Origin of the sequence: Variovorax paradoxus, assembly GCF_029919115.1 — a bacterium.
Taxonomy (GTDB): Bacteria; Pseudomonadota; Gammaproteobacteria; order Burkholderiales; family Burkholderiaceae_C; genus Variovorax; species Variovorax paradoxus_O.
Genome location: NZ_CP123990.1, coordinates 3622501 through 3680171, shown reverse-complemented (window position 1 = coordinate 3680171; position 57671 = coordinate 3622501). Strand labels below are relative to the sequence as shown.

The 57671-nt window shown below is 65.2% G+C and carries 42 protein-coding genes, 2 rRNA genes and 1 pseudogene (2 of these 45 only partly in view); 28 read left to right on the top strand and 17 right to left on the bottom strand.

What is annotated here, in order from left to right:
- On the bottom strand, nucleotides 1-959 hold the 5' portion of the coding sequence (locus QHG62_RS17730; RefSeq protein ID WP_281146852.1) for an AGE family epimerase/isomerase. 241 nt of this gene lie to the left of the window's left edge; the window shows 959 of its 1200 coding nt (coding positions 1-959); it begins with the start codon at nucleotides 957-959; the stop codon falls past the left edge of the window.
- Between the two features lie 233 nt (nucleotides 960-1192).
- On the opposite strand from QHG62_RS17730, the gene QHG62_RS17725 reads away from it, so the two are divergent.
- Genes QHG62_RS17725 through QHG62_RS17705 form a run of 5 tightly spaced genes read left to right on the top strand, consistent with a single transcriptional unit; the run spans nucleotide 1193 to nucleotide 5843 of the window.
- Nucleotides 1193-1963 carry an ABC transporter ATP-binding protein gene (locus QHG62_RS17725; RefSeq protein ID WP_281146851.1) on the top strand — a complete coding sequence of 257 codons (771 nt, stop codon included), beginning with the start codon at nucleotides 1193-1195 and terminating at the stop codon, nucleotides 1961-1963.
- Nucleotide 1964: 1 nt separating this feature from the next.
- Nucleotides 1965-2672 carry an ABC transporter ATP-binding protein gene (locus tag QHG62_RS17720; RefSeq protein ID WP_281146850.1) on the top strand — a complete coding sequence of 236 codons (708 nt, stop codon included), beginning with the start codon at nucleotides 1965-1967 and terminating at the stop codon, nucleotides 2670-2672.
- A 58-nt stretch (nucleotides 2673-2730) separates the two neighbouring features.
- Nucleotides 2731-3927, top strand: coding sequence for an ABC transporter substrate-binding protein (locus QHG62_RS17715; protein WP_281146849.1), 1197 nt, complete (start codon nucleotides 2731-2733; stop codon nucleotides 3925-3927).
- A 50-nt stretch (nucleotides 3928-3977) separates the two neighbouring features.
- Nucleotides 3978-4853, top strand: coding sequence for a branched-chain amino acid ABC transporter permease (locus QHG62_RS17710; RefSeq protein WP_281146848.1), 876 nt, complete (start codon nucleotides 3978-3980; stop codon nucleotides 4851-4853).
- A 6-nt stretch (nucleotides 4854-4859) separates the two neighbouring features.
- A complete protein-coding gene (locus QHG62_RS17705; RefSeq protein WP_281146847.1) occupies nucleotides 4860-5843 on the top strand; it encodes a branched-chain amino acid ABC transporter permease in 984 nt (327 codons plus the stop codon).
- Nucleotides 5844-5901: 58 nt separating this feature from the next.
- Here the strand turns inward: QHG62_RS17705 and QHG62_RS17700 are convergent, their stop codons facing one another.
- The 3 genes from QHG62_RS17700 to QHG62_RS17690 form a co-directional block, all read right to left on the bottom strand.
- Nucleotides 5902-7740: a bifunctional metallophosphatase/5'-nucleotidase gene (locus QHG62_RS17700; RefSeq protein WP_281146846.1), complete on the bottom strand. Its 1839-nt coding sequence runs from the start codon at nucleotides 7738-7740 to the stop codon at nucleotides 5902-5904.
- A gap of 172 nt (nucleotides 7741-7912) precedes the next feature.
- Entirely contained in the window at nucleotides 7913-8983 is a 1071-nt protein-coding gene (locus QHG62_RS17695) for a carotenoid 1,2-hydratase (RefSeq protein WP_281146845.1), read from the bottom strand.
- A complete protein-coding gene (locus tag QHG62_RS17690; protein WP_281146844.1) occupies nucleotides 8983-10059 on the bottom strand; it encodes a PLP-dependent cysteine synthase family protein in 1077 nt (358 codons plus the stop codon). The genes QHG62_RS17695 and QHG62_RS17690 overlap by 1 nt, the downstream gene beginning before the upstream one ends.
- A 99-nt stretch (nucleotides 10060-10158) precedes the next feature.
- Between QHG62_RS17690 and QHG62_RS17685 the strand changes: the two genes are divergently transcribed.
- The gene (locus tag QHG62_RS17685; protein WP_281146843.1) at nucleotides 10159-12705 is read left to right on the top strand and encodes a penicillin acylase family protein; all 2547 of its coding nucleotides are present in this window, start codon (nucleotides 10159-10161) and stop codon (nucleotides 12703-12705) included.
- A gap of 535 nt (nucleotides 12706-13240) precedes the next feature.
- Here the strand turns inward: QHG62_RS17685 and QHG62_RS17680 are convergent.
- From QHG62_RS17680 to glyQ, 5 genes are read right to left on the bottom strand one after another with little or no spacing between them, the layout of a single operon-like run.
- Nucleotides 13241-14230 carry a M48 family metallopeptidase gene (locus QHG62_RS17680; RefSeq protein WP_432445536.1) on the bottom strand — a complete coding sequence of 330 codons (990 nt, stop codon included), beginning with the start codon at nucleotides 14228-14230 and terminating at the stop codon, nucleotides 13241-13243.
- 14 nt (nucleotides 14231-14244) lie between these two features.
- Nucleotides 14245-15015 (bottom strand): lysophospholipid acyltransferase family protein, encoded by a 771-nt coding sequence (locus QHG62_RS17675; RefSeq protein ID WP_281146842.1) that lies wholly within the window; start codon nucleotides 15013-15015, stop codon nucleotides 14245-14247.
- Nucleotides 15015-15593 (bottom strand): D-glycero-beta-D-manno-heptose 1,7-bisphosphate 7-phosphatase, encoded by a 579-nt coding sequence (gene gmhB, locus QHG62_RS17670; RefSeq protein WP_157616078.1) that lies wholly within the window; start codon nucleotides 15591-15593, stop codon nucleotides 15015-15017. Before gmhB ends, QHG62_RS17675 begins: the two co-directional genes overlap by 1 nt.
- 32 nt (nucleotides 15594-15625) lie before the next feature.
- Nucleotides 15626-17782, bottom strand: a complete 2157-nt coding sequence (gene glyS / locus QHG62_RS17665; RefSeq protein ID WP_281146841.1) for a glycine--tRNA ligase subunit beta — start codon at nucleotides 17780-17782, stop codon at nucleotides 15626-15628.
- A 3-nt stretch (nucleotides 17783-17785) separates the two neighbouring features.
- Nucleotides 17786-18691 carry a glycine--tRNA ligase subunit alpha gene (gene glyQ / locus QHG62_RS17660; protein ID WP_055808465.1) on the bottom strand — a complete coding sequence of 302 codons (906 nt, stop codon included), beginning with the start codon at nucleotides 18689-18691 and terminating at the stop codon, nucleotides 17786-17788.
- A 234-nt stretch (nucleotides 18692-18925) separates the two neighbouring features.
- On the opposite strand from glyQ, the gene QHG62_RS17655 reads away from it, so the two are divergent.
- From QHG62_RS17655 to QHG62_RS17645, 3 genes are read left to right on the top strand one after another with little or no spacing between them, the layout of a single operon-like run.
- Nucleotides 18926-19891 (top strand): diacylglycerol/lipid kinase family protein, encoded by a 966-nt coding sequence (locus QHG62_RS17655; RefSeq protein ID WP_281146840.1) that lies wholly within the window; start codon nucleotides 18926-18928, stop codon nucleotides 19889-19891.
- Nucleotides 19888-20715 (top strand): metallophosphoesterase family protein, encoded by an 828-nt coding sequence (locus QHG62_RS17650; RefSeq protein ID WP_281146839.1) that lies wholly within the window; start codon nucleotides 19888-19890, stop codon nucleotides 20713-20715. The genes QHG62_RS17655 and QHG62_RS17650 overlap by 4 nt, the downstream gene beginning before the upstream one ends.
- A gap of 10 nt (nucleotides 20716-20725) precedes the next feature.
- On the top strand, nucleotides 20726-21547 hold the full coding sequence (locus QHG62_RS17645) for a phosphatase PAP2 family protein (RefSeq protein ID WP_281146838.1): 822 nt from the start codon (nucleotides 20726-20728) through the stop codon (nucleotides 21545-21547).
- 6 nt (nucleotides 21548-21553) lie between these two features.
- Here QHG62_RS17645 and QHG62_RS17640 read toward each other — a convergent pair whose 3' ends face one another.
- A complete protein-coding gene (locus QHG62_RS17640) occupies nucleotides 21554-22624 on the bottom strand; it encodes an asparaginase (RefSeq protein WP_281146837.1) in 1071 nt (356 codons plus the stop codon).
- A 151-nt stretch (nucleotides 22625-22775) separates the two neighbouring features.
- On the opposite strand from QHG62_RS17640, the gene QHG62_RS17635 reads away from it, so the two are divergent.
- On the top strand, nucleotides 22776-23453 hold the full coding sequence (locus QHG62_RS17635; RefSeq protein WP_281146836.1) for a TetR family transcriptional regulator C-terminal domain-containing protein: 678 nt from the start codon (nucleotides 22776-22778) through the stop codon (nucleotides 23451-23453).
- A 27-nt stretch (nucleotides 23454-23480) separates the two neighbouring features.
- Here QHG62_RS17635 and QHG62_RS17630 read toward each other — a convergent pair whose 3' ends face one another.
- Complete coding sequence (locus tag QHG62_RS17630) at nucleotides 23481-24422, bottom strand: LysR family transcriptional regulator (protein ID WP_281146835.1); 942 nt, start codon at nucleotides 24420-24422, stop codon at nucleotides 23481-23483.
- 111 nt (nucleotides 24423-24533) lie between these two features.
- Here QHG62_RS17630 and QHG62_RS17625 point away from each other — a divergent pair, with 111 nt between their 5' ends.
- From QHG62_RS17625 to QHG62_RS17565, 13 genes are all read left to right on the top strand, one after another.
- Complete coding sequence (locus QHG62_RS17625) at nucleotides 24534-25763, top strand: MFS transporter (RefSeq protein ID WP_281146834.1); 1230 nt, start codon at nucleotides 24534-24536, stop codon at nucleotides 25761-25763.
- A gap of 313 nt (nucleotides 25764-26076) precedes the next feature.
- Entirely contained in the window at nucleotides 26077-27558 is a 1482-nt protein-coding gene (locus QHG62_RS17620) for a TolC family protein (RefSeq protein ID WP_281146833.1), read from the top strand.
- Nucleotides 27558-28337, top strand: coding sequence for an efflux RND transporter periplasmic adaptor subunit (locus QHG62_RS17615; RefSeq protein WP_281151694.1), 780 nt, complete (start codon nucleotides 27558-27560; stop codon nucleotides 28335-28337). The genes QHG62_RS17620 and QHG62_RS17615 overlap by 1 nt, the downstream gene beginning before the upstream one ends.
- A 59-nt stretch (nucleotides 28338-28396) precedes the next feature.
- Entirely contained in the window at nucleotides 28397-34426 is a 6030-nt protein-coding gene (locus QHG62_RS17610; RefSeq protein ID WP_281146832.1) for an Ig-like domain-containing protein, read from the top strand.
- On the top strand, nucleotides 34423-35814 hold the full coding sequence (locus QHG62_RS17605; RefSeq protein WP_281146831.1) for an efflux RND transporter periplasmic adaptor subunit: 1392 nt from the start codon (nucleotides 34423-34425) through the stop codon (nucleotides 35812-35814). The genes QHG62_RS17610 and QHG62_RS17605 overlap by 4 nt, the downstream gene beginning before the upstream one ends.
- Nucleotides 35815-35820: 6 nt before the next feature.
- Entirely contained in the window at nucleotides 35821-37923 is a 2103-nt protein-coding gene (locus QHG62_RS17600) for a site-2 protease family protein (RefSeq protein ID WP_281146830.1), read from the top strand.
- Nucleotides 37924-38087: 164 nt separating this feature from the next.
- The gene (locus QHG62_RS17595; RefSeq protein ID WP_281146829.1) at nucleotides 38088-38675 is read left to right on the top strand and encodes an NAD(P)H-dependent oxidoreductase; all 588 of its coding nucleotides are present in this window, start codon (nucleotides 38088-38090) and stop codon (nucleotides 38673-38675) included.
- Nucleotides 38672-39946: an amidohydrolase family protein gene (locus tag QHG62_RS17590; RefSeq protein ID WP_281146828.1), complete on the top strand. Its 1275-nt coding sequence runs from the start codon at nucleotides 38672-38674 to the stop codon at nucleotides 39944-39946. Before QHG62_RS17595 ends, QHG62_RS17590 begins: the two co-directional genes overlap by 4 nt.
- Before the next feature lie 17 nt (nucleotides 39947-39963).
- Entirely contained in the window at nucleotides 39964-40827 is an 864-nt protein-coding gene (locus QHG62_RS17585; protein WP_281146827.1) for a creatininase family protein, read from the top strand.
- A gap of 76 nt (nucleotides 40828-40903) precedes the next feature.
- Nucleotides 40904-41890 (top strand): ABC transporter substrate-binding protein, encoded by a 987-nt coding sequence (locus QHG62_RS17580; RefSeq protein ID WP_281146826.1) that lies wholly within the window; start codon nucleotides 40904-40906, stop codon nucleotides 41888-41890.
- A gap of 10 nt (nucleotides 41891-41900) precedes the next feature.
- A complete protein-coding gene (locus QHG62_RS17575) occupies nucleotides 41901-42731 on the top strand; it encodes an ABC transporter ATP-binding protein (protein ID WP_281146825.1) in 831 nt (276 codons plus the stop codon).
- Nucleotides 42728-43534, top strand: a complete 807-nt coding sequence (locus tag QHG62_RS17570) for an ABC transporter permease (protein WP_281146824.1) — start codon at nucleotides 42728-42730, stop codon at nucleotides 43532-43534. The genes QHG62_RS17575 and QHG62_RS17570 overlap by 4 nt, the downstream gene beginning before the upstream one ends.
- A 10-nt stretch (nucleotides 43535-43544) precedes the next feature.
- Nucleotides 43545-44918 carry an FAD-binding oxidoreductase gene (locus QHG62_RS17565; RefSeq protein ID WP_281146823.1) on the top strand — a complete coding sequence of 458 codons (1374 nt, stop codon included), beginning with the start codon at nucleotides 43545-43547 and terminating at the stop codon, nucleotides 44916-44918.
- 14 nt (nucleotides 44919-44932) lie between these two features.
- Here the strand turns inward: QHG62_RS17565 and lnt are convergent, their stop codons facing one another.
- From lnt to QHG62_RS17545, 4 genes are all read right to left on the bottom strand, one after another.
- Complete coding sequence (lnt, locus tag QHG62_RS17560) at nucleotides 44933-46522, bottom strand: apolipoprotein N-acyltransferase (RefSeq protein WP_281146822.1); 1590 nt, start codon at nucleotides 46520-46522, stop codon at nucleotides 44933-44935.
- Nucleotides 46522-47400 carry an HlyC/CorC family transporter gene (locus QHG62_RS17555; protein WP_021012634.1) on the bottom strand — a complete coding sequence of 293 codons (879 nt, stop codon included), beginning with the start codon at nucleotides 47398-47400 and terminating at the stop codon, nucleotides 46522-46524. Before QHG62_RS17555 ends, lnt begins: the two co-directional genes overlap by 1 nt.
- 88 nt (nucleotides 47401-47488) lie before the next feature.
- Nucleotides 47489-48217, bottom strand: a complete 729-nt coding sequence (locus QHG62_RS17550; RefSeq protein WP_281146821.1) for a GNAT family N-acetyltransferase — start codon at nucleotides 48215-48217, stop codon at nucleotides 47489-47491.
- A 109-nt stretch (nucleotides 48218-48326) separates the two neighbouring features.
- Complete coding sequence (locus tag QHG62_RS17545; RefSeq protein ID WP_157616096.1) at nucleotides 48327-48800, bottom strand: Lrp/AsnC family transcriptional regulator; 474 nt, start codon at nucleotides 48798-48800, stop codon at nucleotides 48327-48329.
- Between the two features lie 166 nt (nucleotides 48801-48966).
- Here QHG62_RS17545 and hppD point away from each other — a divergent pair, with 166 nt between their 5' ends.
- The 5 genes and pseudogenes from hppD to QHG62_RS17520 all read left to right on the top strand — a co-directional run bounded on the left by hppD (nucleotide 48967) and on the right by QHG62_RS17520 (nucleotide 54590).
- Complete coding sequence (gene hppD / locus QHG62_RS17540; protein WP_281146820.1) at nucleotides 48967-50094, top strand: 4-hydroxyphenylpyruvate dioxygenase; 1128 nt, start codon at nucleotides 48967-48969, stop codon at nucleotides 50092-50094.
- Between the two features lie 28 nt (nucleotides 50095-50122).
- Complete coding sequence (locus QHG62_RS17535) at nucleotides 50123-50917, top strand: transporter substrate-binding domain-containing protein (RefSeq protein ID WP_281146819.1); 795 nt, start codon at nucleotides 50123-50125, stop codon at nucleotides 50915-50917.
- 17 nt (nucleotides 50918-50934) lie between these two features.
- Entirely contained in the window at nucleotides 50935-51819 is an 885-nt protein-coding gene (gene phhA / locus QHG62_RS17530) for a phenylalanine 4-monooxygenase (protein ID WP_281146818.1), read from the top strand.
- Nucleotides 51820-51976: 157 nt separating this feature from the next.
- A pseudogene (locus QHG62_RS17525) lies at nucleotides 51977-53660 on the top strand (AMP-binding protein).
- Nucleotides 53661-54590: an MBL fold metallo-hydrolase gene (locus QHG62_RS17520; RefSeq protein WP_281146817.1), complete on the top strand. Its 930-nt coding sequence runs from the start codon at nucleotides 53661-53663 to the stop codon at nucleotides 54588-54590.
- Between the two features lie 110 nt (nucleotides 54591-54700).
- Here the strand turns inward: QHG62_RS17520 and rrf are convergent.
- Together rrf and QHG62_RS17510 are read right to left on the bottom strand one after the other, a co-directional pair.
- Nucleotides 54701-54813: ribosomal RNA gene (gene rrf, locus QHG62_RS17515) — 5S ribosomal RNA — on the bottom strand.
- A 142-nt stretch (nucleotides 54814-54955) separates the two neighbouring features.
- Nucleotides 54956-57671: ribosomal RNA gene (locus tag QHG62_RS17510) — 23S ribosomal RNA — on the bottom strand; it runs 158 nt beyond the window's last position.

The window sequence follows — 57671 nt, the reverse complement described above, 5'->3', positions numbered from 1 at the left end:
GCCTGCACCCAGAAGTACTTGTCGCCGTCGCACACCTTGCCGTCGGGGCCGAATCCGTAGACGAGGCCGCCATGCCCGGCGTCCCAGCCGCGCAGCATGGCGGTGTCGAAGAAGTGCCTCGCGCGCGTCACGATCCAGTCTGCTTCGCGGCCCGCCCCGACAAGGGCCCGCTCCAGCTGAAGCAGCAGCTTGGTCCATTCGGTGAGATGTCCGGTCTGAAAACCCCAGGGCCGGAAGATGTTGGTCTTGTCGCCGCGGTTGTAGTCCCAGTCGACCGACCAGTCATCGCGGTAATGCTCCCACACGAGTCCGCCGGCCAGTGCGGCAAGCTTGCCCGTCACCGATTCCGCGAGCGCCAGCGCACGATCGAGATAACGCGCCTCCTGCGTGGCTTCGTATGCGGCAAGCATCGCCTCGCAAGCGTGCATGTTGGCGTTCTGGCCCCTGTACGGCGCTACATGCCAATCAGGGTTGGCTTCATCGGCATACAGCGCATGTTGTGGTTCCCAGAAATGCCGTTCCATCAGTTGCCAGGTTTGCTCCAGGCCCGCGCGCGCTTCGTCGATTCCCGCCATCAGCGCGTGCGCGTGCGCAAGCAGCACGAAGGCCAGGCCGTAGCAATGGTGCGTGCCGTCTTGCACGGTCGCGCGCGCATCGTGCCAGTCGATCTGCCATGCGTAGCCGCCTCCCGGCTGTGCGTGCGCACGCTGCACAAAGGCCAAGCCGTGGCGTGCGGCGTCCAGATCCTGCGGTCTGCCGAAGCGCCGGTACGCCATGGCGTGGTTGAAGACGAAGCGCGTGCTGCTTACCAGGTGCCGCGTGCGCCGGTCGTACACCGCGCCGTCGTCCTTGAAGAAATGAAAGAAGCCGCCTGATGGGTCGCGGCTGACCGGCGCATAGAACGCCAGCGTGTCCAGGACGTGGCCGGCAAGAAGGTCGGGTGAGCGGAAGTTCGGCATGGACGGAACGGGAGGTACGCGACTAAGGGTTCGAACCGATAAGCCATTGTCATTGTGACGACAGTCTCACGCTGCCAGAGCACGGGGCATCGACTGGTTGCACTGCAGCATAGGCATTTGCCCCAGTATGCAACTGCGGGGCGCCCACCAACAATCAGGCCGCGCTCGGTAGTGGCGCATGAGATGGACCGCATGACCGACATATCTTTCCTGAACCCGGGCGACTTCGCGAGATGAGCGACGTCATCCTCGAAACACGCCAGCTCACCAAGGAATTCAAAGGGTTCACCGCGGTCAGCAAGGTCAACCTGTCGGTGGTGCGCGGCTCCATTCATGCGCTCATCGGCCCCAACGGCGCCGGCAAGACCACCTGCTTCAACCTGCTCACCAAGTTTCTCGAGCCGACCAGCGGCACGATTCTTTTCAACGGGCAGGACATCACGGGCGAGCAGCCGGCGCAAATCGCCCGGCGCGGAATCATCCGCTCCTTTCAGATATCGGCAGTGTTCCCGCACCTGACGCTGCTGGAGAACGTGCGTCTCGGCCTGCAACGTGCGCTCGGCACTTCGTACCATTTCTGGAAGAGCGAAAAGACGCTTGCGCCGCTCGATGCGCGCGCCCGCGAGCTGTTGGCCGAGGTCGGCCTGGCGGACCAGGCGGACGAACTGACCGTGAACCTGCCCTACGGCCACAAGCGCGCGCTCGAAATTGCCACCACGCTGGCCATGGACCCCGAGCTGATGCTGCTCGACGAGCCCACGCAGGGCATGGGCCACGAAGACGTGCATCGCGTGGCCGAACTCATCAAGCGCGTGTCGGCCGGCCGCACCATCCTCATGGTGGAGCACAACATGAGCGTGGTCTCGACCATTGCGGACACCATCACCGTGCTCCAGCGGGGCGCCGTGCTGGCTGAAGGCCCGTACGCCGACGTTTCGAAGAATCCGCAGGTGATGGAAGCCTACATGGGCACCACCGAAGGACAACTGCAGGGGGCACATTGACATGACCGCTGCACTCGAGATCAAGGACCTCCACGCCTGGTACGGCGAATCGCACGTGCTGCACGGCGTGAACATGGTGGTGCAGCCCGGCGAGGTGGTTACGCTGCTTGGCCGCAACGGGGCAGGGCGCACCAGCACGCTGCGCGCCATCATGGGCCTGACCGGCTCCCGCAAGGGCAGCATCGAAGTGAACGGCACGCAGACCATCGGCATGGCTACGCACCGCATCGCGCACCTGGGCATTGGCTATTGCCCTGAAGAGCGCGGCATCTTCGCCAGCCTTTCGGCCGAGGAAAACCTGCTGCTGCCACCGGCACTCAAGGGCGCGGGGCAGGGCATGTCGGTTGCCGAAATCTACGAGATGTTTCCCAACCTGGCCGAGCGCCGCAACAGCCCGGGCACGCGGCTTTCGGGCGGTGAGCAGCAGATGCTGGCGGTGGCGCGCATCCTGCGCACCGGCGCCAAGCTGCTGCTGCTCGACGAAATTTCCGAAGGCCTGGCGCCGGTGATCGTGCAGGCCCTCGCGCGAATGATCCACACCCTGCGCGGCAAGGGCTACACCATCGTGATGGTGGAGCAGAACTTCCGCTTTGCCGCGCCCTTGGCCGACCGCTTCTACGTGATGGAGCACGGCCGCATGGTCGAGGCTTTCGGCGCCAAGGAGCTCGAAGCCAAGATGCCCGTGCTCAGCGAACTGCTGGGCGTATAGCCGACCCCGCGCACTTATTTTCTCGTTGACTCTTTCAACCATCCAGGAGACACATACCATGCAAACAAAGCTCAAGATCATTGCGCTCATGCTCGGAGCCGCGGGCCTTGCGAGCCATGCCGTGCAGGCGCAAGAGAAGGTCGTCATCGGCTACATCAGCGACTTGTCCGGCCTGTATGCCGACCTGGAAGGCAAGGGCGGCGCCACCGCCATCCAGATGGCCATCGAGGACATGGGTGGCAAGGTGCTCGGCCAGCCGGTGGAAGTGCTGAGCGTCGACCACCAGAACAAGCCCGACATCGCCGCCTCGAAGGCACGCGAGTGGATCGACACCGCCGGCGCCACGATGATCTTCGCGGGCACCAATTCGGGCGTGGCGCTGGCCACCGCCAAGGTTGCACAAGAAAAGAAGCGCGTGTTCTTCACCAATGGCGCCGCCACCTCGGCGCTCACCAACGCGCAGTGCAGCCCCTACACCGTGCACTACGCGTACGACACCGTCGCGCTGGCCAAGAGCACCGGCGGCGCCGTGGTCGACACGGGCGGCAAGAGCTGGTTCTTCCTGACGGCCGACTACGCCTTCGGCCATGCGCTCGAGGCCGACACGGCCAAGGTCGTCAAGGCCAAGGGCGGCTCGGTGGTGGGCACGGTGCGGGCGCCGCTCAACGCGTCCGACTTCTCTTCCTTCCTGCTGCAGGCACAGAACTCCAAGGCGCAGGTGCTGGGCCTGGCCAACGCCGGCGGCGACTTCATCAACTCGATGAAGGCATCGAAGGAGTTCGGCATCGACAAGTCGATGAAGGTTGCGGGCCTGCTGGTGTTTCTTACCGACGTGAAGAGCCTGGGCCTGCCGGCCACGCAAGGCCTGCTGCACACCACCAGCTGGTACTGGGACGCCGACGACGAGTCGCGCAAGTGGGCCGCCCGCTACGAAGCCAAGACCAAGAACAAGCCCACCGACATCCAGGCCGCCGACTACTCGGCCACCATGGCCTACCTCAAGGCCGTCGAAGCCGTGAAGAGCACCGATGCCGACAAGGTGATGGCGCATCTCAAGAAGACGCCGATCAACGACTTCTACGCCAAGGGCGTGATCCGCGCGGACGGCCGCATGGTGCACGACATGCTGCTGGCAGAGGTCAAGAAGCCTTCGGAATCCAAGGGCCCGTGGGACCTGCTGAAGATCGTCAAGAAGGTGCCGGGCGACCAGGTCTATACCACCAAGGAAGAAAGCACCTGCGCCCTCTGGAAGTGACTGCTGCCCGCCACCCGGTCTTTTGACGCCTTTCTGAACCTGTCTCCACGATGAACATCTCAATGCCTGCCCTGTTGAGCCAGCTCCTTCTGGGGCTGGTCAACGGGTCGTTCTACGCGATCCTGAGCCTGGGGCTGGCGGTGATCTTCGGGCTGCTCAACGTCATCAACTTTGCGCATGGCGCACTGTTCATGATGGGAGCAGTGCTGTCGTGGATGGCGATGAATTACTTCAACGTCAACTACTGGGTCATGCTGGCGGTGGCGCCGCTCATCGTCGGCGTTTTTGGCGTGCTCATCGAGCGGCTGCTGCTGCGGTGGATCTACAAGCTCGACCACCTCTACGGCCTCTTGCTCACGCTGGGCCTCACGCTGCTGATCGAAGGCGGCTTCCGTTCGGTGTATGGCGTCTCGGGCCTGGCCTACAGCACGCCGGAGGCGCTGAGCGGCGGCACCAACCTCGGCTTCATGTTCCTGCCCAACTACCGCGCGTGGGTGGTGGTGGCTTCGCTCGTGGTGTGCTTTGCCACCTGGTATGCGATCGAGAAGACGCGGCTCGGCGCCTACCTTCGCGCGGGCACCGAGAACCCGCGGCTGGTCGAGGCCTTCGGCGTCAACGTGCCGCTGATGGTCACGCTGACCTACGGCTTCGGCGTGGCGCTGGCCGCATTTGCCGGTGTGCTTGCCGCGCCGGTCATCCAGATCTCGCCGCTGATGGGGCAGAACCTCATCATCATCGTGTTCGCGGTGGTCGTGATCGGCGGCATGGGCTCGATCATGGGCGCCATTCTCACGGGCCTCGGGCTCGGCGTGGTCGAGGGGCTGACCAAGGTGTTCTATCCGGAGGCCTCGGCCACCGTGGTGTTCGTGATCATGGTCGTGGTGCTGCTGATCCGCCCGGCCGGCCTGTTCGGCAGCGAGAAGTAAAAGTCCATGAAGAAAATATCGCTCGTCGTCTACGGAGTGCTGCTGCTGGCGCTCATTGCCGCACCTTTCATCGGCTTCTATCCCGTGTTCGTGATGAAGGTGCTGTGCTTTGCACTGTTTGCCTGCGCCTTCAACCTTCTGCTGGGTTACACCGGCATGCTGTCTTTCGGCCATGCCGCGTTCCTGGGCGGCTCTGCCTATCTCACTGGCCATGCGCTGAAGGTCTGGCACCTCACCCCCGAACTCGGCCTCATTGCCGGCACGCTGGCCGGTGCGCTGCTGGGGCTGGTGTTCGGCTGGCTGGCCATTCGCCGCCAAGGCATCTACTTTTCGATGATCACGCTGGCGCTGGCGCAAATGATGTATTTCGTCGCGCTGCAGGCCAAGTTCACCGGCGGCGAAGACGGCCTGCAGAGCGTGCCGCGCGGCAAGCTCTTCGGCCTGGTCGACCTGTCGAACGATCTCACGATGTACTACGTTGCCCTGGTCATCGTCGTCGTGGCCTTCCTGCTCATTGCGCGCACGGTGCATTCGCCTTTCGGGCAGGTGCTCAAGGGCATCAAGGAAAACGAGCCGCGCGCCATTTCGCTCGGCTACGACGTCAACCGCTTCAAGCTGCTGGCCTTCGTGATCTCGGCAGCGCTGTCGGGCCTGGCCGGCTCGCTCAAGACGCTGGTGCTCGGCTTCGCATCGCTCAGCGACGTGCACTGGACCGCATCGGGCCACGTCATCCTGATGACGCTGGTGGGCGGCCTCGGCACGCTTTCCGGCCCGCTGGTGGGTTCGGCCGTGGTGGTGTTGCTGGAGAACAAGGTCGGCGACTTCGGCACCTTCATGGCGCGCCTCACGGGTGTCGACTGGTTCAACACGCTCGGCGAATCGGTGACCATGGTCACCGGCCTGATCTTCGTGATCTGCGTGCTCGCGTTCCGCAAGGGCATCATGGGCGAAGTCATCGCCTTCTTCGAACGGCGAAAAGGCAAGGCCTGATGAAACGAAAAAAGGCGGACCCTGTCCGCCTTTCTTGTTTCTGGGGCGGGAAGCCCGCTCAGGGCAGCACGGTAATGCGGTTGGCCGCTGGCGGCGACAACGGGCTGTTCGCCTTGATGTAGGCCTCCAGGGCGTCCACGTCCTGGTCGCCGCCCAGCGTGTCCGTGCCCTGGTTGAATACCGTGAAGTTGTCCCCGCCGGTCGCCAGAAAGCTGTTCATCGTCACGCGGTAGCTCGCGCCGTCCGTCATTGCGGTGCCATTGAGCGCCATGTTGCTGATGCGCGAGCCCGCGGGTGCCGAGAGGCTGTAGCTGTAGCTCAGGCTGCGCGAAGGCAGCAGCACCCTTGGCGATGCGACCGTGTTGGTGCCGCTGTTGAACTGCTGCTCCAGCAGTGCCTTGATCTGCGCGCCTGTCATCGTCTTCACCACCAGGCTGTTGCCGAAGGGCTGCACGCTGAAGAGCTGGCCATAGGTCACGCTGCCGTCGTTGGCCGGCATGAGGTCGGCCCGCACACCGCCCGGGTTCATGAAGGCGATTTGCGCGCCTCCCTTGTTGCTGGGGCTGGTCGCATCGAGTTGCGCGTCCGCAATCAGGTTGCCCAGAACGCTTTCACGCGACGCCGTTTGCGTGCGCGTGGCCGGGCCTGCGAGCGTGCCCACCACGCGTTGAACGAGCGGCGCCGCAACCGAAAGGTACTGGCTGATGAGTGCGGCCACTTCCTGGTTCTTGCCGAATACCGGGTATTGGTCGGTCACGGCCACCGTGTTGGCACCGCTGGTGTAGGCCTCGCCCTGCACAATCACGTTGTCCGCCGACTTGGCCGTGACCTTGCGCGTGCGCGTGTCGATCGTCAGGTTGATGTCGGTCAGCAAGGTGCCGTACTGGCCGGCGCTCGTCAGCAGGAAGGGCTTGGCCGGGTTGGTCTTGCTGTAGTCGCAGATGTACGGGCGGTGCGTGTGGCCCGAGATCACCACGTCAACGGCCGCATCGAGCTTGTCGAGGATCGGCAGGATGTCGCCGCTCAGCCCCGCGCAACTCTTGTCGTTGTAGCCGACGGTGGTCGTGCCGCCTTCGTGAACGACCACCACGATGGCGTCGGCGCCTTCGGCCTTCAGCTGTGGAATGAGCGCATTGGCGGTGTCGGCTTCATCCTTGAAGCTCAGGCCTGCAACGCCGGCCGGGGTCACGATGCTCGGCGTGCCCTTCAGGGTCATGCCGATGAACGCCACCTTCACCGTGGCGCCGTCCTTGGTGAAGGTTTTCATGCCCGTCGCGGGAAAGAGCGTGTTGCCGTCGGTCTTTACGGTGTTGGCCGCCAGGAACCCGAAGTTGGCACCGGGGAAGGACTTGTTGACCCGGCATGGCTCCAGCGGGGTGTTCTTGGCGCAGCCGCCGTTCTTCATGCGCAGCAGTTCGGTCTGGCCCTTGTCGAACTCGTGGTTGCCGACGGCGTTGAAGTCGATCTTCATCGCATTGACGGCTTCGATGGTCGGCTCGTCCAGGAACAGCGCCGACACCAGCGGCGAGGCGCCGATCATGTCGCCGGCGGAAACTACGGCATTGTTTTCGCTTCTGGCCTTGAGCGACGCAATGGCCGAGGCCATGTATGCGGCGCCGCCGGCGGGCACCGGCACCGTACCACCGCCGTTGGAGGGCGCGGTGATCGAAACCCGGGGCGGCTCGAGGTTGCCGTGCAGGTCGTTGAAGGCGATGAGCTTGACGTTCACGCTGCTCGGCGGGGCAGGCGGGGGCGAGGCCGGCGGCGCAGGAGCCGGTGCCGGGGCAGGCGGTGGAATGAACGGTATGAACCCGTTCGAATCGTTGCTTCCGCCGCAGGCGGACAACGTGGCCAGGACAACTCCCGCCAGGGCGAGATGCTTCAACGATGCGGGCATGGGCCTCTCCTCTTTTCGGATGGAATGCAGCGCATGCTGGACAAGGCACATGACGTCGCCGTGACCGTCATCGCACATCGGCCAAGTCAGCGTCGGGGGAATGGTGCGACCGATCGAGCCCCCGGGACCGAAGGCTCGCCGTAGCAGTCGGGTGCTTGCGAAATGTGCGGCCTCAGAGCCGCAGCGGTGCGGCGTAGCCGGTCATCTCCAGGTAGCCCCGGCCGACGCGGCTACCTTGCGCATCGAGCAGGTCGCTCACGCCTTCCCAGTAGACCCCGCCGGTGGAGCCGCGGCTGTCGAGCTCCTGGTCGTCGAGAAGCGCGCGCACTCCGAAGATTCCCGATGGTGTCTGCACGCGCCACCGGGTGGGGTACTTTGCCTGCGTGCGTGGGCTGGTCCACGCATCGGCACCATCGAAGCGCACCTCGTTGTTGCTGAAAACACGCAGCGCGCCGTCGCGCGGGCGAAACGAACCGCCAGCCCACAGCGCACTGCCGTCGCGGCGCCGCAGGCGAAAGGCGGTGAGGGCGCTGCCGTCGTCCAGGTTCATGCCGATCCAGTCCCAGCCTACGGCCTCGGGATGCATCAGCGCCTCGCTCCATTCGTGGTCGAGCCAGGCCGTTCCGTCCACATCGAAGGCCTGGCCCTTCAGTGTGAGCCGGCCCTGCGTCTTCAGTTGCGGTTCGCTGTAGTAGTAGCTTGCCTGTGCTTCCTCCGGGCCCTTGCGCGAGAGCCCGGCCTTGCCTTGCAGCAGCACCGGCTGCGTGGGCGCAAAGCGCAGGTCGAGCGTGAATTCGCCCGCCGGCACGCGGGCCGAATAACTGCCGTCCTTGCGCACGAGAGACCAGTCGCGCAGGCGCACATCGGTGTCGGCTTCGCTGGCCGACGCAACGCCGAAGCCCGCCCGCGCAATGCGCTGGTCATGCAGCAGCACGCGGCCTTCGAGATCGGTAACCGCAGCGTGCGCAAACACGAGGTTCTTGGCCGCAAACGCCGAGCGCATTGCCTGCGCGGCATCGACACGCGAGCGAAAGAACGTCACCTGGAAACCGAACTCGCGTCCTGCCGAAGTTCTTGCGTGGCCCGTGATGTACCACCATTCGGTGCGCAGGTCGGGGTGGCTGCCGAAGTCGCGCGGGAACTGCAGCGTGCGCTCGGGCAGCGCCCAGCTTGCGGGCGCTGCGGCCAGCGCCGCAAGCAGCAGGCTGCGGCGCGAGAGTTTGCAGAAAGCCGGCGCAGGCATCACTCCGCAACCAGCGCGTCGATGCGCTGCTGTGCCGGCTCAATGTCGCCGAAGGCGTTCCGCACCCACACCGCATCGTGATAGCTCGGCAGGTAGCGCTCGCCCGCATCGCACAGCAGCGAAAGAATGGAGCCTTGCTGGCCGGCCGCACGCATCTCGCGTGCAATGGCCAGCATGCCGACAAAGTTGGTGCCCGTCGATGGCCCGACCTTGCGCCCCAGCAATGCCGAGAGCGCATGCATGGCGGCCACCGAATCGAGGTTGGGCACTTCGATCATGCGGTCGACCAGCGTGCGGATGAAGCTCGGCTCCACCCGCGGGCGGCCGATGCCTTCGATGCGCGAGCCCGCCGCCGTCAGCGTTGCATCTCCCGTGCGGTGATAGGCCGAGAACACCGATCCCTCGGGGTCGGGCACGCACACCTGCGTGTCGTGGCAGCGGTAGCGCACATAGCGCCCGATGGTGGCGCTGGTGCCGCCCGTGCCCGCGCCCACAACGATCCATGCCGGCACCGGATGCCGCTCGCGCGCCATCTGCTGGAACATGCTCTCGGCAATGTTGTTGTTGCCGCGCCAGTCGGTCGCGCGCTCGGCGTACGTGAACTGGTCCATGTAGTGGCCGCCGGTTTGCTCGGTGAGCGCGCGCGCTTCTTCATACACTTGCGCCGCATGGTCGACAAAGTGGCAACGCGCGCCGTAGAAGGCGATCTGCGCCACCTTTTCAGGCGAGGTGCTCCGCGGCATCACCGCGATGAAGGGCAGGCCGAGCAGGCGTGCGAAGTAGGCTTCGCTCACCGCGGTGGAGCCGCTCGATGCCTCGACGATGGTTGTGCCTTCGCGCACCCATCCGTTGCACAGCGCATAGAGAAAGAGCGAACGTGCGAGCCTGTGCTTGAGGCTGCCCGTGGGGTGGGTCGACTCGTCCTTCAGGTACAGGTCGACGCCGGCCGCGGCAAGCGAGGGCAGCGGCAGCGGGATCAGGTGCGTGTCGGCGCTGCGCTGGTAGTCGGCTTCGATGCGGCGTATGGCAGAGCCGAGCCAGCCGCCGCATGAAATGGAGGAGGGTGTTTGCTGCATGTAGGAAGAAGTCTACAAGTCATCCCTCGCAGTACCCAGCGGATATGCAAATCGGGATACTGTGCGCTGCCAAATTCCACCCGGCAGGAGACAAGACGCATGAGAACAAGACACCCGCGCCCCGCATCGCGGCGCTCGTTAGGTCAAAGGCATTCCATTGGGGTCGCAACGCTCGCAGCCCTCGCGCTTGCGGGCTGCGCATCGGGGCCTCCCGGTGTGCAGACGCCACAGCGCCCACCCTCGTCCTTTGCCGTCGCTGGCCTCGAGAAGCCGGCCGAAGTGCTGGTCGACCGCTGGGGCGTGCCGCACCTTTATGCCGGCACGCTGTATGACGCCTTCGTGGCGCAGGGCTTCATCGCCGCGCGCGACCGGCTCTGGCAGATGGACCTGTGGCGCAAGCGCGGCCTCGGCGAGATGGCCAAGGACTTCGGGCCCGCATGGGTCGAGAGCGACCGTGCCGCGCGCGCCGTGCTCTATCGCGGCGACATGTACCGCGAGTGGCTGGCCTACGGCTCCGATGCCAAGCGCGTGGCCGAGGCCTTCACTGCCGGCGTCAACGCCTACGTTGCCCAGGTGCGCGCGCAGCCCGCGCTGCTGCCGCCCGAATTCGCACTTCTGGGTTATCAGCCGGCCCTGTGGTCGCCCGAAGACGTGGTGCGCATCCGGCACCACGGCCTCACGCTCAATTTCACGTCGGAGATCGACCGTGCCCGCGCGTTCTGCGCCGGCACCGAAGGTATCAAGGCCGACTGGTTGCGCCGCGAACTCGATCCGCCGGTCACGCCGCAAGTGCCGCCTGGCTTCGATCCGTGCACCATTCCCGCAGCCGAGTTGCGCGCCGCCTATCTGCGTGCGACCGATTCGCCGCGCTTCACCAAGAGCAACACGCGCCTCGCCGGCACCGCCGCAGCGTCTGCTGCAGTGCTGCAGCCCGACAGCCCCGAGGCCGCGGCGGCAAAGGCCGACGAAGAAGAGCGGCAGCGCCAAGCCATGCAAGGCGATCCCACGGCCGCCTACGGCAGCAACAACTGGGTCATCGCGCCGCAGCTCACCTCCACCGGAAGGCCCATCCTCGCCAACGATCCGCACCGCGCGCACGGTGCTCCGAGCCTGCGCTACATGACGCACCTCAGCGCGCCGGGCATGGACGCGATAGGCGCAGGCGAGCCTTTTCTGCCGGGCCTTTCCATCGGCCACAACGGCACCATCGCGTTCGGCCTGACGCGCTTCTACATGGACCAGGAAGACCTGTACGTGTATGAGCTGAATCCGCAGAACCCCGGTGAGTACCGCTACCAGGGCCGTTGGGAGCCGATGACGAGCGTGACCGAGCGCATCGCGGTGCGCGGCGAGAGCGCGCCGCGCGAGGTGGTCAACACCTTCACGCGCCACGGTCCGGTGCTGCTGTCCGAGCCCGGCAAGCAGCGCGCCTTCGCATTGCGGGCGGCATGGCTCGAACCCGGCATGGCGCCGTACTTCGGTTCCATGGACTACATGCGCGCGCAGAACTGGGACCAGTTCCGCGCCGCCATGAACCGCTGGGGCGCGCCGGGCGAGAACCAGGTCTATGCCGACCGCAATGGCAACGTCGGCTGGATGCCGGGCGGCTTGACGCCCATCCGGCCCAACTGGGACGGGCTGATGCCGGTGCCGGGCGACGGCCGCTACGAGTGGTCGGGCTTTCGCAATGGCGACGAACTGCCTTCGGAATTCAACCCGGCACGCGGCTATGTGGTAACCGCGAACGAGAACAACATTCCGCCCGATCATCCGGCGGCAAAGAAAGGCATCGGCTATGAGTGGAGCGACGCGGCCCGTGCGCGCCGCCTCAAGGAGCTGTTCGCCGCGAAGGTGGCTGCAGGCTCGCGCTTCACCATCGAGGGCTCGGAACGCATGCAGAACGACATCGTTGCGACGCCCGCCCAGCGCTTGTTGAAGCTGTTGGCAGGCTTGCGCAGCGACGATCCGCAAACCGCCGCAGGGCTGCGCTTGTTGCAAGGCTGGGACGGCACCATGCACCGCGACAGCGGCGCCGCTGCGCTGTACGAGGTCTGGAGCGGCAAGACCTTGCGTGCGGCCGTGCTCAAGGCCGGCGCCGGCGACGCTGCTTCATCGCTTGCCGCGCCAGGTGACAACACGCGCATGTTGCTGCTGCTCGAAAACCCGTCGGGCTGGGTCAGCAACTCGCAGCGCGACGCCTTGCTGCTGCAGACCCTGCCGCCTGCAATGCAGGAGCTCACCGCCAAGCTTGGGCCCGACATGGCGGCCTGGAAGTGGGGTGCGCTGCATCGCGCTGAATTCCGGCATCCGCTTGCCGAGGTGGTCGACGCTGCAACACGCAAGAAGCTCGACGTGGGCGACTGGCCGATGTCGGGGTCGAGCTTTACGCCGATGGCGGCGACCTACAGGGCGAGCGACTACCGGCTGACGTCGGGGGCTTCGTTCCGGATGGTGCTGGATGTGGGCAACTGGGATGCGTCGCGGGTGATCAATACGCCGGGGCAATCGGGGAATCCGGAAAGTCCGAACTATCGGGACTTGGCGCCGTTGTGGCTTGAAGGCAAGTACGTGCCGCTTGTTTATAGCCGGGGGGCTGTGGAGAGGGAGACTGTGGAGCGGATTCGTTTAGTGCCTGTTGGGCGGTGAGTTTGGTTCCGAGGCCGGGTGTCGCCCCGGCGGGCGACTCACTTTCTTTGCTTCGCCAAAGAAAGTAAGCAAAGAAAGGAACAGCTGCGGCCCTGATCCCGCCTCCATCTGCGCTCCTCGGCGCATACAGAAGGGGTGGGAGCGGGTGGCCTTCGCTTCGCTCGGCCCCAACAGCCAATACCAACAGCCGGCAGACCAACTCAATGCCAACCACCGCGGCGCGCAGCGCCGCGGTGGCTTGGTGGCCGAGCGAAGCAAAGGCCCGTTCGGTTTCCAAGCCCCTCTGTATGCGCCGAGGAGCGGAGGGTTTCGCGGATCAGGGCTCGCAGCTGTTTGAGCGAAGCGAGTTCTGCGAGACCCCGCGAAACGGAGGGTTTCGCGGATCAGGGCTCGCAGCTGTTTGAGCGAAGCGAGTTCTGCGAGACCCCGCGAAACCCGAGCACCGCATTTGCTTACTTTCTTTTGGCGAAGCAAAAGAAAGTGAGTCCGCCGCCGGGCGGAATCCCGGCCTCGGAATCAAAACAAAGCAAGCAAGTCAGCCCCACCGAGGCACAGCCTCATCCTTCAACTGCTGCCGCAGCAACCCATAGTCCGGCACCACACTCTCCACTGTCTCCCAGAACCGATGCGAGTGATCCATCACCCGCAGATGCGCCAGCTCATGCGCAACCACATAGTCGATCACCGGCAGGCGAAAGTGAATCAAGCGCCAGTTCAGCCGGATCGACCCGTCCGCACTCGCACTTCCCCAGCGGGTAGCAGCATTCGACAACGACAACTTCTGCCACCGCACTCCAAGCCGCGGTGCAAAGTGATCGAGCCTTTCGATGAACAGCCGCCGCGCCCGCCGCATGAGCCACGCCTGGGCGGCATCGCGAATTTGAGAGGGCTCGGCGTTCTGCGCCACGGCCAAGCGCAAGATGCGCGGCCCGGCGCCGTCGCCGCTTGCCTCATCGAGCGTGCCACCGACGCTTGCAAAGCCGTGCTTCGGGTCGAGGCGAATCACGACCGGCTCGCCCATGAAGGGAAACTCCGCGCCGTCTTTCCACTCGATGCGCGTGGCCTCGACGCGTGCGTGGCGTTGCCGCGTTTCGAGCAGCTTGCGAATGATCCAGTCGGCCTTTTCCTGGACGGCGGCGTCCACGTCGCGCAGCGTGACCCAGCGCGGCGCACGCACCGATAAACCTTCGGGGCCGACCACGAAGCCGATGGTCTTGCGCTTGCCGCGCTTGAACTCATAGGCCACCCGCGCCCAACCCAGCACTGTTTCGCGCGTAGCCTGCGGATGCACGAAGCTCGCGAGCGTCAGCGTGTCGCGCAGCGGAATGGCGGGCAAAGCGGCGGGGCCGGCGTTGTCTTGCTGCTGGGCATCGGGCACGGGAGGCGAGTCAGCCAACGGCGTCGCCTCCGGCGGCGCGGCCTTCTTCTTCACTTTCCGCGGCTTGCGCTCGGGCGGCTTGGGCGGCGCAAACTCGTTGCCCAGCCCTTCGAACAGATCCATCGTGAACTGAAGCAGTCCCCGCATGTCGGGCTTTCTCTTCAGTGCACTTCTGGCGCCGCCTGCAGCGGCGGACTGTCGCGATAAGCCTCAGGATCGAGCCGGCGCATTTCCGATTCGATCCAGGCCTCGACTTCGCGCATCAGCTCATCGGGCTTGCGGCCGACGCTGGAGATGGCCGGGCCTATCGACACGTCGACCACGCCGGGGCGCTTGATGAAGGCCTTGCGCGGCCACACCTTGGCCGAAGTAACGGCAACGGGAATCACCGGCACGCCGGTTTCGCATGCGAGCCGCGTGCCGCCGCTCTTGTAGGTGCCCTTCTGGCCGCGCGGAATGCGGGTGCCTTCGGGAAACATGATGATCCAGATGCCCTGCGCAAGCAGCTTGCGACCCTGGTTCACGACCTTGTTGAACGCCTGCGCGCGTTGGCTGCGGTCGATATGAATCATGTCGAGCCGGGCCATGGCCCAGCCGAAGAAGGGCACGTAGATCAGCTCTTTCTTGAACACGAATGCCAGCGGATGCGGCATCAGCGTGGGCATGAGGAAGGTCTCGAAGGTCGACTGATGCTTGACCAGCAGGATCGCGCCGGCGAGCTTGTCGGTCGGCAGGTTCTCCATGCCGGTGACGCGGGTCTTGATGCCCAGCAGCACGCGCGCGCCGCCGATGGCCCAGCTGAGCCACTGCACCGCCATCCAGTAGAGCGGTATGCCGCGCTTCCAGAGCGAACTGACGCACATGATGATGCCCCAGGGCACCACGGTGACGAGCATCCACAGGGCATGGACAACGGAACGAAGAAACGCCATCAGACAGCCACCTGGAGTGCAGCCTGCGCTTCGCGCGCAAGCAGGAAGTCGACAAAAGCAGCGAGGTTCTCGTGAACCATGGTGTTCGCCGGATATTCGGGGGGCAGCGGGTCGACGCCTATGCAGGCGGCGCCCATGCCGGTCAGCAAGAGGTGCGGCTCGCAACCCGCGGCGGCACCCGCCTGCAGGTCGCGCAGGCTGTCGCCCGCGGTCGGCACGCCCTGCAGGTCGATGCCGTAGCGGTCGCCGATCTGCAGGAAGAGGCCCGGCTTCGGCTTGCGGCAGTCGCAGTCCTCGTCGGGGCTGTGCGGGCAATAGAACACCGCATCGACCTTGCCGCCGACGGCCGCGAGCATCTTGTGCATCTTGGCGTGCATGGCGTTGAGCGACGCCATGTCGAACAGGCCGCGGCCCAGGCCCGACTGGTTGGACGCGACCACCACGTGCCAGCCCGCATGGTTGAGCTTGGCCACGGCTTCGAGCGCACCGGGCAGCGGCGTCCACTCGATGTCGCTCTTGACGAAATCTTCGCGGTGCACGTTGATCGTGCCGTTGCGGTCGAGGATGACGAGTTTCATGGCGTTGGCAAAAAAGCCCGTGCTGCTTCGCTTCAGACCGCTAGCCGTTCGAGTTGCGCCACGCGGTTCATCGCGACGTGCAACGACATCAGCAGGCCCAGCCGGTTGAGCCGAAGGTCGGCCTGCTCGGCATTGACCATCACGCCGTCGAAGAAGGCATCGACCGGCTCGCGCAGCGCAGCCAGGGTCTGCAGCGACGCGGTGTAGTCGCCCGCATCGAATTGCGCATTGGCGGCGGGCACGACTTCGGCCATGGCGGCATGCAGCGCCTTCTCGGCGGGCTCTTGCAGGAGCAGCTCGCTCACGTGGGCGTCGGCCTCGGGCGCCTTCTTGAGGATATTGCCGATTCGCTTGTTGGCCGCGGCCAGCGCGGCGGCGGCGGGCAGCGCGGCAAAAGCGCGCACTGCGGCCAGCAGCTTGGGCACTTCGCCCAGGCGCTGCGGTCGCGGCGCCAGCACGGCGTCGACTTCTTGCGCACTGGCGCCCTGCTCGCGCAGGCTGCCGGCCAGGCGGTCGAGAATGAAGTCCTGCAGCTCGACCGTGGCCTTGCCGCTGTCGAAGCCGTCGATGTCCTTGAACTGCGCGGCGGCGTCCTGCAGCAGCGCATCGAGCCCCAGCGGCAGGTCTTTCTCGATCAGCATGCGGATCACGCCGAGCGCATGGCGGCGCAGCGCGAACGGATCGCGGTCGCCCGTGGGCAGGTTGCCGATACCGAACATGCCGACCAGCGTCTCGAGCTTGTCGGCCAGCGCCACGACAAGGCCGACGGTGTTGCGCGGCAGTTCGTCGCCGGCAAAGCGCGGCTTGTAATGGTCTTCGATGGCATCGGCCACTTCGGCGGACAGGCCGTCGTGCAGCGCGTAGTAGCGGCCCATGGTGCCTTGCAGCTCGGGAAACTCGCCGACCATGTCGGTCACGAGGTCGGCCTTGGCAAGCTGCGCCGCCTGCACCGCGTGCGCGGTGAGCGTGGCATCCGCGGGTTGCCCTGGCTGCCCCAGTTGCGCCGCAATGCCGCGCGCAATGCGCATCACGCGCTGCACGCGCTCGCCCTGCGTGCCCAGCTTGTTGTGATAGACCACCTTGCCGAGCGATTCGACCCGCGAGGCCAACGATTTCTTGCGGTCCTGGTCGAAGAAGAACTTGGCGTCGGCCAGGCGCGGGCGCACCACGCGCTCGTTGCCGCCAACCACCGCGCTCGCGTCCTCGGGGCTGATGTTGCTGACCACCAAAAACTTGTTGGTGAGCTTGTTCGCCGCGTCGAGCAGTGGAAAGTATTTCTGGTTGGCCTTCATCGTAAGGATGAGGCACTCTTGCGGCACTTCGAGAAACTCGCGCTCGAAGCTGCAGACCAGCACGTTGGGGCGCTCGACCAGCGCCGTGACTTCATCGAGCAGCGCATCGTCATGAATGGGCACGGTGCCGCCGCCGACCCGCACGGCCGCGGCCGCAAGCTGGCGCGCGATTTCGGTGCGGCGGGCTTCAAAGCTCGCGATGACCGCGCCGTCGTCCTGCATCTGCAGCGCGTAGCTGTTGGCATCGCGCAGCACCACCGGGTCGCCCGCCGCCTCGAAGCGGTGGCCGTGCGTTTCGCGGCCGGCATGCAGTCCCAGCGCCTCGACCGGCACAACAGCATCGCCATGCAGCGCGACTAGGCCATGGGCCGGGCGCACGAAGCTCACGCTGCTCCAGCCGGGCAGCTCGCAGCCGCTTTCGAGCTGGTAGCTCATCACCTTGGGGATCGGCAGCTTGGCGATGGATTCAGCCAACGCCTTCTGCAGCCCTTCGGCCAGCGTGGCGCCCTTGGCGGTGCTTTCGTAGAACAGCGCTTCGGCCTTGCCGTCCATTGCGCGCTTCAGGCCGGGCACGGCCGAGGCATCGGCGCCGAGGGCGGCCAGCCGCTTGAGCAGCGCAGGCGTGGGCTGGCCCGAGGCATCGAGCCCCACGGCCACGGGCATGAGCTTTTGAGACACGGCCTTGTCGGCAGCGCGCTCGGCCACGTGGGTGAGGTGCGCAGCCAGCCGGCGCGGCGATGCGTAGGCGGTGAGCACGGAGCTCGGCTCGGCGAGCCCCTGGGCCACGAGCTGGTCGCGCAGGCCATTGGCGAAAGCATCGCCGAGTTTCTTCAACGCCTTGGGGGGCAGCTCTTCAACGAAGAGTTCGACCAACAGATTCTTTTGCACGCTCGTCATCGCTCAAGCCGCCTTCTTCGTGATTTGTGCAACCCACTCGCGCGGCGCCATCGGAAAACCAAGCCTTTCGCGGCTCTCGTAGTAGCTTTGCGCCACGCTGCGCGCCAAGTTGCGGATGCGGCCGATGTAGGCCGCCCGCTCGGTCACGCTGATCGCGCCGCGCGCGTCGAGCAGGTTGAAGCTGTGCGCAGCCTTGAGCACCTGCTCGTAGGCCGGCAGCGCGAGCTGCTCGGTCATGAGGTGCTTGGCCTGCTTTTCGTGCGCATTGAAGGCAGTGAACAGGAATTCGGCATCGCTGTGCTCGAAGTTGTAGGTCGACTGCTCGACCTCGTTCTGCTTGTACACGTCGCCGTAGCTCAGGCCTTCGGTCCACGTGAGGTTGTAGACGTTGTCCACGCCCTGCAGGTACATGGCCAGGCGCTCCAGGCCGTAGGTGATTTCGCCGGTGATGGGCTTGCAGTCGATGCCGCCCACCTGCTGGAAGTAGGTGAACTGCGTCACTTCCATGCCGTTGAGCCACACCTCCCAGCCCAGGCCCCAGGCGCCGAGCGTGGGGTTCTCCCAGTCGTCTTCCACAAAGCGGATGTCGTTCTTCTTCAGGTCGAAGCCCAGGGCTTCGAGGCTGCCGAGGTACAGCTCGAGGATGTTGCTGGGCGCCGGCTTGAGAACCACCTGGTACTGGTAGTAGTGCTGCAGGCGGTTGGGGTTCTCGCCGTAGCGGCCGTCCTTGGGGCGGCGGCTGGGCTGCACGTAGGCGGCCTTCCAGGGCTCGGGGCCGAGGGCCCGCAGGAAGGTGGCGGTGTGCGAGGTGCCCGCGCCCACTTCCATGTCGTACGGTTGCAGCAGCGCGCAGCCCTTGTCGGCCCAGTACGACTGCAGTTTGAGAATGATTTGCTGGAAGGTCAACATGAAGCTGGCCGGCGCAGGCCGGACATTTGGACGGTAGCGCGGCAATGCGCCGCGAAAGCGGACGATTTTACGGTCGGAGGGCAACTCTCCCACATCAAGGCGGGATGCTGGCTGCCGGCGCGGCGCCCCGGGCCGTGCGACAAAGGCGGGCCGGTTGCATGCAATCGCCTTTTATCGGTCTTTTCCCGGTCTTTTTTCACCCGCCGGGCGTCCTTTCCCCCTGCTTCCACCGACATGCTGCCGCCCCAAATCGGTCCGAATTCCCCTCTGTTCATCGTTCTGAACGCCGGCTCGGGCAACGCGGACACCGCTGAAACCCGCCGGGTCATCGAGGAAGGCTGCGCCGCGGCCGGCCGCAAGCACCGCATCTTTCTTGTGGATGAGCGCACCACGGTGCAGGCGCTGGCGCGCGAGGCGGTGGAGCGGGCCCGCGCTGTCGGCGGCGTGGTGGTGGCCGCGGGCGGCGACGGCACCATCAACACCGTGGCGCAGGCCACGCTCGGCAGCGGGCTGGCCTTTGGGGTGCTGCCACAGGGCACCTTCAACTACTTCAGCCGAGCCCATGGCATTCCGGGCGATACGGCCGAGGCGCTGCAGGTGCTGCTGACCGCGCAGCCCCAGCCGGCACAGGTCGGCCTGGTGAACGACCGCGTGTTCCTGGTCAATGCCAGCATGGGGCTGTACGCCGAACTGCTGGAAGAGCGCGAAAGCTACAAGGCACGCTATGGCCGGAGTCGCTGGATCGCTTTTTTTGCCGGGCTTTTGACGGTGATGCGCGGCCACCGGCTCTGGAACCTGCGCATGGCCTGGCGCGGACAGGAGCGCGACGTGAAGACGCCAACGCTTTTTGTAGGCAACAACCCGTTGCAGCTGCTGCAGGTAGGCATCGAGCATGCCGACGCGCCCGAAAACGGCCAGCTCGCGGCCGTGGTGCTGAAGCCGACGGGTGTGCTGGCGATGCCCGGGCTGCTGGTGCGCGGCGCGCTGGGCCGCCTTGGGAGCGCCGACGAGGTGCTGAGCTTTCCGTTCGAGTCGATGACGGTGAAGACCGGCCGGCTGCATTCGCCCCGCCGGGTGAAGGTGGCCACCGACGGCGAGATCGCCTGGACCGAGATGCCGCTGCTGTTTCGTGTCTCGCCCGAGCCGCTGTGGCTGGTGCGGCCGGATTCCGCCCCCGAACTGGAGGCCGCCAAGCAATGAACAGTTGCCTGCTTCAGATTTCGGACCCGCATTTCGGCACCGAGCAGCCCGAGGTGGTGGAGGCGCTCGAGCGGCTTGCGCATTCCTTGTCACCGCAGGTGGTGGTGCTCTCCGGAGACATTACCCAGCGGGCCACGCGCGCGCAGTTTGCGGCGGCCCGCGCCTTCGTCGACCGGCTCGCGCCGCCGGCGGTGGTGGCCATTCCCGGCAACCATGACATTCCGCTCTTTCATTTGCCGGCGCGCCTCTTCTCGCCTTATGAAAGGTACGCCGAAGCCTTCGGCACCAACCTGGAGCCGGAGTTCGAATCCGCCGAATGGCTGGTGGTTGCAGTGAACACCACGCGCTGGTACCGGCACGAGGACGGCGAGGTTTCCGCCGCGCAGGTCGAGCGGGTCGAAGCCCGGCTGGCTGCGGCATTGCCTTCGCAATTGCGCGTGGTGGTGACGCACCAGCCGGTGATGGTCACGCGGCAGGAAGACATGCACAACCGGCTGCACGGCCGCGAAACGGCCGTGGCGCGCTGGTGCGCCGCCGGCGCCGACCTGATCCTGGGCGGCCACATCCACCTGCCGTTCGTGCGCTCGCTGCACGACGCGTACGCCGGTTGCCCACGCACGACATGGGCAGTGCAGGCCGGCACGGCCGTGTCGTCGCGCGTGCGGGCGGGGCATCCCAATTCGGTGAACGTGCTGCGCATGGAAAACATCGGTGGCACCCGCATCTGCCAAGCGGAACGGTGGGACCATTCGGCGGCACACAAGGCCTTTGTGTGCGGCAAAGTATTGCGGCTTCGGCTTGCCAGCGGCGCGCAGCTCCCTTAGGGTGCGCCGCATGCCCACGGAAGCCCCTGCCCTCGTTCTTCTCGCCCGCCAGGTTGGCGAGCATGCCCTTGCCTGGTTCGTGTGTGTCTTTGCGGTATCGGTGCTGGGCACCGGCATCGTTTGCCGGCTGCTGCAGCGGCGCCGCGCCAGGGCCTCTGCCGAAAGCGATGAGCCCGACGAGCCGCGCGTGGCGGGCGGGTTGGCGCTGGGCTTTGTGTTGATTCTTGCGGCGGCAAGCCTGGTGGCCTACATCGCGTCGAAGCTGGGGGACGGGCGCCTGCTCGGCCTGGCCGACCAGGCGTTGGCCGATGCCATCGGCGAGCATGTGCCGTGGGCTGCCCTGGTTGCCTTCAGCTGGCTCACCCACCTGGGCGATGCCGAACTGCTGGCGCCGGTGTGCGTGGTGCTGGCCGTTGCATTGTGGCGCAAGGCGCACCGCGGGCTGGCGCTGGGCTGGGTGATGGCGCTCGGCGGCATCGTGCTGCTGAACCCCGCGCTCAAGCGCATCTTTGCGCGGGCGCGGCCATTGCACGACCATGGGCTGGCACTGGAAACGAGCTTCAGCTTTCCGAGCGGGCACAGCTCGGGCGCCATAGTGAGCTACGGCATGCTGATGTACTTGGCGCTGCGCCTGTTGCCGGCGCGCTGGCATGTGCCGGCAGCCATGGCGGCCGCAGCCGCCATCGTCACCATTGCGTGCAGCCGCGTCTTCCTGCAGGTGCACTTTGCAAGCGACGTGGTGGCCGGCCTGCTGACCGGCCTGGCGTGGCTGCTGGTGTGCGTGAGCAGCCTCGAATACGCGCGGCACCGCAAGCGCCGGGCCGCGCGCTGAGCGGAATCAATACTCCCAGAAAATGCGCTGCAGTTCTTTCGTGTCGCTGGTCTTGGTGAGTGCCACCATCGCCAGGATGCGGGCCTTCTGCGGACGCAGGTCGTGCGCCACCACCCAGTCGTACTTGTCGTCAGGCTGCTCTGCATTGCGGATCACGAAGCCGTCGGGCACGCGCGAGCTGCGAATGATGATGGCGCCGTCGGTGCGCGCCTTCTGCAGGTTGGGCACGATGCGGTTGGCCACCGAGCCGTTGCCCGTGCCGCCGTGGACGATCGCCTTCACGCCGCTCTTGGCGAACGCGTCGATGGCGATGGAAGAAACACCCTCGTAGCCCATCGCGATCTCGACCGCCGGCAGCGTGTTGATGCTGTCGATGTCGAACTCCGAATTCATCGTGTGGCGCTTGACCGGTGCACGGAACCAGTAGTTCTTGCCCTCGACCACCATGCCCAACGGGCCCCACTGGCTGGAGAACGCACTGGTCTTGATGTTGACGTTCTTGCTCACGTCGCGGCCGCTGTCGATGTTGTCGTTCATCGTGACCAGCACGCCCTTGCCGGCGGCATCCTTGCTGCCTGCCACGCTGACTGCGTCATACAGGTTGAGCGCGCCGTCGGCCGAGAGGGCCGTTCCCGGACGCATTGAGCCGACCACGACGATCGGCTTGCTGGTGTGCACGGTCAGCGTGAGGAAGTAGGCGGTTTCTTCCAGCGTGTCGGTGCCGTGGGTAATGACGATGCCGTCCACGTCGGCCTGCTTGGACAGCGCGGACACGCGCTTGGCCAGCGTCAGCAGGTTGTCGTTGGTAAGGCTCTCGGAAGCCACCTGGAACACCTGTTCGCCGCGCACGTTGGCAATTTTCGAGAGCTCGGGCAGGCCCGCAATGAGCTTGTCGACGCCGACCTTGGCGGCCGCATAGGTGGCGCTGTTCACGGCCGAGGCGCCGGCCCCCGCAATGGTGCCGCCGGTGGCCAGGATCACCACATTGGGCAAGGCCTGCTGGGCTTGCGCGAGGGCGCTGGCCGCAAGCAGTGCGGCACCGGCTGCGAAAGCCCTGAAACGGGGAGAAAGGTACATGGAAAACTCCTGTGTCTTGGATGAAATTCTGGAAGCGGCGAGAAGATACATGAACCATGCCCGCATGCTCTTCGCTTCCATGCCGCCATGGCATGCCGCCATGCGCCAAGGATTACCATCGCCGGGCGCACCGCCGCAAACCCGCCATCCAATGAACGCCGATCCCGCCGCCCTTCCCCCGACCACCGCCCAGGAAATGCCCGCCCCCGACGGCCCGCTGTCGCGAGCACGCCCGGGGCGCGAGCGCATCATGGCGGCGATCCGCACGGCGGCGGTTACCGAGTTCAGCCTGCACGGGCTGAAGGGCACGTCCACCCAGGCCATTGCCGCGCGCGCCGGCCTGACCAAGCCCCAGCTGCACTACTACATCGCCGGCAAGGAAGAGCTCTACGAAGAGCTGCTGATGCAGGTGCTGCATGCGTGGAAGGTGGTGTTTTCGTTCGAAGACGCGAGCGACCCGGGCACGGTGCTGGGCGACTACATCCGCAAGAAGCTCGACCACGCCTTCGACAACCCCGAGATCTCGCGCATCTTCACGCGCGAGGTGCTCGACGGCGGCCGCAACCTCGACCGCTACTGGCCCAATGCCCGGGCGTGGACGCAAAAGAAGGTCGACGTGATCAACGGCTGGATTGCGCGCGGACAGATGCGCCCGCTCGACGCGCGCCTGCTGCTGATGCACATCTGGGCCATGACCCAGAGCTATGCCGACTACGCGATACAGACGCGCGTGATGCTCGGCCTGCCGCCAGACGCGCCGATCGACCGCGAGCCGATTGCGCGCGAGCTGGTGGCCTTTGTGCTGGGCGGCTGCGGCATCAAGGCCTAGCGTTTGCTGCGCCGCCAACGGCGCGGCTCACGATGCGCCGGCTTCCCAGGCGCGACCTGTCGGGTCGGCCAGCGCGAGCCGCATCATCTCGATGAACCGGCGCAGCCGCGCCGGCTGGAAGCGTGCATGCGGATAGATCAGGTAAACGGGCAGCGCCGCCACGTGCCACTGCGGCACAAGCTGCACCATGCGCCCCGTGGCGATGTCGTCTTTCAAGAGCCAGGCCGAGCCCATGCAGGCTCCCAAGCCCATGCGCGCCGCGCTTTGCAGCGCATAGAGGCTATCGGTGCTCATGCGCGGCCGGATGGGCACGTGCGCAACTTCGCCGGACGGACTGTGGGTGAGCACCACCTCGTTGCGATAGAACGTGCGCAGCGCGATCCACGGCAGTTCGGCCAGTTGCGATGCATGCGTGGGCGGCTGGCGCCCGGCCAGCACCGAGGGGGCGGCAACCACCACGCGCGGCACCTCCGAAAGCTTGATGGCCACCGCCATGGTGTCCGTCACTTCGCCCACCTGGATGGCGCAATCGACGCCTTCGGCAATGAAGTCCGGCCGCCGGTCGTTGAGCAGCCATTCAACCGACACCCGCGGGTACGCGCGCAGGTAGTCGGCCAGGGGCCCGACCAGCAGCAACTGCCCCAGCGCATGCGGCGCCACCACCCGCAGCGTGCCTTCGGGCTCGTCGCCCACGCCGCGAAGGTCGGCCTCGAAGGCGTGCCAGTCGGCGATCAGTTCCCTGGCGCGCTCGTAGCAGCGCTCACCGTCTTCCGTGAGCTTCATGGCGTGCGTGGACCGGCGCAGGAGCCGCACACCGAGCGAACGCTCCAGGGCCTGCAGCCGGCGGCTGACGGTGGGCTGCGTCGCGCCCATCTGCTGGGCGGCGGCCGAGAGACTGCCGGCCTCGACGATATGGATGAAGGTCTGCATCAGCTCGATGCGGTCGGCTGCGGGGGAAGAGGTCGACATGGCTTGTCTTTATGCGTGTGACGTATAGACATTGTGCGATCTTCAGGGCTACCAAGTCACGCCTCAGAGGCGCACATTTCAACCCTCGCTCGATATTCAAGGGTTAACGCCATGTCTTCCATTCAACAAACGCATGCATCGGATGCTGCTGCAACGGCGACACGCGACCTGCCGGCCTCGCTGGTGCTGCTGCTCGCCACGGGCGCCGGACTGTCCGTGGCCTCTCTCTACTACGCCCAGCCGATGCTCGGCGTGCTGGGGGCGGACATCGGCGCCTCCGCGCGGTCGGTCGGGTTCATTCCCACGCTCACGCAGCTTGGCTACGCGCTGGGCATCCTGCTGCTGGCGCCGCTGGGCGACCGCTACGACCGCCGCCGCATCGTGCTGGCCAAGGCGGCCGCGCTGTGCGCCGCGCTGCTGGTGGCCGGGGCCGCACCGTCGATCGGCATGCTGCTGGCGGCCAGCCTGGCCATCGGCCTTGCGGCCACGATGGCGCAGGACATCGTGCCCGCCGCCGCCACGCTGGCGCCCGAAGCGTCGCGCGGGAAGACCGTGGGCACGGTGATGACGGGGCTGCTGCTCGGCATCTTGCTGTCGCGCGTGGTGAGCGGCTTCGTGGCCGAGCACTTCGGCTGGCGCGCGATGTTCATTGCTGCGGCCGCCAGCATCGCGCTCATCGGCGCGGCCGCCTGGCGCGGCCTGCCGCGCTTCAGGCCCACCACGCACCTGGCCTATGGCGCGCTGCTCGGATCGCTGGGCACGCTGTGGTCGCGCCACGGGGCTCTGCGCCGCGCTGCGCTGGCACAGGCACTGCTGGCGGTGGGCTTCAGCGCCTTCTGGTCCACGCTGGCGGTCATGCTGCACGGCGAGCCGTTCCACCTGGGCAGCGCCGCAGCGGGTGCGTTCGGCCTGGCTGGCGCCGCTGGCGCTCTGGCGGCGCCGCTGGCCGGACGGCTGGCAGACCGTCGCGGGCCGGAACTGGTGACGCGGCTCGGCGCAGGGCTGGTGGTGGTGTCGTTCGCGGCCATGGGATTCGCGCCGCTGCTGCCGGCGCATGCGCAGCTCTGGCTGCTGGCGCTCGCGGCAATCGGCTTCGACCTGGGCATGCAGGCGGCGCTGATCGCGCACCAGACCATCGTCTATGGCATCGAGCCCGGTGCACGCAGCCGGCTCAATGCGGTGCTGTTCACCAGCATGTTCATCGGCATGGCGGCCGGCTCGGCGCTGGGCGCACTTGCCCTCGCGCAATGGGGCTGGGCGGGTGTGACCTGGCTGGCGACCGGCACGGCCGCCGCGGGGCTGGGCGTGCGGCTCTCGCGGGGCGCAAAAACGCCGAAATGAGCGAAAAGCAGCTTGTGTAGTTGTCGTTAACAAAATTACACTCAGAAACAAAGCGCCCGACGAATTGCCGCGGGCGCCTTTCGCTGCGTCGAGGATTGCCTCGCTCGAATTGGTTTTTGCCTGGTTCTGCTGAATTCACTAGCTCTGGGGTGCCCCCGGCGCATCGCCAGACCCAACGATTCCGTGAGCTGCGGCGTGGTCCAGCGCGATTCCAAAAGAGCCGAAAGCCCAGCCAATGCACCATCATCGGAAACTTCGATTTCCCCTCCTTCGTTCCGCAGCTGCCAGGTCGGCCGCGCTCAGCGTCACTGCGGTGCTGGGCCTGAGTGGCTGCGCGTCGTTCAGCGTTGAAACCGCCCAGCTTTCGACACCCGAGATCCGCGCCACGGTGCAGCAGGACAAGGCCGCGCTGGAGCGCGATGTCGAGCCGCTCGCAGGCCCCCTGACACTGGACGGCGCGATTGCGCGCGCCATCAAGTACAACGCAGACCGCCGCTACCGCGCCATGGAAGAGGCCGTTGCAATGGGCACATTCGAGGTCGGCAAGTTCGACATGCTGCCCAAGCTGATCGCGGCGGCCGGCTACCGGGAGCGGAACAACGACCTGATTACCCGCAGCGTCGATTCCGTTACCGGCCTGCCGTCACTGGCCAATCCGTACATTTCTTCCAGCCGCCAGGTGGCCACGAGCGAAATCGGCCTGTCATGGAGCCTGCTCGACTTTGGGCAGAGCTACTATGCCGCCCGCCAGAACGCCGACCGGGTGCTGATTGCCGGCGAGCGCCGCCGCAAGGCGCTGCACAACCTGATCCTGGACGTGCGCACTGCCTATTGGCGCGTGGTCGCAGCGCAAAAGCTCATGCCGCTGCTGCGCAAGACCATTGCGGATTCGGAGCTGGCGCTCAAGGACGCACGCAAGGCCGAAGACGACCGCATCCGCTCGCCGCTGGAGCCGCTGCGCTACCAGCGCCAACTGCTTGAAAACCTGCGGTTGCTCGAAACCATCGACCAGGAACTGTCGACGGCACGCGTCGAACTGGCAACCCTGACCGCCCTGCCCCTGACCACGCCCTATACCGTGGCCGAGCCGGCGAGCGACGTGAACACCGTTTGGCTGCAGCAGCCACTCGACAAGATGGAAGAGGTTGCGCTGCTGCGCAACCCCGACCTGCGCGAAGGCATGTACAACGCACGCATAGCCCAGCAGGAAACTCGGCGCGCACTGCTCAAGCTGTTTCCGGGCCTTTCGTTCAACTACGGCTTCAAGCACAGCAACGACGACTTCCTGATTCATCAGAACTGGAACGAGGTGGGTGCACAGATTTCGTTCAACCTGCTGGGCCTGCTTGCGGCGCCCGCGCAGATGCGCCTGGCCGACAACGGCGTTGCGCTGGCCGACCAGCGCCGCATGGCGATGCAGATGGCCGTGCTCACGCAACTGCACATTGCACGCCTGCAATACGCCAATACCGCGCGCCAGTACGAGCGCTCCGACAGCATCGCGCAGGTCGACGGCCGCATTGCGCAGCATGTTGCCAACCAGGCCGACGCGCAGAAGCAGTCCGCACTGGACCGCATCTCGCAGCAAAGCACTGCCGTGCTGTCCCAGTTGCGCCGCTACCAGGCGCTGTCGAACGCGCAGGCGGCTGCATCGCGGCTGCAGGCCACGCTGGGCATGGAACCGGTGCTGGACGCTTCTTCGAACATGCCTCTGGCGACACTTACCGACGCGGTCGGCAAGTCGCTGCAAAGCTGGAAGCAGGGGCAGTTGCCCGCGCTCGAGGAAGCCCGGTGATGCAGCTTTGGGCCACAGCGCGCCTTTGCGGGCCGTTGTTTTACGCGGCCGCGGTTTTCGCCCCTGGCGTAAAGGCCGCCCCGCCGCAGCCGGCGCCAGGTTCGGCGCTGGAAACACGCGAGGTCAGGGCCCAGCTGGCACCGCGCCGCTACACGACACTGGCTGCCGAGATCGGCGCCAAGATCAACCGGCTCCCGTTGGCCGAGGGCAGCGCCTTCAGGCAGGGGCAGATGCTGGTGCAGTTCGACTGCCAGCTGCAGCAGGCCCAGCTTGCCAAGGCCGAAGCCGCCCTGATGGCAGCCAACACCGCATGGCATGGCAACCAGAAACTGTCCGAGCTGAATTCGGTCGGCAAGGTGGAACTCGACGTTTCCAGGGCCGATGCGCTCAAGGCGCAAGCCGAGGTGTCAGCCAACCGGGCGCTGATTGGCAAATGCCAGATCGCGGCGCCTTTTTCCGGCCGCATTGCCGAGCAGAAAGCGCGTGAACAGCAGTATGTGCAGCCCGGCCAGCCACTGCTGGAGATCATCGACGACAGCCAACTGGAGCTGGAGTTCATCGTTCCGTCGCGCTGGCTTGCATGGGTGCGCACCGGCACAGCCTTCGAAGTCAACATCGACGAAACCGGCAAGACCTACCCGGCCAAGGTGCAGCGCATCGCGGCGCGCGTGGATCCGGTCAGCCAGTCGGTCAAGCTCAACGCGGTCATCGACGGCCGCTTCAGCGAACTGGCCGCCGGCATGAGCGGCAAGGTCTTGATGGCGCCGCCGCAGCGCTGAACCCTTTCACCTGCCCAGCAGCCACACAGCCAACGCTGCGCCTCTTCAGGGAACCCGCCATGAACCCGTCGCTCTCTCCTCTTCGCTTGCCCGCAGGGGCCCTCAACACGCGCCGCCCGCTGCGTGCCACGTCTCAACTGCTTGCGCTGGAACAGCGCTTCATGTTCGACGGCGCCGTTGCGGTCGCCGACGCAGCCCAGGCCGCCCACGACAGCACACCTGCGGTGCCGCCGGTGCCGCCGGCGGTGGAAGTGCGTGCCGCCGAGCCAGCCAAGGACCAAGGCAAGAAGGAAGTGGTGCTGGTCGACACCTCGCTGGCCAACTACAAAAGCCTGGAAGCGGGCGTGCGCGACGGCGTCGGCATCGTCGAGTTCGACGGCAACCGCGACGGCCTGGCGCAGATCGCGCAATGGGCTGCCAGCCAGAGCGGCCTTGATGCGATCCACATCTTGTCGCACGGCTCGCAAGGCTTGGTCAACCTTGGTACCACGCAACTCAACCAGGCATCGCTGGGTTCGGCCGCCACGCAGGCCGAACTGGCGCAGCTGGGCCAGGCGCTGGCCAGCGGCGGCGACCTGCTGCTGTACGGCTGCGACGTGGCCGCCGGCGACGGCGCCCAATTGCTTGCCGGAATTGCCCGGGCCACTGGCGCTGACGTTGCCGCTTCGACTGACATGACGGGCGCGGCCCGCCTTGGCGGCGACTGGACACTGGAGGCACACAGCGGCGACATCGACGCCCGCGCGCTGGCGCTGATGGATTACGACGGCGCGCTGGCAGTGGTGACCTTCGTCGACGCCGACAGCCCAGGCGGCGGCTATGTGCAGTCCATCGTCAAGGATGCCGGCGGCAAGAGTCTCACCTTCACCGGACCCAACCTGGCCATCGACGCCGGCCCGATGCTGTACGCGGGCGACACCAACCTGACCGGCGCGACCGAACTGACCGCCACCATCCAGAACGGCTCGGCCTTCGACCTTGCGTCGTTGAAGGTGGACGCAGTGGGAACCGTCGCCGTCAAGCTGACCTACTTCAACGGGTCCACCCTCAGCTTCAACATCGGCCCCACCGCGGGCTTGCAGACCATCACCAGCGGGGCCTTCGGCGTTTCGGCGCTGAACATCGTGAAGATGGAGATCAGCTCGGCCAGCTATGCGGGTTTCCAGGATTTCAATGTCACCGTCAAATCGACACCAGCGACCACGGTGAGCAGCGCCGTACTGTCCAACGACACTGGCGTGGTCGGCGACTTCGTGACCAGCATCGCCGCGCAGAAAATCTCCGGACAGCTGTCGACAGACCTGCTCGCCGGCGAGCAGGTCGAGGTGTCCTACGACGGCGGATTCAACTGGACCGAGGCCGACGTGCACACCGCGGGCAGCAAAGACTGGAGTACCAATACCACGCTTTCCGGCAGCGGCACCTTTCTGGCGCGCGTCAGCAACGCGCTTGGCGGCGGCGCCCCCAAGGTGCAAAGCTACAGGCTCGACACCACCGCGCCCACCACCGGCTTCAGCGGCTACGCGCTGTCGGCCGACTACGGCAGGCTGAACAACGACCTGATCACCAATAGCGTCAGCCAGACCATCACGGCAACACTGAGCGCTTCGCTGGCGAGCGGCGACACCGTCTGGGGTTCGACCGACAACGGCAACTCCTGGACCAATGTCACCAGCAAGGTCAGCGGCACGACGCTGACCTGGACGGGCGCCACGCTGGACGCGGTCAACCAGACCCTGCGTTTCAGGGTGACCGACCAGGCGGGCAATGACGGCCCCGAAAGCGTCCAGGCGTACACGCTCGACACAACGGCGCCTTCCACTGCCGTGAGCACCGTCAACTTCTCGAACGACAGCGGCACATCGCCGAGCGACTTCGTCACCAACATGGCGTCGCAGACCGTCAGCGGCACGCTGTCGGCCAACCTGGCGCCCGGCGAAACGGTGTACGTGTCGCTCGACAACGGCGCAACTTGGGCGGCCGCCACGGCCGCCGTGGGCCAGAGCAGCTGGACGCTGGGCCGCACGCTTGCGGGCAGCAACACGCTCAAGGTGAGGGTGACCGACATCGCCGGCAACGACGGCACGGTGCTGTCGCAGGCCTACACCTACGACACCACCGCGCCGGCCACCACGTTCAGCAACCTGGCGCTGTCGGCCGACACCGGACCAAGCAACACCGACTTCATCACCCGCATCCCGTTCCAAACCATCACTGCCACGCTCAGCGGCGCACTGGCGGGCACTGACATCCTGTATGGCTCGCTCGACAACGGCGCCAGTTGGACCGACATCACGAGCAAGGTGGCCGGCACCACGCTGAGCTGGAACGGCGTTACCCTGGCCGGCAGCAATACGCTGCAGCTGAAGGTGACCGACGCCGCCGGCAACACCGGCGGCGTGCTAACCAAGGCGTATGTGCTCGACACCAGCGGCCCCGCCACGCCAGGCACGCCGGTGCTGGCCAGCGCCAGCGATACCGGCAGCTCCAACAGCGACGGCGTTACCGCCGACAACACCCCCACCCTGAGCGGCACGGCGGAAAACGGCAGCACCGTCACCATTTTTGACGGCGCCACCCTGCTCGGCAGCGTGGTGGCGGGTGCCGGGGGCTGGAGCTACACCACCAACGCGCTGGCAAACGGCAGCCACAGCATCGTCGCGGTCGCCACCGACACCGCCGGCAATCCCGCCTCCTCGGCCGCCCTGAGCTTCACGGTGGACACCGACGCGCCAGCGACCACCGCGGTGGCGGTGCCGGCCAATGGCACGTATTACACCGGCGACCGTCTGGACTTCACGGTCGTCTTCGACGAGGCAGTTACGGTCGACACCACTGGCGGCACGCCGCGCATCGCCATGGTGGTCGGCGCCACGACCCGCTACGCCAGCTATGTGTCGGGCTCCGGCACCAGCGCGCTGACCTTCCGCTACACCGTGGTCAACGGCGACGCTGACGCCAACGGCATCACGGTCAACGCACTGTCGCTCAACGGGGCCAGCCTGAGAGATGCTGCCGGCAATGACGCCAGCACCATCCTCAACAGCGTCGGCAGCACGGCCGGCGTCAACGTCGACGGCTCGCTGCCGAGCATCACCGGCGTCGGCGCCAGCACCGCCGATGGCAGCTACGGCGCGGGCCAGACCGTCACCATCACGGTCCAGTTCTCCGGCAACGTCACGGTCGACACCACCAACGGAACGCCGACGCTGGCACTCGACGGCGGCGGCAGCGCCACCTACACCGGCGGCTCGGGCGGCACCACGCTGACCTTCAGCTACATCGTCGGCGCCGGCCAGAACAGCGCCGACCTCGACTACATCTCGAGCGCCGCGCTGGCACTCAACGGTGCCGCCATCACCGACGCCGGCGGCAGCCACCAGAACGCCGTGGTCGTGCTGGCCACGCCGGGCACGGCCGGCTCGCTAGGTGCCAACAAAAACCTCGTCATCGACACAACGGCGCCGACCAACACCGTCGGCGGCGCCTCCTTCTCTGCCGACACCGGGAGCTCCGGCAGCGACTTCGTCACCAAGACCGCGGCGCAGACCATCAGCGGCACGCTGGCATCCAACCTGTCGGCCGGCGAGAACGTCTATGTGTCGCTGGACAACGGCAGCACCTGGACGCTGGCCACCGCCTCGGTCGGCACCAAGGCCTGGTCGCTGGCCGGCCAGACGCTGACCGGCAGCGGCACGCTCAAGGTGCGCGTCACCGACAACGCCGGCAACAGCGGCGTCGCCTACTCGCAAGCCTATGTGCTCGACACCACGGCGCCGACCATCGGCTTCGGCGGCGTGGCACTGTCTGCCGACACCGGGACGGCCGGCGACCTGATCACCAACACCGCGGCGCAGACCATCAGCGCCACGCTGAGCGGCGCGCCGGCCGCCGGCGACGTCGTCTACGGCTCGCTCGACAACGGCGCCACGTGGGCCGACATCACGAGCAAAGTCAGCGGCACGACCTTGACGTGGAACGGCGTCACGCTGGCCGGCAGCGACACGCTCAAGCTGCGGGTGACCGACGCCGCCGGCAACAACGGCGCCGCCACCAGTGCCGCCTACGTGCTCGACACCACCGGCCCGACCAGCTCGGTCGCAAGCGTCGCCTTCTCGGCCGACAGCGGCGCCTCGATGAGCGACTTTCTCACCAACGTGGCGGCGCAGACCCTCAGCGGCACGCTGTCGGCCAACCTGGCAGCGGGCGAAAGGGTGTTTGTGTCTCTCGACAACGGCAATACCTGGACCGCGGCAAACGCAACGGTCGGCTCCAGTGCCTGGTCGCTGGCCGGACAGACGCTGACGGGCAGCAACACGCTGCAGATCAAGGTCAGCGACGTCGCCGGCAACGACGGGCCGGTTCTGTCGCAGTCTTATGTGTTCGACACCACGGCGCCGGCGGCCACTTTCTCGGGCCTTGCGCTTTCGGCCGATACCGGCACAAGCCCCAGCGACTTCATTACCGGCGTTGCAGCCCAGACCCTCACCGCAACGCTCGGCGCTGCGCTCGCGCCCGGCGAAATGGTCTACGGATCGCTCGACGGCGGCAACACCTGGACTGACATCACGGGCAAGATCAGCGGCACCACGCTGGTATGGAACGGCATCACGCTGGCAGGCAGCGGCACGCTCTTGCTGCGGGTTACGGACCTCGCCGGCAACGACAGCATCTCGCCTGCCCAGACCTACGCGGTAGACACCACCGCACCGGCCATGAGCCTGGGCAACCTGGCACTGTCCGCGGACACCGGTACGAGCAACAGCGACTTCCTCACCCGCACCGCGGTGCAAACCGTCACTGCAACACTGGGCAGCTCGCTGGCGCCCGGCGACATCCTCTATGGTTCCGTCGATGGCGGCACGACCTGGCAAGACATTACCAGCCGCGTCTCGGGTACCGCGTTGACCTGGAGCGGCGTTACTCTGGCGGGCAGCAGCACGCTGATGTTCAAGATTGCCGATGCCGCAGGCAACGAGAGCGCAAGCCTCGCGCGAGGCTACACGCTCGACACGACCGCCCCTGCAACTATGGTGAGTTCCGCTACGCGTGCTGGCGACGGAAGCGTCAGCGGGCTGCTGTCGGGGCCGCTGGCCGCCGGAGAATTGGTTGCTGCATCGCTTGACGGCGGCGCCACGTGGGTGCTTGCAACGGTTGGGGCCGACGGCGCGAGCTGGTCGATTGCCAACGCAGGCTCGGGAGCCCTGCAGGTGCAGGTGCTTGATGCCGCAGGCAACGCGAGCACGCCGCTGCGCGTGGAGGCAGTTGCCGCACCGGTCCAGCCGCCGGCCGTTTCGCAGCCACTGCCGCCAGTCGTGCCGCCCGTGCCGCCGGTGCCGCGAGCACTTCCCTCCGAGGCGCTTCCCTCCGAAGTGCTTCCCGCCGAGGTACACAGCCCCGCCACACCAGACGCGCCGGCGGTGCCGCCGCTTGCAGCCGAAACCCCGCTCCCAGGCAGCTGGGTGAGCAGCCTCGACAACAGCCCGTTCGCACTCGACTCGGGCGCACTGTCGCGCGGCCTCGACGCCTGGAATTCGAGCGCTGCGCAAGCCACGTACGCATCGTTTCTGACACGGCCCGCGGCCGATGGCGCATTCCAGATCCTCGTGCTGCCGGAATTGCGCGGCACCGGTGAATCGCTGGTGGCCAACCGCCCGATCGGCGACTTCAACGTGCACGGCGGTAGCCGCTTGTCGCTGCAACTGCCCGTCGACAGTTTTGCCCATGCCGACGATCGGGCGGCGGTCGAGCTCAGTGCACAGTCGGCAGACGGCACCCCGCTGCCGCGCTGGCTCAAGTTCGATGCCCGGACCGCGCGTTTCGAAGGCACGCCGCCGCTCGCCTTCGAAGGCACCTTGATCTTCAAGGTGGTGGCACGCGATGCCCAGGGGCGCGAGGCCGTGCAGGTCTTCAAGGTCATCGTAAGCAAGGATGCGGGCATCAAGGGCGCGCATGCCGGATGGCACATCGACCTTGCAGAACCGGCCGGGCGGGCCAGCCTGAGCGAGCAACTGCGTGCCGCTGGCGGCGCAAGCGCCGAACGGCTGGCACGGCTGTCGCAAAGTGCGCCGGCAAGCCCACGGACATGAACGCAGGCGCGCCGACCAACCCCCTCCTCAAGCTGCTCGAGCTGGCCCAGCGAGCGCGTGCTGCGGCGAGCGGCAACGAACTCGCTTTCCTGGCGGTCAACGACAGCCGCGTGCTGGCCCCGTACCGCCAAGCCGCACTATGGTTCGGCGCGGGCGGTGTGCACACGCTGTCCGGCGTGGTGTCGGTCGAAACCAATGCGCCCTATGTGCAGTGGGTCGGCCAACTGTGCCGCGCGCTGGCCACGCAGCATGCAACGGGCGGCGCGATGGCCGTCGACCCGGCGCAACTGCCGCGCGGAGCCGCAGCAGCATGGGACGAATGGCTACCCGCTTTTGCAACATGGGTGCCGCTGCGGGGCGTGCATCGCCGCGCTACCGGCGAGACGGCCAATGTTGCTGAAGAGGCGGGGCTGCTGCTGGCCGGCGACGCCCCTCTGCAGCCCGAGCAATTGGCGGTGCTGGAAGAGTGGATGGACATCTGGCAGCACGCCTGGCGCGCCGCGCACCGGCGTTCGGCCTGGTCCGCGGCCGCCTTGCCCGCGCGGCTGCGCGGCTGGTGGAACGGCGGCCCGCAAGGCAGGCGGTGGCGCCGCCGGCTCGGTGTCGGCTTGGTGGTGCTGGCTGTTTTGTGCCTGCCGGTTCGCCTTACGGTGCTGGCCCCCGGAGAACTGGTGCCGGCCAACCCGGCGACCATCCGCGCGCCGCTGGACGGCGTGATCGCCGATTTTGCAGTCCGTCCCAACCAGTCGGTGGCGGCCGGCGAGCCGCTCTTCTCTTTCGACCAGGCACCGATCGACAGCCGCCTGACGGTAGCGCGCGAGGCGCTGAGCACTGCCGAGGCCGAATACCGGCAAGCCGCCCAGATGGTGCTGAACGACCCGCGCGCCAAGACCCAGTTGGCCACGCTGCTCGGAAAAATCGCCGAAAAGAAGGCCCAGTCGGGCTTCCTCGAAGGCCAGGCGCAGCGTTCGCGCGTGCTGGCGCCGCAGGCAGGCATCGTGCTGTTCGACGATCCGGCCGAATGGATCGGGCGCCCCGTGCAAACGGGCGAACGCATCATGCAGGTGGCCTCGGCCTCCGATGTGGAGATCGAAGCCTGGGTACCGATCGGCGATGCCATTCCGCTGGACGACAAGGCGCCGCTGCATCTTTACCTTGCGTCATCGCCGCTGTCGCCGGTCACGGGTACGTTGCGCTACATGAGCCATCGCGCAACGGCGCGCCCTGACGGCACTTACGCCTACCGTGCACGTGCCAGGCTGGACGGCCCGGTGGGCCAGCGCATCGGCCTGAAGGGCACGGCCAAGCTCACGGGCGATCGCGTGCCGCTCATCTACTGGATGCTGCGGCGCCCGCTCGCCAGCATTCGCCAGTTTCTTGCCGTGTAGGGCCGCATGCCGCCGAGCCTTCCCAGCCTGCGCCAGGAGTTGGCCATCGTTGCCGGCCCGCGGTTGGCCGACGGCCAGCCCAGTTGGACGCTGCACGACCCCGCGCGCAACCTGTACTTCCAGCTCGATTGGCCAAGCTTCGAAATGCTCAGCCGCTGGAACCTGCGCGACCCGCGGGCCGTGCTCGCCGAGATCAATGGGAACACGGCCTTGCAGCTCGACGGGGATGCGCTCGACGGGCTGCTGGCTTTTTTGCGCGACCAGCATCTGCTGCAGCCGGGTGACGGCACCGCCGCTGCAATGGCCGCAATGCGCAACAGGCAGCGGGGCAACTGGCACCAGTGGCTGCTGCACAACTACCTGTTCTTTCGCATTCCCCTGCTGCGCCCGGACGCTTGGCTGACGTGGCTGCAGCCGAGACTGGCGTTCCTGTTCAGTGCCACGTTCCGGTCGCTGACCGTTGGCGCCGGCGTGCTCGGGCTGACAGGCGTCTACCGCGAGTGGGATCACTTCTCGGCAACGCTCATGGACACGCTTAGCTGGAACGGCGCATTGCTGTATGGCTGTGCCATTGTGTTTGCCAAGACCTGCCATGAGATGGGCCACGCACTCACGGCCAAGCGCTACGGCTGCCGCGTGCCGACCATGGGCCTGGCATTTCTGGTGATGTGGCCCGTGGCCTACACCGACACCAACGAAGTGTGGAAGCTGGCAAACCGCGGCCAGCGCCTGGAGGTTGCCAGCGCCGGCATCGTGACCGAACTGTGCATTGCCGTCTGGGCGACGCTGGCCTGGACTTGGCTGCCGGAGGGAGGCCCTCGGCAGGTGGCTTTTCTCCTCTCGACCACCACCTGGATTACGACGCTGGTCATCAATGCCAGCCCGTTCATGCGCTTCGATGGCTACTACATGCTGTCGGACTTTCTCGGCCTGCCCAACCTGCACGGCCGGGCTTTCGCATTGGCGCGCTGGGACTTGCGCGAGCGCCTGTTCGCGTTCGGCGAGCCGGTGCCCGAAGCTTTTCCGCGCCGGCTTCATGCGGGCTTGATCGTGTTCGCCTGGGCAGTCTGGATCTACCGGCTCGTACTGTTCCTTGGCATCGCGGCGCTGGTCTATCACTTCTTCATCAAGGCGGTCGGCATTGTCCTGTTCGCCGTGGAGATGGGCTGGTTCGTCGCGCTGCCCGTGTGGCGCGAAGTGCAGGCGTGGCGCGCCCGCAGCCCGCAAGTGCGCCGGAGCCGGCGTGCCCGCCGCAGCGCGCTGCTGGCGGCGTTGCTGGTTTTCTCCCTCTTTCTGCCATGGCCGGATCGTGTGAGCACATCAGGCCTGCTGCAGCCGCAAACGCGCCAGGCGCTCTATGCGCCCGCCTACGCCAGGCTCGACGCACTGCCGGCGCCAAACGGGCAGGCGGTGCAACCCGGGCAGCCGTTGCTGCGCCTCTCCTCTCCCGAGCTTGACCTGCGGGCCGACGAGGCCGGTACGCGCCAGCATCTGCTGGCGTGGCAGTCGGCCGCGTCGGGCCTGGATGCCGCCAGCCGCAAGGACTGGCTGGTGCTGAACGATCAGTTGGCCTTTGCCAATGCGGAGCAGGCGGCCGTCGGCACCGACCTGCAGCGCTACCGCCCCGCCGCACTCCACGCCGGGGTGATGGTCGACGTCGATCCAGACCTGCGCCCCGGGGAATGGCTCAAGAACCACGAATACCTGGGCGCGCTGGTCGCTCCCGGAAAATGGCATGTGGTGGCTTACGTGGACGAGGAGGCTGTGCGCCGCATTGCATTGGGCGACCGGGCACTGTTCATCGCCGACGGAATGGCCGGTCCGGCGCTGCGGCTGAGCGTGGCCAGCATTGACCGCGATGCGAGCCGCACGCTCGGCGAACACGAGCTGGCGTCGCTGTTCGGTGGTGACGTGCTGGTGCGCGAAAAGAACGGCACCCTGTATCCGGAGCACGCCGTCTATCGCGTGGTGCTCGGCGCGGACGAGCCCCTGCCGGCAACCACACCCTCATGGCGTGGCCGCGTCGCGATTGCGGGGCAATGGGAGGTGCCAGCGATGCGCTTCCTGCGCTATGCCGCTTCGGTGGCATGGCGCGAGGCCGGTTTCTAGCCCCCAGAAAGCTGCCAGCGGCAGCCGGCTTTCGTCTGCGCCCTGCCCCAATGGCGGCTGCAGCGCACGCCTGGTAGCTCGAACTGCTCCCCACTCCGGTGCATTCGGATTGGCACGCCGCTTGCATAACCTGACCAGTTGCTCTGATTAAGCGGTCAAACACCATGCGCGTGCTCGTCGTCTACTGCCACCCGGTCGAAACCAGCTTCCATGCGGCCCTGCACCAGGAGGTGCTGAAGAACCTGCGCGCAGCCGGGCACGAGGTGGACGACTGCGACCTGTACGCCGAGGGCTTCAACCCGGTGCTTTCGCGCGAGGAGCGGCTGGGCTACCACGAGGTGCCGGCCAACCAGCTGCCGCTCAAGCCCTATGTCGAGCGGCTGCAGTGGGCCGAGGGCATCGTCTTCTGCTTTCCGACGTGGTGCTTCGGCCTGCCCGCAATGCTGAAGGGCTACTTCGACCGGCTCTTCATGCCCGGCGTGGCCTTCGACATCAGCGACCCGGCCAACGTGAAGCCGATGCTCACGCACATCAAGCGCATCAGCGCCGTGGTCACCTATGGCCGCCCGCGCTGGATGGCCTGGTACATGGGCGACCCGCCGCGCAAGATCGTCACGCGCTACATGCTGCGGCTCACCGGCCGGCGCGCCAAGGTGGACTACCACGCCCACTATCACATGAACGTGGCGACCGAGCCCCAGCTCAAACGCTTCATGGCGCGGGTGGGCACCGCAATGGCGCGCTTCGCATGATGGCGCCCGCTTTTCTCGACAACGCGCGCCTGCCGCGCTGGCTGCTGCCCGCCGACTGGCCGCAGCGTGACGGCGTGCCGGTGCTGGCGCGAATTGAAATCGAAGCTGGGCGTGTGCTGTCGGTGCGGCCCGCGTCCGACGGCACCGCGCCTTCCCCGCGGGGCTGGGATCTCGCCGGCACGCTGGTGCTCCCGGGTTTTGTCGATGCGCACACGCACCTCGACAAGGCGTTCACGCTGCCGCGCATGAAACAGGTGCAGCCGGGGCTGCTCGGCGCCATCGACGCGATGCTGAACGACCGCGTGCACTGGAGCGCCAGCGACGTGCGCGAGCGCGCCTCGCGCGGCCTGCAATGGGCCTGGGAGTGCGGTACCACGCATGTGCGCACGCACGTCGACTGGTGGGAACCCGACGCAGTGCCGATCGCCTGGCCGGTGATGGCCGAACTGGCGCAGGAATGGGCAGGCAAGGTGCGGCTCGAGCAGGTCAGCCTCATCAAGCTGCCGCTGTTCGAAGATGCCGAGCAGGCCATGCGTCTTGCGCGGCAGGTCAAGGCCACCGGGCCGCAGGCGCTGCTGGGCGGCTTCGTGCATTCCACCAACTGGAGCGAGAAGGCGCTGCGCAACCTGCTTGTGTCTGCGCAAGCCTGCGACCTGGACGTCGACCTGCACGTCGATGAGGAACTGAACGCCGCAGCAGTGGGCTTGCAGACCACTGCCCGCATCCTGCGCGAGATCGGCTTCGAAGGGCGCGTGGTCTGCGGCCATATCTGCGCATTGGCCGCCCAGCCCGAGGCCCAGGCGCTTGCCACGCTCGACGCAGTGGCGCGCTCGCCGATCACGGTGGTGTCGCTGCCCGCCACCAACCTGCTGCTGCAAGACGCCGTCACGGGCCGCACGCCGCGCATGCGCGGCATCACGCTGGTGAAGGAAGCGCGCGAGCGCGGCATTCCGCTGCTGTTTGCGAGCGACAACGTGCAAGACCCGTTCTGCCGGCTCGGCAGCTTCGACCCCGTCGAGGCGCTGGGCACCGCCGCGCTGGTGGCGCAGCTGGACGAACCCTTCGACAACTGGTCGCAGGCGCTGTGCCGCGGCGACTGGCTGCAGCGCGAGCCCGCTGCGGCAACGCCAACGCTGGTCGGCGCCGAGGCCGACCTGGTGCTGTTCACACAGGCCGACCCGCACGGCTGGCCCTCGCGCAGCGCGACGCGCGTGGTGCTGCGCGAAGGCCGCGTCACGCACGGCGACGCGACGCCTTTCTATCCCCGCTAAAGAACCAAGGACCTCCCATGCTCCACGGCTACATACCGCCCCATCGCTTTTTGCCCTACCTGAGCTGGACGGAAATTGCCGCACTGCCCGACCGCGAGAACACGGTCATCGTGCTGCCCTGCGGTGCCATCGAACAGCACGGCCCGCACCTGCCCTGCTCGGTCGACAGCGTGATCGCCTCGGGCGTGATGGGCAAGGCACTCGAGAAGCTGCCGGCCGATGTGCGCGCCTTCGCGCTGCCGACCATCACCTATGGCAAGTCGGAAGAGCACCTTCACTTTCCGGGCACCATGACGCTGACCGGCACCACGCTTTTGTCGACGGTGACAGAGATCGGCGAATCGGTTTACCGCGCAGGCTTTCGCAAGCTGCTGTTTGCCAATGGCCACGGCGGCCAGCCCCAGGTGCTGGAAATGGCGGCGCGTGAGCTGCGCCTTCGCCATGGCGACTTCGTGGTGGTGCCGCATGGCGTGTCGCGCCTGCCGAACGCATCGAGCAAGCAGACCAGCGAGCAGGAAAAGCGCCTCTCGATGCATGCCGGCCATTCAGAGACCGCGCTGATGTTGGCGCTGGCGCCCGACACGGTGCACATGGAGCGCGCGGCCGCCAATTTTCCGCCGCCGTTCCCGATCAAGCTGCTGTCTGCCGACGGCCGCCCAGCCTGCGCGTGGACCGCGCGCGACTTCGGCCCCAGCGGCGTGATCGGCGACCCGACCAGCGCCACGCGCGAACAGGGCATGGAGATCCTGGACACGCTCTCCGACAGCTGGGTGCAGGCGCTGACGGAACTGCATGCGCTGCGCTGGGTTGTCCGCGAAGAGGCAACTTGGGAGCGCGGCCACCAGCAGGGCTTCATCCAGCAGTCGTTCGAGCCCGCCTGAGGCGCGCTACTTGCATCGGCCCATCGGCTTCCTTCTTCTTCAACTGTTCTTCCACCAGCCTCGAGAGGTTCCCACCATGCGTTCTTTCGCTCTTTCCATGGCCGGCGCCGCCGCGCTCGCCCTGCTCGCCGCCGCCGCACCGGCCCAGGCGCAAGACAAGTTCACCTACATGACCAACTGGTATGCGCAAGCCGAGCACGGCGGCTTCTACCAGGCGGTGGCACAGGGCATCTACAAGAAACACGGGCTCGACGTGACCATCAAGATGGGCGGGCCGCAGGTCAACATCACCCAGATAATGGCCGCCGGCCAGGCCGACTGCATCATGGGTTCGAGCGACATCCAGATGATGCAGGTGCGCGAAGGCGGCGTGCCGGTGGTCAATGTGGCGGCCTTCTTCCAGAAAGACCCGCAGGTGCTGATTGCGCACGACGACGTCAAGAAGTTCGAAGACCTCAAGGGCAAGACGCTCTTGATCGGCGCGCAGGCCAACCGAGGCTACTGGCCCTGGCTGAAGGCGAAGTTCGGCCTTACCGATGAACAGACGCGGCCCTACACCTTCAACATCCAGCCCTTTGTGGCCGACAAGAACACGGCGCAGCAGGGCTACCTGACCTCCGAGCCCTACGCCATCCAGAAAGCCGGCGCGAAGAGCACGGTGCTGATGTTCAGCGACCACGGCTTTCCGGCGTATGCCACCACCGTGTCGTGCATGGAAAAGACCGTGAAGGACCGCAGCAAGCAGGTCGAGGCCTTCGTGAAGGCTTCGGCCGAAGGCTGGAAGAGCTATCTCGCCGACCCTGCGCCCGCCAATGCGCTGATCAAGAAAGACAACCCCAACATGACCGACGACCAGCTGGCCTACAGCGTGGCCAAGCTCAAGGAGATGGGCATGATCACCGGCGGCGACGCAGCCAAGCTCGGCATCGGCGTGATCACCGATGCACGTTCCAAGGCGAGCTACGACTTTCTGGTGAGTGCCAAGCTGCTCGACCCGGCCAAGGTGGAACTTGCAAAGACGTACACCACCGAGTTCGTGAAGGACGCCAAGGTACTGCCTTGATTCTTGCGCCATGAACCGCATCGAACCCCACACCCTTGCGCCGCCCGGCGTGCCTGCCGTGCCCGCGGTGGAAGTGCTCTCGGCAGAGAAGACTTACCCCAACGGCACGCAGGCGCTGCTGCCGGTGGACCTGTCCATCGCCGAAGGCGAGTTCGTCACGCTGCTGGGGCCCTCGGGCTGCGGCAAGAGCACGCTGCTGAAAATGGTGGCGGGCATGCTCGAGCCGAGCGACGGGCGCCTGCTCGTGTGGCGCAAGCCGGTGGCGGAGATCCACAGCTGCCCGCACAAGCTGTCGTTCGTGTTCCAGTCGGCCACCTTGATGCCGTGGGCCAGTGTTCGCACCAACGTGCGGCTGCCGCTCGACCTGACCGGCGTGCCGCGCAAGGAGGCCGACGCGCGCGTGATGGAATCGCTTGCGCTTGTGGGCCTGGAGAAGTTTGCCGATGCGCTGCCGCGCGCGCTTTCGGGCGGCATGCAGATGCGCGTGTCGATTGCACGCGGACTCGTGACGCAGCCCGACCTGCTGCTGATGGACGAGCCCTTCGGCGCGCTCGACGAGATCACCCGCCACAAGCTCGACGCCGACCTGCTCGACCTGTGGCGCAAGAAGAAGCTCACGGTGATCTTCGTGACGCACTCGATCCACGAGGCGGTGTTTCTCTCGACCCGCGTGGTGATGATGGCTGCCCGGCCGGGCCGGGTGGTGGAGCAGTTTCACATCGACGAGCCCTATCCGCGCACGCCCGACTTCATGGTGACTCCGGAATTCGCGCGCCATGCCAAGCGCCTGCAGGACAGCCTGCTGCGTGCGAGCCAAGGCGACGAGGAGCATGCGCAATGAAGAAGAGCACGCCCCTTCTGAATCAACCACGCGTACAGCGTGTGCTCTACCCGGTGCTCATCGGCGTGGTGCTGGTGGCGCTGTGGCAATGGATGGTGGTGGCGATGGAGCTGCCGCCGTACCTGGTGCCCTCGCCCATCCTGATGGTGCAGACGCTCGTCACCGACTGGGCGCCGCTCGGCAATGCGCTGCTGGTCACGCTCAAGATCACGCTGCTGTCGTTCGCGCTGGCCACGGTGGCGGGCGTGCTGATCTCGTTTCTCTTCGTGCAGAGCAAGCGCATCGAGACCGCGCTCTTTCCGTATGCGGTGCTGCTGCAGGTCACACCCATCGTCGCGGTGGCGCCGCTCATCATCATCTGGGTAAAGAACCCGGTGGCGGCGATGACGGTGTGCGCCGCGCTGGTGGCGCTGTTCCCGATCATCAGCAATACCACGCTCGGTTTGCGCAGCATCGACCCCGACCTGCAGAGCTATTTCAAGCTCAACCGCGCGACACGCTGGCAGCAGCTGGTGCGGCTGCGCATTCCGAGCGCGCTGCCTTACTTTTTCGGCGGGCTGCGCATCTCGAGCGGGCTGGCCCTCATCGGCGCCGTGGTGGCCGAGTTCGTGGCCGGCACGGGCGGCTCGGGCGCGGGGCTGGCGTATCAAATTTTGCAGGCCGGCTTTCAGCTGAACATTCCGCGCATGTTCGCGGCCCTGCTGCTCATTTCGCTGACCGGCGTTGCGCTCTTCGTGCTGATGGCCTGGCTCACCAAGCTGGCGCTGGGCTCGTGGCACGCGAGCGAACTTTCCCAGGATTGAAATCTCGACCATGAACGCATCCATTTCCGCCGTAGAGCAACTGCTGCTCGAACTTCCCGAGCTCGACTGGATCACCGACGAAAGCCGCGTGACGCGGCTGTCGCAAGACTTCTCGTGGTTCAGCCCGGTGCTGAACCGCCAGTTGAAAGACAAACGCGCCGATGTGGTCGTGCGCCCGCGCACCGAGGACGAGATTCGCGCAGTGGTCGGCGCCTGCGCCCGCCGCGGCGTGCCGATCACCCTCCGCGGCAGCGGCACCGGCAACTACGGGCAGACCACGCCGCTCGCAGGCGGCGTGGTGCTCGACATGACGGGCTACAACGCCTTTCTTTGGGTGAAGCCCGGCGTGGCGCGCGCGCAAGCCGGCATTCGCCTGGGCGAACTCGAGAAGCAGACGAAACCTTCGGGCCAGGAGATGCGCTGCGTGCCTTCCACTTACCGCAGCGCCACGCTGGGAGGGCTGTTCGGCGGCGGCTTCGGCGGCGTGGGCTCGATCAACTACGGACCGCTCGGCGCGCCCGGCAATGTGCTCGGCATTCGTGCGATGACCATCGAGGCCGAGCCGCAGATGGTCGAACTGCGCGGTGCCGAGGCCATGCGCATGCACCACCTGTGGGGCACCAACGGGCTGGTGCTCGAAATCGAAGTGGCGCTCGCGCCGTCGCATCCCTGGCTCGAAACGCTGGTGACCTTCGACCAGTTTGAAGACGCACTGCACTTCGCCGACAAGCTCGCGAATGCGCCCGGCATCGTGAAGCGGGAGATCGCTTTTTTTGCCGCTCCCATTTCCGATCACCTGGCGCAGCTCGCGGCGCACCTTCCCAAGGGCTGCCACACGGTGCTGTCGCTGGTGGCCGAGTATTGCGAACCGGCGATGCTCATGCTGGCCGAAGCGCACGGCGGCACCGTGAGCTACCGCAAGACGGCGGCCGAAGTGCAGAAGAGCAACCGCACGCTGATGGAATTCACCTGGAACCACACGACGCTGCACGCGCTGAAGGTCGACCCGACGCTGACCTATCTGCAGAGCGGCTTCGTGCCCGGTCGGCACGTCGAGCAGATCATCGAGATGGAGAAGCTGCTCGGCGGCGAGGTGATGATGCACATCGAGTTCATCCGCAACGTGGCGGGACTCATGACTTGCAGCGGGCTTCAGCTGGTGCGCTTCAGCACCGAAGAAAGACTCGCGGAAATCATCGACATTCACCGTGCCCACAACGTGCACATCAACAACCCGCACGTGAACATTGTGGAAGACGGCAAGGCCGGTGGACCGCTACCGCCCGAGGTTATCGAGGTGAAGAAGCGCTTCGATCCGATGGGGCTGCTGAACCCGGGCAAGCTGCGCGACTGGCCTGTGAAGGGGGTGCCGGCAACGGCCTGACGACGATCGCGGCGTCAGCCCTTGCGGCGGCGCAGCACGAAGGCAATGGCCACGACAGCCAGCGCCGAACTCCACAGCGGCCAGAGCCCGAACGGCGCCACCCAGCGCGCATAGGGCGTGAGCCCCTTGCGGCCTTCGACAGGCGCCTCGAGCACGCCGCGCTTAAGGCGCGGCAGCTGATGCGTGACGCGGCCTTCGGCGTCGATCACCACGGTGGCGCCGGTGTTGGTGGCCCGCACCATCGGCCGCGCAAATTCGAGCGAGCGCATGCGCGAGATGGCCAGGTGCTGGTCGATGGCGACCGAATTGCCGAACCACGCGATGTTGCTCACGTTGAGCAGGATGGTCGGCGCCGTGGCCTCGCTCTTGAAGTTGGCGCCGATCTCGTCGCCGAACAAGTCTTCGTAGCAGATGTTCGGCGCAATGCGCTGGCCTTGCCAGGCGAAAGGCGCCTGCGCCAGGCCACCGCGGGCGAAGTCGCCGAGCGGGATGTTCATCATGCGGATGAACCAGCGAAAGCCCGGCGGAATGAACTCGCCGAAGGGAACGAGATGGTGCTTGCTGTAGCTGTAGGGCTGCGCGGCGCCAGGCTGGAAGCCGAGCACCGCATTGCTGTAGGTGCCCTGGCCGCCCATCGGAAGCCCGACGATGGCGGCCTGCGCGCCCTGGCTGTAGCGCGCCTGGATGGCTTCGAGGTAACCGGCGGGCAATTGCTGCGGCAGCAGCGGCAAGGCGGTTTCGGGCGTGACCACGAGCGAAGCCTTGGCATCACGCAGCTGCTCGCCGTACCAGCGCAGCGCCAGGTCGATGCCGCCTCCGGGGATGAATTTTTCGTCTTGCGGGATGTTGCCCTGGAGCAGCGCGATCTGCAGCTTGCCGCTGGAACCCTTGTCGCCTCGCGCCTCGGCGGGCAACGGATTGACCAGGTGCGGCGCCGCGAATACGGCGGCGATCACAATCAGCGACTGCGCCAGCGCCACGGTACGCGCAGGCCGTGTGAGCGCGACCAGCGCGGCTGCGATGGCGGCGACCGCACCGATGCCGTAGACGCCAATCCACGGAGCCCACGCTGCCAGCGGTCCCTCGACGTGCGCGTAGCCGCCGGCGCCCCACGGAAAACCCGTGAACCAGCTGCCGCGCACGAGCTCGGCCAAGGTCCACAGTGCGGCGAACACCAAGGCACCGGCCACTGGCCCACGCGGCCCGCGAACCACGAACCAGGCGCAGGCCACCGCGTAGTAGAGCCCGAGCGCCGCCGCGAGCGAGAGCACCGCAATGCCCGCAAGCGGCGCCGGAAGCCCGCCATAGGTGTGCATCGAGATGAAGAGCCACCAGAAGCTGCCCGTGAGCCAGGCCGTGGAGAAAAGCCAGCCGTGCAGGCCGGCGCGGCGCCATCCGGCGCCCTCGGCGCGCAGGCGGTCCAGCAGTCCGACGAGCACCGCCAGCGAGATCAGTTGCAGCCACCACAGCGGCTGTCCGTTCGCGGGCCAGGCAATGGCGGCGGCCTGCGCGAGCCCCGCGAAAGCAAAGCCGAGGAGGCGCAGCAGGCCCACGGCGGAAAAGATGCGCGAGGTGCGGAGCGTGGCCGCTGCGGGCAACGGCATCAGTCGGCTGCGTCGCTGCCGCGGGCCGGGGACACCTTGAACCAGCGCACGGCGCCGCCCTTGGTGTGCAGCACCACGAAGTCGAAGCCGCCGATGGCGTGGTGCTCGCCGCGTTTGGGCACGTGGCCCATTTCATGTGCGATGAGGCCGCCGATCGTGTCGAAGTCTTCGCTCAGCTGTTCTTCGTCGAAGACGATGCCGAAGGCCTCGGCCACGCGCTCGATGGGCGTGTCGCCCGAGACGCGGTAGGTATGGTCGGCCAGGCCGAAGATGTCGCCCTCGTCTTCGGCAATGTCGAACTCGTCTTCGATTTCGCCGACGATCTGCTCGAGCACGTCCTCGATGGTGATGAGACCGGCCACCCGGCCGAACTCGTCGATCACGATGGCCAGATGGTTGCGGTTGCCGCGGAACTCGCGCAGCAGATCGTTCAGGCCCTTGCTCTCGGGCACGAAGGTGGCCGGACGCAGCAGCGCACGGATGTTGAGGCCTGGCGCGCGCTGCAGCTTGAGCAGGTCTTTCGCGAGCAGGATACCGATGATGTTTTCTTTTTCGCCCTCGTACACCGGAAAGCGCGAGTGCGCGGTGTCGATGACCAGGTGCAGCAGCGCGTCGAAGGGCGCGTCGATATTCACCAGGTCCATGCGCGGGGCGGCCACCATCACGTCGCCGGCCGTCATGTCGGCCATGCGCAGCACGCCTTCGAGCATCACGCGCGACTCGGCGCCGATCACCTCGTTGTCCTCGGCGTCGGCCAAGGTTTCGATCAGCTCGTCGCGCGAGTCGGGACCGGGATGGATGAATTCGGCCAGCTTCTGGAGAAAGCCGCGCTTGTCTTCCCGCTCGACGGGTGCGCGTTCAGGGTGAGGTTCGGCCACTTCGGGAGGCGTAGTTGAAGAGACACAAGGATACCGGATTGCGTGTGACAGGCTCTACCCCTGGCACGCTACCCCGCCTCTTTCAGGCTTATTGGGCCGACTTGCTGCGGGCGTCGCGAATGCCGCTGCGCACTTCCTGCAGGCTCGCGAGAAAGGCCCAGAACTGCTTGGCGCGGGTCTTGAGGTGGTAGTCGACCGCGGCATAGTGCTCGAGTGCGATTTCGCTCATGCGGCTGTCGAAGGTGGCGCTCGGCAGCTGCAGGTGCGCCTCGGATTCGGAACCGCTGCGCACCACGGTCGCGCCGGCGTTGCGGGCGATCTTCAGCATGGCGGCGTTTTCGCTCAGCGCATGGATGAAGAGCATGCCGACGCCTTCGTTGCGCGCGACCACCACGGCACGCTCGAACAGGCGGGCGCCGTAGCCGCGGCCACGCGCATGCGCCGCCACCGAAACGCCAAACTCTGCGCAGTCGCTGTGCTGGTCGTCCGGCGCGAATGCCAGGTGCGCCATGGCAATCAGGTCGAGACGGCGGTTGTAGATACCGAAGAGTTCGTCGCGGTCGAAGTCGAGCCCGTCGACATAACGCTGCACCTGCTCGTCGGACGCGGCGTAGCCGAAACGAAGATAGCGGTCGTGAGGGCTCAAAGCCAGCAGGTGCCGCGCGATGCGATCGCGTTCGCGCGGGCCGATCGAGCGGATCGGCACCATGACGGGTGGGGGCGCGAAGGCCGCGCGCGGTTGCGTCTCAACCATCGGAGCCTTCAGGAAAGAACCGAGGCCGAGAGACGCTTGAATAAGGGTCTTGGCGGTGAGCATGGTTCAAATATAAGGGTTTTCCCTTAATCAACAAGTCCGAATGGGTACTTCCGGTTGTCATTTGTGAACCAATGCCAAAAGGTTGTTTTATTCGAGCAACTGACCGTTGCTAAACCGGTACAGCCGTTGTGGCCTTGACACGGTCGAGCACGAAGCTGGTCTTGCAGTCTTCAACGCTGGGGTGCTTCAGCAGGGTGTCCATGATGAACCGGCTGTAGTGGCCCATGTCGGCGACCACCACGCGCAAGAGGTAATCCATTTCACCGGTCAGCGCCGCACATTCGACCACCTCGGGCCAGGTCTGCACGCTGGCCCGGAACAGGTCCATAGGGTTGCGCTTGTGGCTTTCGGTGTGCTTTTCGAGGCGGACGTTGAGATACGCGGTGAGCCCCAGGCCGATGACTTCCGGACGAACGAGCGCAACGTAGCGGTCGATGACGCCGCTTTCTTCCAACCGCTTGACGCGCCTGAGCACCGCGCTGGGAGATAGGCTGACCTGCTCGGCGATCTGGTCGTAGGTAGCACGGCCATCTGCTTGCAGCGTGCGCAATATGAGTCGATCGATCTTGTCGAGTGCTTCCATGTTGCCATTTTTGCAGTTTTTCTGCGTCTTTGCTATTTGTGACGCCCAACAACGCTGAAAACGTGAGCGGCATCCGCCCTACATTGCAGCAAAGGGCGCTTCGGTGCGCTTTTTCGCAATATTTCTGTTTCTTTATCCATTCGAACCCACCTCCGGAGACCCCTTTATGAGCCATATCGATGCCCCCGCCTTCACGCCTTGGGAGAACCCGATGGGAACCGACGGCTTCGAGTTCATCGAATACGCGGCGCCGGACCCGGTGGCCATGGGCCAGGTGTTCGAGCGCATGGGCTTCACGGCGGTGGCCAAGCACCGCCACAAGAACGTGCTGCTGTACCGCCAAGGCACGATCAACTTCATCGTGAATGCCGAGCCCGACTCGTTCGCGCAGCGCTTTGCGCGCGAACACGGCCCGAGCGTCTGCGCCATCGCGTTCCGCGTGCAGGATGCCAAGCAGGCCTACGAGCGTGCCATCTCGCTCGGTGCCTGGGGTTTTGCCGACAAGGCGGGGCCTGGCGAGCTGAACATCCCCGCCATCAAGGGCATCGGCGACAGCCTGATCTACCTGGTCGACCGCTGGCCCGGCAAGAACGGTGCAAAGCCGGGCGACATCGGCAACATCGGGTTTTATGACGTCGACTTCGAGCCGCTACCGGGCGTGGCCTCGCAGGACGCGCTGGCGCCCAAGGGCAACGGCCTTACCTACATCGACCACCTCACGCACAACGTGTATCGCGGCCGGATGAACGTGTGGGCAGGCTTCTACGAAAAGCTCTTCAACTTCCGCGAGATCAAGTACTTCGACATCGAAGGCCAGGTGACAGGCGTAAAGAGCAAGGCCATGACCAGCCCCTGCGGCAAGATCCGCATCCCGATCAATGAAGAAGGCAAGGAGCAGGCGGGCCAGATCCAGGAGTACCTGGACATGTACCGCGGCGAAGGCATCCAGCACATCGCGATGGGCTCGGACAACCTGTACGAGACCGTCGACGCGCTGCGTGCCAAGGGCGTGACCTTGCTCGACACCATCGACACGTACTACGAGCTGGTCGACAAGCGCATTCCCGGACACGGCGAAAGCGTGGCCGAACTGCAGAAGCGCAAGATCCTGATCGACGGCAAGAAGGACGCGCTGCTGCTGCAGATCTTCAGCGAGAACCAGCTCGGCCCGATCTTCTTCGAGTTCATCCAGCGCAAGGGTGACGACGGCTTTGGCAACGGCAATTTCAAGGCGCTGTTCGAGAGCATCGAGCTCGACCAGATGCGTCGTGGCGTGCTGGCGGCCCCAAAATAAGCGCTTCTTTCATTGCACAGGAGCCTTCATGCGCAGCACGTTCTCGATCGGCCTGACCCTTGCCACGGCGGCCGCCGTTCTTTCCGGTTGCGCCATGCCCCCTGCCGTGCCCACGGCAGGTTCGCATCTGGATGCGGTGCAGAAGGCTGCCGTGCTGCGCATCTGCACGCCGGGCGACTACAAGCCGTTCAGCTTCCAGAAGGCGGACGGATCGTTCGAGGGCATCGACGTCGACCTGATGGCGGGTTTCAGCTCCAGCTTGGGCGCCAAGCCGGAGTGGGTCAAGACCACGTGGGCAAACCTGCTGCCTGACCTTGCGGCAGGCAAATGCGACATTGCTGTCGGCGGTGTCTCGGTAACCACCGACCGGCAGAAGCGCGCTTTCTTCAGCGCGCCATACATGGTGAACGGCAAGGCGCCCATTGCGCGCTGTGCCGACGTTGCCAAGTACCAGAGCGTGGCCGACATCGACAAGCCCTCGACCCGGGTCATCTTCAATCCGGGCGGCAGCAACGAGCGCTTTGCGCGCGCCAACTTCAAGCAGGCCAAGCTCACGCTGCACGGCGAAAACGTGACGATCTTCGACGAGATCCTGGCCAACCGCGCCGATGTGTTCGTGACCGAGTCGGCCGAAGCCATCACGCAGCAGAAGCTCAAGCCCGGGCTCTGCGCCATCAACCCAGAGAAGCCATTGCAGTACGGCGAAATGGCGTGGATGCTGCCGCGCGACGACGTGGCTTTCAAGGCCTATGTCGACCAATGGCTGCACCTGCAGCAAGCCGGCGGCGACTTCCAGCGCGTGATGAACCGCTGGCTCAAATAACCCGAGAGCAATTTCCCATGGACATCCCTGCCGCCGCCACTGCTGCTGCCGCCAAACCTGCTGTTTACGGCGCTTCGGATCGCCCGCCGCGAGGCGACTACTCGCGCGGCGGCGCGGTGCATGCCGACTACACCTGCCCGCAGGACTGGGCCAGCTACACGCCGGCCGACCATGACACGTACAAGCGTCTGTACGAACGGCAGGCCGCGCAACTGCCCGGCCTTGCCTGCGATGCGTTCATCAATGCGCTGCCGTCGTTGGGTGTGAAGGACCACATTCCGCGTTTCGAGGAAATCAACGAGCGGCTGCATCGGGCTACCGGCTGGGAGATCGTGGCGGTGCCGGGGCTGATTCCCGAATTGCCGTTCTTTACCTTGCTTGCGAACCGCAAGTTTCCAGTGACCGACTGGATCCGCAAGCCGGAGGAGTTCAATTACATCGTCGAGCCGGACGTGTTCCACGATCTGTTCGGGCATGTGCCGATGCTGTTCGACCCGACCTTTGCGGACTACGTGCAGCGCTATGGCGAAGGCGGCATCAAGGCCCACGAGCTGGGTGCGGGGGAGAAGCTGGCCAGGCTGTACTGGTACACGGTGGAGTTCGGCCTGATCCGCCAGCCGGACGGCCTGCGCGCATACGGCGCCGGCATCCTGAGTTCGGTGGGCGAGCTGCAGCATGCGGTGCGCAGCGACGAGCCGCACCGGCTGCCGCTGGATTTGCTGCGCACCATGCGCACACGCTACAAGATCGACACGTACCAAGCCAACTATTTCGTGATCGAGAGCTTCGCGCAGCTCTTCGAGCTTACGGCGCCCGATTTCACGCCGCTCTACCGGGCATTGGAAGTCGAAGCAGATATTCCGGCCGGGGTGCTGCTACCGGGCGAATCCGGCAAGGCCTGAGAGCGCTCCTTGCGGGAGCGGCGCCACGACGCTCCACCCGAGGTCCCGCCCATGCCGTGCAGCTATCGCGCGCGCGACACTGCTTGCGGCTCCCCTAGGACAAGCCCGCTAGTGGCCGGGCGCATCTGGCTCCCACAATCCGCGCAAAGGAGCTTGCATGCAAACATCCGCGCGACAGAACTACCCGGCCGACGTGCCGCAAGAGATCAACCCAGAGCAGTACCGGTCTCTGCCCCACATGTTCGACGAGGCCTTCGGCCGCTACGCCGAGCGGCCGTTTTCCGTCTGCATGGAGCGCTGGATGTCGTACGGAGAGCTCGACACGCTCTCGAAGGCGCTGGGCGCCTGGCTTCAATCGCTCGGCCTCGAGCCCGGCGCGCGAGTGGCCATCATGTTGCCCAACGTGCCCCAGTTTGCCGTCACGATGTGCGGCGTGCTGCGGGCCGGCTATACCTGCGTGAATGTCAATCCTCTCTACACGGCGCGCGAACTCGAGCATCAGCTCAAGGACTCCGGCGCCACGGCCATCGTCATCCTTGAGAACTTCGCCTCCACGCTGGAGCAGGTGATCGAGCGCACGCCCGTCAAGCATGTGGTCGTCACGTCGATGGGCGATCTGCTGGGTGGCCTCTATGGCGCATGGATCACCATCGCGGTTCGCCACCTGGCCAAGATGGTCCCGCCCTACAAGCTGCCGCTGAGCGGCGGCCGCACGGTCACTGAGTTTTCCAAGGCGATTGCCGAAGGGCGCGGCCGGCCGTTGGGGCCGGATCAAAGCACGCTCGACTCGATTGCATTCCTGCAGTACACAGGCGGCACGACGGGCCTGTCGAAGGGCGCAGTGCTGACCCATCGCAACATCGTTGCGGCAACGTTGCAGGCGGAGGCGTGGTTCACGCCGGCTCTTTCGCGCGCGGGCGACTTGTCGAAGGTCAACAGCATCGCGGCATTGCCGCTGTATCACATCTTCGCGCTGACGCTGTGCCTGCTGGTCATCCGTCAGGGTTCGCACATGACGCTGATTCCCAATCCGCGCGACTTCGACAAGTTCATCGCGGTGCTCAAGAAGCGTCCGTTCCACATGCTGCCGGCGGTGAACACGTTGTTCAATGCGCTGCTCATGCATCCGCAGTTCAAGTCGATCGACTTCTCGACGCTGTTCGTGTCGCAGGCGGGCGGCATGGCCGCTTCGGAAGGCACGGCACAGCGATGGTTCGAAGCCACCGGCTGCCCGATGATCGAAGGCTGGGGCATGAGCGAGACCTGTGCGATCGGCACGAACAATCCAGTCTCGAATACGAAGTTCACCGGCACCATCGGCTTGCCGCTGCCGAGTATCGAGATCGCCATCAAGGACGATGAAGGCAACTCCCTGCCCGTCGGCACGGCAGGCGAGCTTTGCATCAAGGGCCCGAACGTGATGACCGGCTACTACAACCAGCCGGCCGAAACCGCGGCAGCCTTTACGGCCGACGGTTTCATGCGCACCGGCGACATCGCCGTCATGCAGGAAGACGGCTACAGCCGCATCGTCGACCGCAAGAAGGACATGATTCTGGTCAGCGGCTTCAACGTTTTTCCGAACGAGCTCGAGAACGTGATTTCCCTGTGCCCGGGCGTCGTCGAATGCGCGGCCGTGGGCGTGCCGGACGAGAAGCAGGGGGAGGCGATCAAGGTGTTCGTCGTGCGCAGGGATCCCACGCTGACCGGTGCTCCAATACTGCAACAGCCAGCTCACCGGCTACAAGCGGCCGAAGCACATCGAGTTCCGGGAAACCTTGCCGAAAACGAATGTCGGAAAGATCCTGCGTCGCGAGCTGCGAACCAGCGCGAGCGTCTGAGTGAGCGGGCACGCCGCGGCTGGGCTGCCGGAGAATCTCGTCGTCTTCGAGCGCGGCTGGCTTTCATCGAACAACATTTTGTTTGTCGGTGCCGACGAGACCGCGCTGGTCGATACCGGGTATGCCACGCATGCCGATCAAACCTTGGCGCTTGTCGAATCGACGCTCGGGACGCGGCCGCTCGATCGGATATTGAATACCCATCTGCATAGCGATCACTGCGGCGGCAATGCGGCGCTGCAGCGGCGCTATCCGGCGGTGACGACGGAAATTCCGCCAGGGGAAGCGGATCTCGTGGAACGCTGGGACGAGAGGGGTTTGAGCTTTCTGCCGACAGGGCAGACGTGCCCACGGTTCGGATTCACCGGCCTGCTGCGACCAGGGACGGAATGCGTGCTCGGCGACAGATCTTGGCAGGTGCACAGCGCACCTGGCCACGATCCGCATTCGATCATTTTGTTCGAACCCGTCTCGCGAACACTCATTTCGGCCGATGCCCTGTGGGAGAACGGCTTTGGTGTGGCCTTTCCCGAGCTCGCAGGTGAACCGTCGTTCGGAGATATCGCTGCGACGCTGGATTGCATCGAGACGCTCGCGCCGCTCCAAGTGATCCCTGGGCACGGACGCGTCTTCAGTGATGTCCGCAATGCACTGGTTACCGCACGGCGCCGACTCGATGGTCTCCAGCGAGATCCGGTGAAGCACGCGCGGCACGCCATCAAAGTGCTGATGAAGTTCAAGCTGCTCGAGGTGCAGTCCATCACGCTGAACGAATGGGCCGACTGGCTTCGGAGCGCGTCATATTTCGGTGTTATCCGCGAGCGCTTCTTCCCAGGTACGGAGCTGGATCAATTGGCCGAAGATATCTTGGCCGAATTGGTCGCCGCCGGTGCGGCCGAGACGGATTCGGCGCTCATCCGAAATATTTGAAGCTTGCCACTTGGCAATAAAAAAGCGCGTCCCCGCGAGATGACGCGCTTTTATAAAATCCAAAAGAAAAAAGCCCAACACGCTGTGTTGGGCTTTTCCTGGCTGTAAGAGCCTGACGATGACCTACTTTCACACGGGAACCCGCACTATCATCGGCGCTGACGCGTTTCACTGTCCTGTTCGGGATGGGAAGGAGTGGTACCACGTCGCTATGGTCATCAGGCATAACTTGTTGTCTGATTGATCACATGATCAATCAAACGAATTCATAGAGTTTGGAATCAGCACGCAATGACTGCGCTGCTTGAATGTATTTTGAATGCGTCAACTTGGCATAACACCTTGATCAGACTGATCAAAGTTATAGGGTCAAGCCGCACGAGCAATTAGTATCAGTTAGCTTAACGCATTACTGCGCTTCCACACCTGACCTATCAACGTCCTGGTCTTGAACGACTCTTTAGGGGGCTCAAGGCCCCGGCAGATCTCATCTTGAAACGAGTTTCCCGCTTAGATGCTTTCAGCGGTTATCTCTTCCACACTTAGCTACTCGGCAATGCCACTGGCGTGACAACCGATACACCAGAGGTGTGTCCACTCCGGTCCTCTCGTACTAGGAGCAGGCTTCCTCAAATCTGCAGCGCCCACGGAAGATAGGGACCAAACTGTCTCACGACGTTTTAAACCCAGCTCACGTACCTCTTTAAATGGCGAACAGCCATACCCTTGGGACCGGCTACAGCCCCAGGATGAGATGAGCCGACATCGAGGTGCCAAACACCGCCGTCGATATGAACTCTTGGGCGGTATCAGCCTGTTATCCCCAGAGTACCTTTTATCCGTTGAGCGATGGCCCTTCCATACAGAACCACCGGATCACTATGTCCTGCTTTCGCATCTGCTCGACTTGTCAGTCTCGCAGTTAAGCACGCTTATGCCATTGCACTATCGTCACGATGTCCGACCGTAACTAGCGTACCTTCGAACTCCTCCGTTACGCTTTGGGAGGAGACCGCCCCAGTCAAACTGCCTACCATGCACTGTCCCCGATCCAGATAATGGACCTAGGTTAGAACCTCAAACACACCAGGGTGGTATTTCAACGTTGGCTCCACAAGATCTAGCGACCCTGCTTCAAAGCCTCCCACCTATCCTACACAGATCTGTTCAAAGTCCAATACAAAGCTACAGTAAAGGTTCATGGGGTCTTTCCGTCTTTCCGCGGGGAGATTGCATCATCACAAACATTTCAACTTCGCTGAGTCTCAGGAGGAGACAGTGTGGCCATCGTTACGCCATTCGTGCAGGTCGGAACTTACCCGACAAGGAATTTCGCTACCTTAGGACCGTTATAGTTACGGCCGCCGTTTACTGGGACTTCAATCAAGAGCTTGCACCCCATCATTTAATCTTCCAGCACCGGGCAGGCGTCACACCCTATACGTCCACTTTCGTGTTTGCAGAGTGCTGTGTTTTTAATAAACAGTCGCAGCCACCGATTTTTTGCAACCCATTCATGCTTCGTTGTTCACTACACACTAATAGGGCACACCTTCTTCCGAAGTTACGGTGTCAATTTGCCGAGTTCCTTCTCCTGAGTTCTCTCAAGCGCCTTAGAATACTCATCTCGCGCACCAGTGTCGGTTTGCGGTACGGTCGTATATAGCTGAAGCTTAGTGGCTTTTCCTGGAACCTCGTTCAGTCACTTCACGGACAAGTCCGCTCGATCGTTGGCCTCGGTATATGTGCACCGGATTTGCCTAATGCACGCCTACATCCAACTAAACCAGAATAATCCAATAACTGGATGACCTATTAAGATCCGTCCCCACATCGCACTATATATCGGTACAGGAATATTGACCTGTTTCCCATCAGCTACGCATCTCTGCCTCGCCTTAGGGGCCGACTCACTCTACGCCGATGAACGTTGCGTAGAAAACCTTGCGCTTACGGCGAGGGGGCTTTTCACCCCCTTTAACGCTACTCATGTCAGCATTCGCACTTCTGATACCTCCAGCACGCTTTACAACGCACCTTCACAGGCTTACAGAACGCTCTCCTACCACTTGCAATAAATTGCAAATCCGCAGCTTCGGTAACTGGCTTAGCCCCGTTACATCTTCCGCGCAGGACGACTCGATCAGTGAGCTATTACGCTTTCTTTAAATGATGGCTGCTTCTAAGCCAACATCCTGACTGTTTTAGCCTTCCCACTTCGTTTCCCACTTAGCCAATTTTAGGGACCTTAGCTGGCGGTCTGGGTTGTTTCCCTCTTGAGTCCGGACGTTAGCACCCGGTGCTCTGTCTCCCAAGCTGTACTCATCGGTATTCGGAGTTTGCCTTGGTTTGGTAAGTCGCCATGACCCCCTAGCCAAAACAGTGCTCTACCCCCGATGGTAATACTTGAGGCACTACCTAAATAGTTTTCGGAGAGAACCAGCTATTTCCAAGTTTGTTTAGCCTTTCACCCCTATCCACAGCTCATCCGCTAGTTTTGCAACACTAGTCGGTTCGGACCTCCAGTACCTGTTACGGCACCTTCATCCTGGCCATGGATAGATCACTTGGTTTCGGGTCTACACCCAGCGACTGATCGCCCTATTCGGACTCGATTTCTCTACGGCTTCCCTATTCGGTTAACCTTGCCACTGAATGTAAGTCGCTGACCCATTATACAAAAGGTACGCAGTCACCCCTTACGAGGCTCCTACTTTTTGTAAGCACGCGGTTTCAGGATCTATTTCACTCCCCTCCCGGGGTTCTTTTCGCCTTTCCCTCACGGTACTAGTTCACTATCGGTCGATGATGAGTATTTAGCCTTGGAGGATGGTCCCCCCATATTCAGACAGGATTTCTCGTGTCCCGCCCTACTTGTCGTTAGCTCAGTACCACACAGGTCATTTCACGTACGGGGCTATCACCCGCTATGGCCAGCCTTTCCAAGCTGTTCCGTTATGTCTTGTGCTATCACTAACAGGCTTCTCCGATTTCGCTCGCCACTACTTTCGGAATCTCGGTTGATGTCTTTTCCTCGAGCTACTGAGATGTTTCAGTTCACCCGGTTCGCCTCGCATGACT

Excerpts from the sequence above, each read along its gene's own strand:
- QHG62_RS17725 (WP_281146851.1), top strand. The coding sequence starts at position 1,193 with ATGAGCGACGTCATCCTCGAAACACGCCAGCTCACCAAGGAATTCAAA.
- QHG62_RS17720 (WP_281146850.1), top strand. The coding sequence starts at position 1,965 with ATGACCGCTGCACTCGAGATCAAGGACCTCCACGCCTGGTACGGCGAA.
- QHG62_RS17715 (WP_281146849.1), top strand. The coding sequence starts at position 2,731 with ATGCAAACAAAGCTCAAGATCATTGCGCTCATGCTCGGAGCCGCGGGC.
- QHG62_RS17710 (WP_281146848.1), top strand. The coding sequence starts at position 3,978 with ATGAACATCTCAATGCCTGCCCTGTTGAGCCAGCTCCTTCTGGGGCTG.
- QHG62_RS17705 (WP_281146847.1), top strand. The coding sequence starts at position 4,860 with ATGAAGAAAATATCGCTCGTCGTCTACGGAGTGCTGCTGCTGGCGCTC.
- QHG62_RS17700 (WP_281146846.1), bottom strand. The coding sequence starts at position 7,740 with ATGCCCGCATCGTTGAAGCATCTCGCCCTGGCGGGAGTTGTCCTGGCC.
- QHG62_RS17695 (WP_281146845.1), bottom strand. The coding sequence starts at position 8,983 with ATGCCTGCGCCGGCTTTCTGCAAACTCTCGCGCCGCAGCCTGCTGCTT.
- QHG62_RS17690 (WP_281146844.1), bottom strand. The coding sequence starts at position 10,059 with ATGCAGCAAACACCCTCCTCCATTTCATGCGGCGGCTGGCTCGGCTCT.
- QHG62_RS17685 (WP_281146843.1), top strand. The coding sequence starts at position 10,159 with ATGAGAACAAGACACCCGCGCCCCGCATCGCGGCGCTCGTTAGGTCAA.
- QHG62_RS17680 (WP_432445536.1), bottom strand. The coding sequence starts at position 14,230 with ATGCGGGGACTGCTTCAGTTCACGATGGATCTGTTCGAAGGGCTGGGC.
- QHG62_RS17675 (WP_281146842.1), bottom strand. The coding sequence starts at position 15,015 with ATGGCGTTTCTTCGTTCCGTTGTCCATGCCCTGTGGATGCTCGTCACC.
- gmhB (WP_157616078.1), bottom strand. The coding sequence starts at position 15,593 with ATGAAACTCGTCATCCTCGACCGCAACGGCACGATCAACGTGCACCGC.
- glyS (WP_281146841.1), bottom strand. The coding sequence starts at position 17,782 with ATGACGAGCGTGCAAAAGAATCTGTTGGTCGAACTCTTCGTTGAAGAG.
- glyQ (WP_055808465.1), bottom strand. The coding sequence starts at position 18,691 with ATGTTGACCTTCCAGCAAATCATTCTCAAACTGCAGTCGTACTGGGCC.
- QHG62_RS17655 (WP_281146840.1), top strand. The coding sequence starts at position 18,926 with ATGCTGCCGCCCCAAATCGGTCCGAATTCCCCTCTGTTCATCGTTCTG.
- QHG62_RS17650 (WP_281146839.1), top strand. The coding sequence starts at position 19,888 with ATGAACAGTTGCCTGCTTCAGATTTCGGACCCGCATTTCGGCACCGAG.
- QHG62_RS17645 (WP_281146838.1), top strand. The coding sequence starts at position 20,726 with ATGCCCACGGAAGCCCCTGCCCTCGTTCTTCTCGCCCGCCAGGTTGGC.
- QHG62_RS17640 (WP_281146837.1), bottom strand. The coding sequence starts at position 22,624 with ATGTACCTTTCTCCCCGTTTCAGGGCTTTCGCAGCCGGTGCCGCACTG.
- QHG62_RS17635 (WP_281146836.1), top strand. The coding sequence starts at position 22,776 with ATGAACGCCGATCCCGCCGCCCTTCCCCCGACCACCGCCCAGGAAATG.
- QHG62_RS17630 (WP_281146835.1), bottom strand. The coding sequence starts at position 24,422 with ATGTCGACCTCTTCCCCCGCAGCCGACCGCATCGAGCTGATGCAGACC.
- QHG62_RS17625 (WP_281146834.1), top strand. The coding sequence starts at position 24,534 with ATGTCTTCCATTCAACAAACGCATGCATCGGATGCTGCTGCAACGGCG.
- QHG62_RS17615 (WP_281151694.1), top strand. The coding sequence starts at position 27,558 with ATGCAGCTTTGGGCCACAGCGCGCCTTTGCGGGCCGTTGTTTTACGCG.
- QHG62_RS17610 (WP_281146832.1), top strand. The coding sequence starts at position 28,397 with ATGAACCCGTCGCTCTCTCCTCTTCGCTTGCCCGCAGGGGCCCTCAAC.
- QHG62_RS17605 (WP_281146831.1), top strand. The coding sequence starts at position 34,423 with ATGAACGCAGGCGCGCCGACCAACCCCCTCCTCAAGCTGCTCGAGCTG.
- QHG62_RS17600 (WP_281146830.1), top strand. The coding sequence starts at position 35,821 with ATGCCGCCGAGCCTTCCCAGCCTGCGCCAGGAGTTGGCCATCGTTGCC.
- QHG62_RS17595 (WP_281146829.1), top strand. The coding sequence starts at position 38,088 with ATGCGCGTGCTCGTCGTCTACTGCCACCCGGTCGAAACCAGCTTCCAT.
- QHG62_RS17590 (WP_281146828.1), top strand. The coding sequence starts at position 38,672 with ATGATGGCGCCCGCTTTTCTCGACAACGCGCGCCTGCCGCGCTGGCTG.
- QHG62_RS17585 (WP_281146827.1), top strand. The coding sequence starts at position 39,964 with ATGCTCCACGGCTACATACCGCCCCATCGCTTTTTGCCCTACCTGAGC.
- QHG62_RS17580 (WP_281146826.1), top strand. The coding sequence starts at position 40,904 with ATGCGTTCTTTCGCTCTTTCCATGGCCGGCGCCGCCGCGCTCGCCCTG.
- QHG62_RS17575 (WP_281146825.1), top strand. The coding sequence starts at position 41,901 with ATGAACCGCATCGAACCCCACACCCTTGCGCCGCCCGGCGTGCCTGCC.
- QHG62_RS17570 (WP_281146824.1), top strand. The coding sequence starts at position 42,728 with ATGAAGAAGAGCACGCCCCTTCTGAATCAACCACGCGTACAGCGTGTG.
- QHG62_RS17565 (WP_281146823.1), top strand. The coding sequence starts at position 43,545 with ATGAACGCATCCATTTCCGCCGTAGAGCAACTGCTGCTCGAACTTCCC.
- lnt (WP_281146822.1), bottom strand. The coding sequence starts at position 46,522 with ATGCCGTTGCCCGCAGCGGCCACGCTCCGCACCTCGCGCATCTTTTCC.
- QHG62_RS17550 (WP_281146821.1), bottom strand. The coding sequence starts at position 48,217 with ATGCTCACCGCCAAGACCCTTATTCAAGCGTCTCTCGGCCTCGGTTCT.
- QHG62_RS17545 (WP_157616096.1), bottom strand. The coding sequence starts at position 48,800 with ATGGAAGCACTCGACAAGATCGATCGACTCATATTGCGCACGCTGCAA.
- hppD (WP_281146820.1), top strand. The coding sequence starts at position 48,967 with ATGAGCCATATCGATGCCCCCGCCTTCACGCCTTGGGAGAACCCGATG.
- QHG62_RS17535 (WP_281146819.1), top strand. The coding sequence starts at position 50,123 with ATGCGCAGCACGTTCTCGATCGGCCTGACCCTTGCCACGGCGGCCGCC.
- phhA (WP_281146818.1), top strand. The coding sequence starts at position 50,935 with ATGGACATCCCTGCCGCCGCCACTGCTGCTGCCGCCAAACCTGCTGTT.